This window comes from Synechococcus sp. PCC 7336, assembly GCF_000332275.1.
Classification (GTDB): Bacteria; Cyanobacteriota; Cyanobacteriia; order Thermostichales; family PCC-7336; genus PCC-7336.
The window spans coordinates 4,788,758-4,845,211 of sequence record NZ_CM001776.1 but is presented as its reverse complement, the minus strand read 5'-3'; the positions used below and the strand labels follow the sequence as shown (position 1 = coordinate 4,845,211).

Annotated in this window: 56 protein-coding genes and 4 pseudogenes (2 of these 60 only partly in view); 29 read left to right on the top strand and 31 right to left on the bottom strand. The window is 52.3% G+C overall.

Annotation, left to right across the window (positions count from 1 at the left end; all coding sequences use genetic code 11):
- The 5 genes from SYN7336_RS27415 to SYN7336_RS22940 form a co-directional block, all read left to right on the top strand.
- Positions 1-2,756: the 3' portion of a non-ribosomal peptide synthetase gene (locus SYN7336_RS27415; RefSeq protein WP_017328293.1), read on the top strand. The gene continues 3,193 nt to the left of window position 1, outside the view; only the last 2,756 of its 5,949 coding nucleotides appear in the window; its start codon lies beyond the left edge, outside the window; the stop codon is at positions 2,754-2,756.
- A 131-nt stretch (positions 2,757-2,887) separates the two neighbouring features.
- Positions 2,888-3,208, top strand: a complete 321-nt coding sequence (locus SYN7336_RS22955; protein ID WP_017328292.1) for a hypothetical protein — start codon at positions 2,888-2,890, stop codon at positions 3,206-3,208.
- A 77-nt stretch (positions 3,209-3,285) separates the two neighbouring features.
- Positions 3,286-3,507, top strand: a complete 222-nt coding sequence (locus SYN7336_RS22950) for an MbtH family protein (RefSeq protein WP_017328291.1) — start codon at positions 3,286-3,288, stop codon at positions 3,505-3,507.
- Positions 3,508-3,509: 2 nt separating this feature from the next.
- Positions 3,510-4,949, top strand: coding sequence for an efflux RND transporter periplasmic adaptor subunit (locus tag SYN7336_RS22945; RefSeq protein WP_017328290.1), 1,440 nt, complete (start codon positions 3,510-3,512; stop codon positions 4,947-4,949).
- Between the two features lie 25 nt (positions 4,950-4,974).
- Positions 4,975-6,198 (top strand): ABC transporter permease, encoded by a 1,224-nt coding sequence (locus SYN7336_RS22940; protein ID WP_017328289.1) that lies wholly within the window; start codon positions 4,975-4,977, stop codon positions 6,196-6,198.
- 81 nt (positions 6,199-6,279) lie between these two features.
- On the opposite strand, the gene SYN7336_RS22935 is transcribed toward SYN7336_RS22940, so the two are convergent.
- From SYN7336_RS22935 to SYN7336_RS22925, 3 genes are all read right to left on the bottom strand, one after another.
- Entirely contained in the window at positions 6,280-6,696 is a 417-nt protein-coding gene (locus tag SYN7336_RS22935; protein ID WP_017328288.1) for a rhodanese-like domain-containing protein, read from the bottom strand.
- 452 nt (positions 6,697-7,148) lie between these two features.
- Positions 7,149-8,192, bottom strand: coding sequence for an LPO_1073/Vpar_1526 family protein (locus SYN7336_RS22930; RefSeq protein ID WP_017328287.1), 1,044 nt, complete (start codon positions 8,190-8,192; stop codon positions 7,149-7,151).
- Between the two features lie 376 nt (positions 8,193-8,568).
- On the bottom strand, positions 8,569-8,895 hold the full coding sequence (locus tag SYN7336_RS22925) for a DUF4351 domain-containing protein (protein ID WP_017328286.1): 327 nt from the start codon (positions 8,893-8,895) through the stop codon (positions 8,569-8,571).
- Between the two features lie 28 nt (positions 8,896-8,923).
- Here SYN7336_RS22925 and SYN7336_RS22920 point away from each other — a divergent pair, with 28 nt between their 5' ends.
- From SYN7336_RS22920 to SYN7336_RS22900, 4 genes and pseudogenes are all read left to right on the top strand, one after another.
- Complete coding sequence (locus SYN7336_RS22920) at positions 8,924-9,841, top strand: tyrosine-type recombinase/integrase (RefSeq protein WP_017328285.1); 918 nt, start codon at positions 8,924-8,926, stop codon at positions 9,839-9,841.
- Positions 9,842-10,281: 440 nt separating this feature from the next.
- The gene (locus SYN7336_RS22910) at positions 10,282-12,834 is read left to right on the top strand and encodes a sacsin N-terminal ATP-binding-like domain-containing protein (RefSeq protein WP_026101253.1); all 2,553 of its coding nucleotides are present in this window, start codon (positions 10,282-10,284) and stop codon (positions 12,832-12,834) included.
- A 2-nt stretch (positions 12,835-12,836) separates the two neighbouring features.
- Entirely contained in the window at positions 12,837-13,898 is a 1,062-nt protein-coding gene (locus tag SYN7336_RS22905; RefSeq protein ID WP_026101252.1) for a helix-turn-helix domain-containing protein, read from the top strand.
- A gap of 127 nt (positions 13,899-14,025) precedes the next feature.
- A pseudogene (locus tag SYN7336_RS22900) lies at positions 14,026-14,718 on the top strand (transposase family protein); the annotation flags it as partial.
- 185 nt (positions 14,719-14,903) lie between these two features.
- On the opposite strand, the pseudogene SYN7336_RS22895 reads toward SYN7336_RS22900, so the two are convergent.
- A pseudogene (locus SYN7336_RS22895) lies at positions 14,904-15,455 on the bottom strand (transposase); the annotation flags it as partial.
- Positions 15,456-15,847: 392 nt separating this feature from the next.
- Between SYN7336_RS22895 and SYN7336_RS22890 the strand changes: the two are divergent.
- The 4 genes from SYN7336_RS22890 (at position 15,848) to SYN7336_RS22870 (ending at position 19,402) form a co-directional block, all read left to right on the top strand.
- On the top strand, positions 15,848-16,636 hold the full coding sequence (locus SYN7336_RS22890; RefSeq protein WP_026101251.1) for a Uma2 family endonuclease: 789 nt from the start codon (positions 15,848-15,850) through the stop codon (positions 16,634-16,636).
- Between the two features lie 483 nt (positions 16,637-17,119).
- Positions 17,120-18,523, top strand: coding sequence for a protoporphyrinogen oxidase (hemG, locus tag SYN7336_RS22880; RefSeq protein WP_017328280.1), 1,404 nt, complete (start codon positions 17,120-17,122; stop codon positions 18,521-18,523).
- A gap of 73 nt (positions 18,524-18,596) precedes the next feature.
- Positions 18,597-18,995 carry a heat shock protein transcriptional repressor HspR gene (locus SYN7336_RS22875; protein ID WP_017328279.1) on the top strand — a complete coding sequence of 133 codons (399 nt, stop codon included), beginning with the start codon at positions 18,597-18,599 and terminating at the stop codon, positions 18,993-18,995.
- Between the two features lie 5 nt (positions 18,996-19,000).
- Entirely contained in the window at positions 19,001-19,402 is a 402-nt protein-coding gene (locus SYN7336_RS22870; protein ID WP_017328278.1) for a hypothetical protein, read from the top strand.
- Positions 19,403-19,419: 17 nt separating this feature from the next.
- Here SYN7336_RS22870 and SYN7336_RS28445 read toward each other — a convergent pair whose 3' ends face one another.
- Both SYN7336_RS28445 and SYN7336_RS32860 read right to left on the bottom strand, forming a co-directional pair.
- A complete protein-coding gene (locus SYN7336_RS28445) occupies positions 19,420-20,061 on the bottom strand; it encodes a PleD family two-component system response regulator (RefSeq protein ID WP_017328277.1) in 642 nt (213 codons plus the stop codon).
- Between the two features lie 202 nt (positions 20,062-20,263).
- On the bottom strand, positions 20,264-20,962 hold the full coding sequence (locus SYN7336_RS32860) for a rubrerythrin family protein (protein ID WP_017328276.1): 699 nt from the start codon (positions 20,960-20,962) through the stop codon (positions 20,264-20,266).
- Between the two features lie 330 nt (positions 20,963-21,292).
- Between SYN7336_RS32860 and SYN7336_RS22855 the strand changes: the two genes are divergently transcribed.
- A complete protein-coding gene (locus SYN7336_RS22855; protein ID WP_017328275.1) occupies positions 21,293-22,069 on the top strand; it encodes a superoxide dismutase in 777 nt (258 codons plus the stop codon).
- A 222-nt stretch (positions 22,070-22,291) separates the two neighbouring features.
- Here the strand turns inward: SYN7336_RS22855 and SYN7336_RS27405 are convergent, their stop codons facing one another.
- The 4 genes from SYN7336_RS27405 to SYN7336_RS22835 form a co-directional block, all read right to left on the bottom strand.
- A complete protein-coding gene (locus SYN7336_RS27405; protein WP_017328274.1) occupies positions 22,292-23,203 on the bottom strand; it encodes a tetratricopeptide repeat protein in 912 nt (303 codons plus the stop codon).
- Positions 23,204-23,266: 63 nt separating this feature from the next.
- Entirely contained in the window at positions 23,267-23,605 is a 339-nt protein-coding gene (gene petJ / locus SYN7336_RS22845; protein ID WP_017328273.1) for a cytochrome c6 PetJ, read from the bottom strand.
- 390 nt (positions 23,606-23,995) lie between these two features.
- Positions 23,996-24,325: a CHRD domain-containing protein gene (locus SYN7336_RS22840; protein ID WP_017328272.1), complete on the bottom strand. Its 330-nt coding sequence runs from the start codon at positions 24,323-24,325 to the stop codon at positions 23,996-23,998.
- A gap of 178 nt (positions 24,326-24,503) precedes the next feature.
- Positions 24,504-26,189 carry a DUF2079 domain-containing protein gene (locus SYN7336_RS22835; RefSeq protein ID WP_017328271.1) on the bottom strand — a complete coding sequence of 562 codons (1,686 nt, stop codon included), beginning with the start codon at positions 26,187-26,189 and terminating at the stop codon, positions 24,504-24,506.
- A gap of 168 nt (positions 26,190-26,357) precedes the next feature.
- Here SYN7336_RS22835 and SYN7336_RS22830 point away from each other — a divergent pair, with 168 nt between their 5' ends.
- Together SYN7336_RS22830 and SYN7336_RS22825 are read left to right on the top strand one after the other, a co-directional pair.
- Entirely contained in the window at positions 26,358-26,618 is a 261-nt protein-coding gene (locus SYN7336_RS22830; RefSeq protein ID WP_017328270.1) for a hypothetical protein, read from the top strand.
- 11 nt (positions 26,619-26,629) lie between these two features.
- The gene (locus tag SYN7336_RS22825; RefSeq protein ID WP_017328269.1) at positions 26,630-26,911 is read left to right on the top strand and encodes a hypothetical protein; all 282 of its coding nucleotides are present in this window, start codon (positions 26,630-26,632) and stop codon (positions 26,909-26,911) included.
- A 15-nt stretch (positions 26,912-26,926) separates the two neighbouring features.
- Here SYN7336_RS22825 and SYN7336_RS22820 read toward each other — a convergent pair whose 3' ends face one another.
- The 4 genes from SYN7336_RS22820 to lgt all read right to left on the bottom strand — a co-directional run bounded on the left by SYN7336_RS22820 (position 26,927) and on the right by lgt (position 30,069).
- Positions 26,927-27,682 carry a hypothetical protein gene (locus SYN7336_RS22820; RefSeq protein ID WP_017328268.1) on the bottom strand — a complete coding sequence of 252 codons (756 nt, stop codon included), beginning with the start codon at positions 27,680-27,682 and terminating at the stop codon, positions 26,927-26,929.
- 1 nt (position 27,683) lies between these two features.
- Entirely contained in the window at positions 27,684-28,670 is a 987-nt protein-coding gene (locus tag SYN7336_RS22815; RefSeq protein ID WP_017328267.1) for a hypothetical protein, read from the bottom strand.
- Between the two features lie 261 nt (positions 28,671-28,931).
- A complete protein-coding gene (locus SYN7336_RS27400; RefSeq protein ID WP_156820290.1) occupies positions 28,932-29,108 on the bottom strand; it encodes a hypothetical protein in 177 nt (58 codons plus the stop codon).
- A 106-nt stretch (positions 29,109-29,214) separates the two neighbouring features.
- Entirely contained in the window at positions 29,215-30,069 is an 855-nt protein-coding gene (gene lgt, locus SYN7336_RS22805; protein ID WP_017328265.1) for a prolipoprotein diacylglyceryl transferase, read from the bottom strand.
- Positions 30,070-30,115: 46 nt separating this feature from the next.
- Here lgt and SYN7336_RS22800 point away from each other — a divergent pair, with 46 nt between their 5' ends.
- Together SYN7336_RS22800 and SYN7336_RS22795 are read left to right on the top strand one after the other, a co-directional pair.
- Entirely contained in the window at positions 30,116-30,820 is a 705-nt protein-coding gene (locus SYN7336_RS22800) for an AAA family ATPase (protein WP_017328264.1), read from the top strand.
- Positions 30,820-31,410 carry a hypothetical protein gene (locus SYN7336_RS22795; RefSeq protein WP_038026208.1) on the top strand — a complete coding sequence of 197 codons (591 nt, stop codon included), beginning with the start codon at positions 30,820-30,822 and terminating at the stop codon, positions 31,408-31,410. The genes SYN7336_RS22800 and SYN7336_RS22795 overlap by 1 nt, the downstream gene beginning before the upstream one ends.
- Positions 31,411-31,469: 59 nt before the next feature.
- Here the strand turns inward: SYN7336_RS22795 and SYN7336_RS22790 are convergent, their stop codons facing one another.
- The gene (locus SYN7336_RS22790) at positions 31,470-31,838 is read right to left on the bottom strand and encodes a hypothetical protein (protein WP_038026206.1); all 369 of its coding nucleotides are present in this window, start codon (positions 31,836-31,838) and stop codon (positions 31,470-31,472) included.
- Between the two features lie 104 nt (positions 31,839-31,942).
- Between SYN7336_RS22790 and SYN7336_RS31370 the strand changes: the two genes are divergently transcribed.
- The gene (locus SYN7336_RS31370; RefSeq protein ID WP_156820289.1) at positions 31,943-32,080 is read left to right on the top strand and encodes a hypothetical protein; all 138 of its coding nucleotides are present in this window, start codon (positions 31,943-31,945) and stop codon (positions 32,078-32,080) included.
- A 336-nt stretch (positions 32,081-32,416) separates the two neighbouring features.
- Here the strand turns inward: SYN7336_RS31370 and SYN7336_RS22780 are convergent, their stop codons facing one another.
- Positions 32,417-33,103 carry a Uma2 family endonuclease gene (locus tag SYN7336_RS22780; protein WP_017328260.1) on the bottom strand — a complete coding sequence of 229 codons (687 nt, stop codon included), beginning with the start codon at positions 33,101-33,103 and terminating at the stop codon, positions 32,417-32,419.
- Entirely contained in the window at positions 33,039-34,061 is a 1,023-nt protein-coding gene (locus SYN7336_RS28440) for an IS66 family transposase (RefSeq protein ID WP_255346733.1), read from the bottom strand. Before SYN7336_RS28440 ends, SYN7336_RS22780 begins: the two co-directional genes overlap by 65 nt.
- A 515-nt stretch (positions 34,062-34,576) precedes the next feature.
- Here SYN7336_RS28440 and SYN7336_RS22770 point away from each other — a divergent pair.
- Positions 34,577-35,029 (top strand): annotated as a pseudogene (locus SYN7336_RS22770) (S41 family peptidase); the annotation flags it as partial.
- Positions 35,030-35,170: 141 nt separating this feature from the next.
- Here SYN7336_RS22770 and SYN7336_RS22765 read toward each other — a convergent pair.
- Positions 35,171-36,001 carry an AraC family transcriptional regulator gene (locus SYN7336_RS22765; RefSeq protein ID WP_227498566.1) on the bottom strand — a complete coding sequence of 277 codons (831 nt, stop codon included), beginning with the start codon at positions 35,999-36,001 and terminating at the stop codon, positions 35,171-35,173.
- Between the two features lie 179 nt (positions 36,002-36,180).
- Here SYN7336_RS22765 and SYN7336_RS22760 point away from each other — a divergent pair, with 179 nt between their 5' ends.
- Positions 36,181-36,564, top strand: a complete 384-nt coding sequence (locus SYN7336_RS22760; RefSeq protein ID WP_026101248.1) for a nuclear transport factor 2 family protein — start codon at positions 36,181-36,183, stop codon at positions 36,562-36,564.
- A gap of 146 nt (positions 36,565-36,710) precedes the next feature.
- Here SYN7336_RS22760 and SYN7336_RS22755 read toward each other — a convergent pair whose 3' ends face one another.
- Together SYN7336_RS22755 and SYN7336_RS30245 are read right to left on the bottom strand one after the other, a co-directional pair.
- Positions 36,711-37,418, bottom strand: coding sequence for a LuxR C-terminal-related transcriptional regulator (locus SYN7336_RS22755; RefSeq protein ID WP_017328255.1), 708 nt, complete (start codon positions 37,416-37,418; stop codon positions 36,711-36,713).
- A gap of 20 nt (positions 37,419-37,438) precedes the next feature.
- Positions 37,439-38,850 (bottom strand): annotated as a pseudogene (locus SYN7336_RS30245) (IS66 family transposase).
- Between the two features lie 473 nt (positions 38,851-39,323).
- Here SYN7336_RS30245 and SYN7336_RS22745 point away from each other — a divergent pair.
- Both SYN7336_RS22745 and SYN7336_RS22740 read left to right on the top strand, forming a co-directional pair.
- Positions 39,324-40,106, top strand: a complete 783-nt coding sequence (locus tag SYN7336_RS22745) for an IS5 family transposase (protein WP_017328254.1) — start codon at positions 39,324-39,326, stop codon at positions 40,104-40,106.
- Complete coding sequence (locus SYN7336_RS22740; protein WP_017328253.1) at positions 40,103-40,558, top strand: hypothetical protein; 456 nt, start codon at positions 40,103-40,105, stop codon at positions 40,556-40,558. Before SYN7336_RS22745 ends, SYN7336_RS22740 begins: the two co-directional genes overlap by 4 nt.
- An 89-nt stretch (positions 40,559-40,647) precedes the next feature.
- On the opposite strand, the gene SYN7336_RS22735 is transcribed toward SYN7336_RS22740, so the two are convergent.
- From SYN7336_RS22735 to SYN7336_RS31365, 3 genes are read right to left on the bottom strand one after another with little or no spacing between them, the layout of a single operon-like run.
- The gene (locus SYN7336_RS22735; protein WP_017328252.1) at positions 40,648-42,423 is read right to left on the bottom strand and encodes a R3H domain-containing nucleic acid-binding protein; all 1,776 of its coding nucleotides are present in this window, start codon (positions 42,421-42,423) and stop codon (positions 40,648-40,650) included.
- On the bottom strand, positions 42,420-43,511 hold the full coding sequence (locus tag SYN7336_RS27385; protein WP_017328251.1) for an LdpA C-terminal domain-containing domain: 1,092 nt from the start codon (positions 43,509-43,511) through the stop codon (positions 42,420-42,422). Before SYN7336_RS27385 ends, SYN7336_RS22735 begins: the two co-directional genes overlap by 4 nt.
- A gap of 46 nt (positions 43,512-43,557) precedes the next feature.
- Entirely contained in the window at positions 43,558-43,668 is a 111-nt protein-coding gene (locus tag SYN7336_RS31365; protein ID WP_017328250.1) for an NAD(P)H-quinone oxidoreductase subunit N, read from the bottom strand.
- Positions 43,669-43,743: 75 nt separating this feature from the next.
- On the opposite strand from SYN7336_RS31365, the gene SYN7336_RS22720 reads away from it, so the two are divergent.
- Positions 43,744-44,607 (top strand): Rpn family recombination-promoting nuclease/putative transposase, encoded by an 864-nt coding sequence (locus SYN7336_RS22720; protein WP_017328249.1) that lies wholly within the window; start codon positions 43,744-43,746, stop codon positions 44,605-44,607.
- Between the two features lie 52 nt (positions 44,608-44,659).
- On the top strand, positions 44,660-45,523 hold the full coding sequence (locus tag SYN7336_RS22715) for an Rpn family recombination-promoting nuclease/putative transposase (protein WP_017328248.1): 864 nt from the start codon (positions 44,660-44,662) through the stop codon (positions 45,521-45,523).
- A 138-nt stretch (positions 45,524-45,661) separates the two neighbouring features.
- On the opposite strand, the gene ndhN is transcribed toward SYN7336_RS22715, so the two are convergent.
- From ndhN to ndhL, 4 genes are all read right to left on the bottom strand, one after another.
- Positions 45,662-46,120 carry an NAD(P)H-quinone oxidoreductase subunit N gene (gene ndhN / locus SYN7336_RS22710; protein ID WP_017328247.1) on the bottom strand — a complete coding sequence of 153 codons (459 nt, stop codon included), beginning with the start codon at positions 46,118-46,120 and terminating at the stop codon, positions 45,662-45,664.
- 195 nt (positions 46,121-46,315) lie between these two features.
- Entirely contained in the window at positions 46,316-46,528 is a 213-nt protein-coding gene (locus tag SYN7336_RS22705; RefSeq protein WP_017328246.1) for a Calvin cycle protein CP12, read from the bottom strand.
- A 176-nt stretch (positions 46,529-46,704) separates the two neighbouring features.
- Positions 46,705-47,034, bottom strand: a complete 330-nt coding sequence (locus SYN7336_RS22700; protein WP_017328245.1) for a DUF3007 family protein — start codon at positions 47,032-47,034, stop codon at positions 46,705-46,707.
- A gap of 72 nt (positions 47,035-47,106) precedes the next feature.
- Complete coding sequence (ndhL, locus tag SYN7336_RS22695; RefSeq protein WP_017328244.1) at positions 47,107-47,313, bottom strand: NAD(P)H-quinone oxidoreductase subunit L; 207 nt, start codon at positions 47,311-47,313, stop codon at positions 47,107-47,109.
- A gap of 143 nt (positions 47,314-47,456) precedes the next feature.
- On the opposite strand from ndhL, the gene SYN7336_RS22690 reads away from it, so the two are divergent.
- Positions 47,457-47,720 (top strand): DUF3143 domain-containing protein, encoded by a 264-nt coding sequence (locus SYN7336_RS22690; RefSeq protein WP_017328243.1) that lies wholly within the window; start codon positions 47,457-47,459, stop codon positions 47,718-47,720.
- Here SYN7336_RS22690 and uvrA read toward each other — a convergent pair.
- A complete protein-coding gene (uvrA, locus tag SYN7336_RS22685) occupies positions 47,717-50,638 on the bottom strand; it encodes an excinuclease ABC subunit UvrA (RefSeq protein ID WP_017328242.1) in 2,922 nt (973 codons plus the stop codon). The two genes, SYN7336_RS22690 and uvrA, sit on opposite strands and share 4 nt — an antisense overlap.
- 147 nt (positions 50,639-50,785) lie before the next feature.
- On the bottom strand, positions 50,786-50,968 hold the full coding sequence (locus SYN7336_RS22680; protein WP_017328241.1) for a hypothetical protein: 183 nt from the start codon (positions 50,966-50,968) through the stop codon (positions 50,786-50,788).
- A gap of 727 nt (positions 50,969-51,695) precedes the next feature.
- On the opposite strand from SYN7336_RS22680, the gene SYN7336_RS22675 reads away from it, so the two are divergent.
- Positions 51,696-53,351: a phosphatidic acid phosphatase gene (locus SYN7336_RS22675; RefSeq protein WP_026101246.1), complete on the top strand. Its 1,656-nt coding sequence runs from the start codon at positions 51,696-51,698 to the stop codon at positions 53,349-53,351.
- Positions 53,352-53,505: 154 nt separating this feature from the next.
- Here the strand turns inward: SYN7336_RS22675 and SYN7336_RS22670 are convergent, their stop codons facing one another.
- Both SYN7336_RS22670 and petG read right to left on the bottom strand, forming a co-directional pair.
- Positions 53,506-55,047, bottom strand: coding sequence for a bifunctional pantoate--beta-alanine ligase/(d)CMP kinase (locus SYN7336_RS22670; RefSeq protein WP_026101245.1), 1,542 nt, complete (start codon positions 55,045-55,047; stop codon positions 53,506-53,508).
- A gap of 91 nt (positions 55,048-55,138) precedes the next feature.
- Positions 55,139-55,252 (bottom strand): cytochrome b6-f complex subunit V, encoded by a 114-nt coding sequence (gene petG, locus SYN7336_RS29380; protein WP_071590921.1) that lies wholly within the window; start codon positions 55,250-55,252, stop codon positions 55,139-55,141.
- A gap of 99 nt (positions 55,253-55,351) precedes the next feature.
- Here petG and SYN7336_RS32805 point away from each other — a divergent pair, with 99 nt between their 5' ends.
- Together SYN7336_RS32805 and SYN7336_RS22665 are read left to right on the top strand one after the other, a co-directional pair.
- Complete coding sequence (locus SYN7336_RS32805) at positions 55,352-55,477, top strand: hypothetical protein (protein ID WP_255346688.1); 126 nt, start codon at positions 55,352-55,354, stop codon at positions 55,475-55,477.
- A gap of 34 nt (positions 55,478-55,511) precedes the next feature.
- Positions 55,512-56,454 carry the 5' portion of a 4-hydroxy-3-methylbut-2-enyl diphosphate reductase gene (locus SYN7336_RS22665; protein ID WP_026101244.1) on the top strand. The gene runs 305 nt beyond the window's last position, so the window shows 943 of its 1,248 coding nt (coding positions 1-943); the start codon lies at positions 55,512-55,514; its stop codon lies beyond the right edge, outside the window.

The window sequence follows — 56,454 nt, the reverse complement described above, 5'->3', positions numbered from 1 at the left end:
CCGGCCAGGAACTCCTGCCCTTAGTGCCTGTCGAGCACGCCGAGGAACGACCTCTTTCTCCAACCCAAAAACGCCTCTGGTTCTTCACTCAGCAGGTGTCCCCCGACCATTACTTCTACAACACCGCCACTGGCCGACACATCACCGGTCCCCTCGATATCCCGGTGCTGAAGCAATGCCTCGCCACCATCCAGCAGCGCCACGACAGTATTCGCACGCGGTTTCGAACTGAGGGCGATCGCGTCATCAAAACTGTCCCCCCGGATTTACCCGTTAACCTATTGGTCGTCGATATCAGTGACCTGCCAAAATCCCTTCGCGCTGCCGAAACCGAGCGCCTCGCCACCCTGGAATTCCGCCAGCCCTTCGACCTCGCCAGCGGTCCTCTCCTGCGCACCAGCATCATTTGGGAGCATCCCGAGCAATCGATCGCCCTATTCACCTGCCACCAACTAGCTTTCGACGCCTGGTCTCGCAATGTCTTTATGCGGGAACTGGAACTGCTCTACCCGGCGATCGCCAGTGGTCGACCCTCCCCCCTACCGCCCTTGACCATCCAGTACGACGACTTTGTCGAATGGCAGCAAAAACGCTCGGACAGCGGTGCCCTCCAAGCCAGCCAAGCCTATTGGCAGGGGCAGCTCGCGCCTCCCTTGCCGATTCTGGATTTGCCCACAGACTACCCTCGTCCTGCCATCAAAAGCTTCCGAGGTGACATCCAACTCCTGCGCATCCCCTCCGGCTTAGCGGAGCGCTGCCGCCACCTCAGCCAGCAGGAGGGGGTCACCCTCTACATGACCCTGCTGGCCTCCTACTCGATCTGGCTCTACGCCTATAGCCAGCAAGAAGACGCGATCGTGGGGACCTCCGTCGCCGATCGCCGCCACACCGAAGTGGAATCTTCCATCGGCAGCTTCAACAACTATTTAGCCCTACGCTTGGATCTATCCGGCAATCCCACCTTCAAAGAATACTTGGGTCGCATCCGCCAGCTCGCCCTCTCCGCCTACGCCCACCAAGATATGCCCTTCGACCTATTGGTGGAATCCCTCCACATCGAACCGGATCTCAGCCGCACTCCCATCTACCAAGCGGCTTTTGCCTACAAGCGCTACCCCGACAACCCCAAAACCCGCAGCAGCAACCTCGAATTTCGTTCCTACCCCGTCAACTGGGGTACCGCCCGCTGCGATCTCACCCTCTCGCTGTTGGACAGTGGTGACGAAATTGTCGGCTTCTTGGAATACAGCGCCGACCTATTTACCTCAGACACGATTGTCGAAATGCTGCGCCACGCCCTGGTAATCCTAGAGGCGATCGCCACCGACCCCGATCGCCGCCTGTCGGAACTTCCCCTCGATCCGGGCACCGAACTGCTCGACTACCCCACCCCCAAACAGGAGCACTATCTCAAAGCCTTTACCCGGCGGCACACCCAACGCACCGAACAATCTAAGCAACTCGCCACCACCGCCCGCCCGCTAGTGGCCGATCGACGCTACCGCAATGGCTTCCACCCCCGCCTCAAGGAGATGGTCTATCCCATCGCCGTCGATCGCGCTGAGGGAGCCTGCCTCTGGGATGTGGACGGCAACGAATATCTCGATTTGACCATGAGCTACGGGGTGACCTTGTTGGGTCACAATCCCCCCTGTGTCAAAGCAGCTCTATTGGAGCAAATCGAGCGAGGCTTCCCTCTCGGCCCCCCAACTCCGCTAGCTGCCGAAGTGGCCCAAACCATCCAAACCCTGACGGGCTCGGAACGAGTCAGCTTTGCAGGCACCCGTACCGAAGCCTTCATTGCCGCCATCCGCCTCGCCCGCGCCCGCACCCAACGAGCCAAAATCGCTCTGTTCGCAGGCTCCTACCACGGCACCGCCGACACGACCCTTGCCCGCCCCCACAGCCTCAACCTCAACCCCCAAGGTTTACCGGGAACTGCTGGAATTCCGGCCAGCAGCGTGGCAGATGTGTTGGTGTTGGATTATGGCAATCCTCGCTCCCTCGAAATTGTCGAGGCCCGTGCAGCAGAGCTGGCGGCAGTATTGGTGGAACCCGTCCAAAGCCAAATTGCCGATCGCCTCGATCTCCAACCCAAGGGCTTTTTGCAGCAGTTACGCCACCTGACTCGCGAGCGGAATATCGCTCTGATCTTGGATGAAGTGGTGTTCGGCTTCCGCATTCATCCCGGTGGTTGCCAAGCTTGGTTTGAGGTGGATGCCGATCTGGCAGTGTATGGCAAACCGGCTGGTGGCGGGCTGCCCCTCGGCATCGTCGCGGGTAAAGCGGAGTATTTAGATGCGATCGACGGCGGTAGTTGGCAGTATGGCGACGATTCCGCACCCCAAGTTCCGCCCGCAGAATTTGGCAGTACCTACAGCACCCACCCGCTGGCCATGGCCTCTACACGAGCAGTTTTGCAAGCAATACAGCGACGGGGTCCGCAACTCCAATCTCAGCTCAACCAGCGCACTGACCAATTCGTCGATCGCCTCAATGCCGAGTTCTCAACCGAGCGAGTTCCCTTACAACTGAAACATTTTGGCTCCCGCTTCGGCTTGGTATCGATCGGGGGGGCTTTAGCCGGAGGAAGTGCCAATGTCTTTCGATATCACCTCTTAGAGCGGGGGGTATACCTCCAAGCAGACTGCGGCTCCTTCTCCAGCGCCCACACCGATGCCGATATCGAGGCGATCGCCGCTGCGTTTCGCGACAGTGCCAGGGCAATGCGTTCGGGCGGCCTGCTTCCCGATTGACGAATTTGATTCCCACATGGAGTGTTGACATGCATCAATCTGCCTTTCATACATCGAGGGCACCTCCCCTCCAAGGCAAGCCACCCCGACCTCAATCAATAATCGCTACGTAACACTATGGAGAACGTGCCATGACTCAAATGGGTGCTTACTGCAAGGCTTACCCCCTCAAACAATTGCAGCAATTCGAACATTGGCCGCGCCCCCTCAACTTTATGCGCAAGGAAACTCAAACTATTGATGGCCGGGAACGTGAAACTCAGCGGAAGCTGAGTGACGAAGACGTGCTCTATCTCCAAGAAAACTATGTCGTCACCGATGGAATTTTCTCGAACCAGAACGTCGTTTTCGAGGCTGTAACAGATGAATGGAAGGATTTCTGCGATCGCATTCTGGGGTTTGAAATCCCCGCATATACCAGGGGAGCAATGATGGCCGAAGACCGAATGTAATTTGCAGAGACTAGACCTTCACCTACTGCGGCAAAACAAACCCACTTTGACTCAATCTATTACGGAGGAATTCAATCGTGAGTTGGGAAGAACGAGACAATACCTGCTACAAAGTTGTCATCAATCATGAAGATCAATATTCCATTTGGCCAGAAGAACGGGAAAACCCATTGGGCTGGAAAGATGTAGGCAAGAGCGGCACCAAGCAAGCATGTTTGGACTACATCAGTGAAGTCTGGACAGATATGCGCCCACTCAGTTTACGCAAACAAATGGAAGCTGCAGGGCAGCAAACCTGATAATGTCCTTACTCTATTCGAGACTTTATCTCTACTGCGCCGCCCTCGCGGCGGGCTCTGACGAGGCAACTCTCCTGCTGTGGCTATCTAGCACAACAGAGAAAGCCTCTACGCTCTATTCACTATCCATTTTTCGATATTTCGAGCAACGCTGGTTGGCTGCCCTACTGCTTGCGATCCTCTCGACAGTCGGGGCAGCGAGCTATTGGCGCGTCACTCGCACTAGGGTAACTCCCCAAGACCTGTTAGCACTCACTCGAATAGTTCGAGCCCAACCCTTCACCATTCGCCTGAGGGCTAGTGCCATCATTCAGCCCGTGCAAAAAGTCAATTTGAGCCCCAAGTCCTCAGGCATTTTAGAAGAACTGCTGGTGGAACAGGGCGATAGAGTTGAAGCCGGTCAAATCGTTGCCCGGATGGAAGCCCGAGAACTGGAAGCAGAGGTGGTAGAAACGCGCGCTCGGGTATCCCGAGCACTCGCCGAACTGGAAGAATCTCTAGCCGGAAACCGCCCTGAGGAAATCTCTCAAGCCGAAGCAAGTGTCGCCCAAGCCGAGGCTCGCGTTCGGGAAGTAGAAGCTCAGCGATTACTAGCTGAAATGAGACTGCGCCGCAATCGAGATCTTGCCAGAGCGGGGGCGATCGCGGCGGACGATTTCGATCGGGTGGAAAATGAAGTCACAGTGGCTCGGGCCACTGTCGATTTCGAACGAGCTAACTGGGCAGAAGCCCAATCAAATTTATCCTTAATGCGTCGAGGGAATCGAGCTGAAGATATTGCCGCCGCCGCCGCTACTTTGGAGGAGTTGCAAGCCAGTCTGCAATCTGCAGAGATATTACTGGAGGATACCGTAATTAAAGCACCCTTCAGCGGCATCGTGACTCAGAAATTCGCGACGGCAGGCGCTTTTGTGACACCCACCACATCCGCTTCTACCGCGTCTTCAGCCACCTCAACCGCGATCGTCTCCATCGCTAGTGGACTAGAGGTATTGGCCGAAGTTCCCGAAGTTGATATCGGCAAAATTTATCTCGGACAGCACGTTGAGATTATCGCTGACGCCTATCCCAATCGCATCTTTGACGGGCGAGTGACGCTAGTGGCTCCAGAAGCTGTAGTCGAACAAAATGTTACCTCTTTTCAAGTGCGTATCGAGTTGGTGAGTGGAGAAAACGTACTGCAAGCGGGGATGAATGCTGATGTTTCGTTTATTGGAGATGAGATTCCCGCAGCCATCTCAGTGCCCACGTCCACAATTCTCACCATCGACGGAAAAACAGGTATCCTTATCCTCGACCGGGATGCCGAAATTCAATTCCAACCGATCGAGCTTGGTCTGGCATCCAATCGTCAAGCCCAAGTGCTAAGCGGATTGGCAGAAGGCGATCGCATTTTTTTTGAGTTGCCTCCCAATCGAAAGATCGAAGACTTTGCCCCCTAGGATCTCAAACAATCGCTCTATAACCATGAATTTTAAAGATGTAATCAGTATGGCAGCGGCAACTTTTTCTGCATATAAGCTGCGTAGTGGATTGACGATTTTAGGTATCGTCATTGGAAATGCTTCAGTCATCGTCATGGTGGGCATTGGACAAGGAGCTCAGACATTTGTTTCTAGAGAAATCGAGGGTCTAGGCCCCAATATTTTGTCAGTCACCCCTGGCAGTGTCGAGGCCCAGCGGGCTTCATTTAATGTGCCTAATACGTTAGTACTGAGCGATGCCGAAGCGATCGCCGAGCAAATTCCGTCTATTCGCGGATCGGCCCCCGAGTACAATCAGCGAGGCGTCATCTCTGCGGGCAATCTCAGTTCAAATCTGACGATCGTCGGAACGAGTTCTGAGTTCCCTCTTGTGAGAAGATTTGACTTGGGGCGAGGACGTTTCTTTTCTGAGCTCGATATGCAGCGTGCCAACCAAGTTGTCGTACTGGGGGCAAGGTTGGCAAATCGCCTATTAGAAGGCAAACAACCAGTCGGACAACAGGTTCGCCTCGATGGCGTCAGTTTTGAAGTCATTGGTGTTTTAGCTGAAAAAGGCTCGAATATTGTGGGCCTGGACTACGATGAAGCGGCTCTCATTCCTCTACAAACAATGGCAAGTAGATTGGCTGGTAATATTTCTCCATTAGGCATCGAGCTGAGTTACGTCGTTTTTTCCATAAAAGACGAGCAAAGTATGAGGGCTGCTCAGTTCCAAATCACTAACTTGCTCCGCCTGCGACATCGTATTGTCAGCGAAGATGACTTTACAGTTCGCAGTCAGAAAGACTTACTCGAGTTAACCGGGACAGTAACAGGAGCATTAACGGCTTTGCTAGCTTCCATCGCTGGCATTTCACTTCTGGTCGGCGGTCTAGGTGTTATGAATATTATGCTCGTATCAGTTAGTGAAAGGACTCAAGAAATTGGTCTGAGGAAAGCGATTGGAGCCAGTCGTAGAGATATACTTTTTCAATTTACACTGGAAGCAATTTTAATGTCGGCTTCAGGTGGGATAATTGGAGCTTTGTTAGGAATGAGCGGAGCGATTGTGATTGGTTGGGCAACCCCTTTTCAGCCAGAAATATCATCAGGAATAGTTGTCTTATCAATTGCTGTTTCTGGAAGCATTGGCCTCGTGTTTGGGACAGTCCCCGCTCGACGTGCAGCTAATCTCGAACCAATCGACGCATTACGCATTGGGGTATGACAGCGATCCAGCCCTGAAGCTACTATTGAGCCCTGCCGAATTAAGTTATATCTACGCCAGCGTCGCTGAAATGCTCCAGCCCTAAAACAGGCGGTTGGCTGTCAGCACTTCTGCATCCCGTTCGGCGGAGACTTCCTGTCGCCACGCTCGAATGCCCCCAGCCAGACTGCTGGTTTCTATACTGACTTCAGCCAAGTACTGCTGCGCCCGAGCCGAGCGCACACCTCGCTCGCAATACAGCACTACCTCGGGTTGCTGTCCGGTTTCCCGTTGCACTTGTGCCATGAGTGCGCGCAATTGTTCCACTCCAGCCTCCGATCGCAATTCCGACAGTGGAAGCAAGGCACTATCGCCAATGCGATCGCGCTCGTATTCCCAGCCAAAGCGCACATCTACCAGCAATGTCGGCTGCGGTGCGGAGGCCGCAATCAGCGAGCTCGCCTCGACCTCGAGTACGCGGTTCGCATCAAACCGAGCCCGCACATTGTAGGCGGCCACCCCCGCAGAGAGTGCGGTAATGAGGTTTCAATCCCTGAGAGGGTTTCAGCGTAAACGCCTCCCGATACGTAGGTTGATGACGCTTCGTCATCAACCGTTCACTCTCGTTAACCCTTCCAAACTTCCCTTTGCCCGCTCCCGGTTTGGGCTACCAGGTTAAGTACTTTCGTAGTCTGCTCTCCATTGGGGTCATTACTTACCGCCAATGTGACCGGAGTCTAAGACCCTTTTACGTAGGGACAGTGGGACAGATTCCACTGGGAGATGGTTCTCCACTCAATCGGTGGGATTTACTGATTCCCTCCTTCACCCGACTTCTGCGGCGCGCAACTACTCAAACCCCAAAATCCGCAAGAACCAGGGCCATCTAGATCTAATGAGCTACGAAATGTGCAATCATTTGCCAATGTCATTTGGAATCCATCAGCGTAATAATCTATTCCTCCTGTAGTCTACAAGCTGAGCCAATCACTTAGCCTATATGACAAACCAAAAGTCTTTTTCAAGTGGGTTTGCGCAATAGCAAATCCTACGCTTGTCAGCCTGTAGTTATTAGCTCTCTTCCAGCGGTCAAATAGTATTTCAACATTGGGACAGTTTTGGATAAGAAAGTTCCTTACCTCTCCAGAATCTGCGACAAATTCAGTAAATAGTTTTCTTTTATTCCTAATTTCGTCGTCAGACTGAATACCCACCTTGCCAAGGATCTCATCAAATTCATTCAGATCTTTAACTCTGAATTTATAACCACCTTGGCAAGTCCGCAGAAACTCGTCAATCATCGGTATCTCAGTCGATAGTTGCAAGTAATTTTCAGAGCTAATAATATTAGAAAATATATGCATGTAGTTCATTCTTAATATGTCAATGAAACTAGTGCCGGAAAAACCACTACGAACACAACCTGTATACTCTAGGTATAAATAAGCAGATGATATGTTTGGCATTTCAATCGACATCGGAATCAGGTAGCTGTTCATCAACTTCAAGAATTCATCAATATTGTCAGGTCTCTCGTGAAGCAAATTATCTACCAGAAAAATCACAGACAAGGCATACATTTGTGGACTTGTTATTTTGCCAATAGTTTCCAGTGCCTCGTTCAAGACAACCTGTACAAAAGATCTCTTCCTAAGAGGAGCTCTCTTTACCAAAAGTTCAATCAGAAGTTCAGCTAGAAAATCATCACCTGTTCGTGCATACATCTTTTGAGCTTCATACAAGATGTATTGCATATCTGGATCTTTTGCTGAAACTAATGCTTCTGGCTGTCTTGCTTCAAGTTCATCAAGATAATTGTCGATAAACTGCCTTACTCTCGTTTCAGCGATATTTGCGGCTTCATCGGCTAATTTTACAAAGTTGGAGGAGAAGACATCTAAGGCAATTTGGCGCGCTTCACTATAAGAAACTCCTTGATTAAAAGAGATACTTGCCGCTTGAAGATTGAGCGAGTTGTTTCCTGATTCTTGCCTTTGGTTTGCTTTACTTGACATATCCAATGGTTCTATGGCTTACTATTTCTTGGGATGCAAAATATTAATATTACTGGCATCTAAATTTCCTGATGCTTGAAGATTGATAGAGTTGTTTCCAGATTTTTGTGATTGTGTTGGCCTACGAGATTTCGAAAAAATAAGACTCAATGAGCCTCCTACCAAGGCCATCCCACAGCCACTGAATATCCATTCTTTATTCCTTTCTAAGAAAACTAGTATTTTTTCCATGTCTGAACGCCTCTTCATAAATTTGTAATCGGCTTGAGAGCATGCCAGGAGGATGGAGTCGCAAAAAGACATGGCACGCATTTCAAGACTTTTCTACATCACTAAACTTCCTTAGTGTCATTGGTCTATTATGAGAAACGATCGCCTACCGATGCCCCTGAAGCCAAGCCGCCAAATCAGCTTCGCTAGAAACATCCAGCAGTGCCTCACCCAACTCTTCTAATGATTGGAGGGAAAGATTCTCAATCTGTTGCTGTAGTTCGGGAGATAGTTCCGTAAACCGATGTTTGAGCAATCTGGAAACAAAGGATAGACCTTCCTCACGTTTGCCTAGATCTCGACCCCGCTCTTCCGCCGTCGAGACAATCTCTTGGTAAATCACCGATTCCTTCATCACATCCTCCCGCAGTACGCTCCGAATCAAACCCTTCCCCAATACTAACCCCGCCAGAATCGCTGCCGACGCCGCCACATCTCCCCGTTGTCCGCGATCGCCGCCTGTGGACTTTCGCTGGAAGCGGGTGGAGGAATTCTTTGCCAGTCGGGAGCTGTCGGCCAATACCCAGCGCAATTATCGACGCGAATTGAGGCGGTTTTTGGATTGGACGCCGCTGACTTGGCAGGGGGCGAGTTTTCGAACGATCGATCGCTATCGCGACTATCTGAAGAAATTGCCAGTGGGGGAGAGGGGGCGATCGGCGGCGTCGCTGAATTTGGCGCGGGCGGCGCTCAAAAGCTTTTTTGCCTGGATGGTGGAGCGGGATTACTGCGTCAAAGATCCGACTGCTCAGTGGGAGAAGGTCAAAGATAAACCTTGGGTGGCAAAGGATTTACCGAGCGAACAGGTGCAGGAGCTGTTCGAGGCGCTGGCGAATCGGGGGGAGAATCGGGTGCGCGATACGGCGCTGCTGCACGTTCTCTCTCACGGGTTGCGAGCTTCGGAAATTGTCGGACTGAATATTGAGGATTTCGACGGGACGCGCTTGCGGGTGTTTCAGTCAAAGACTCAGCGTTGGAAGTCAGTGCCGCTGGGGAGTGAGGGACGGGAGGCGATCGCGAGGTATTTGGACTGGAGAGCGGGGGCTGGGTTTGAGGGGAGTGGGGGCGATCCCCTGTTTGTGTCTCACAGCCCCGATCCGCTCTATCGGGGGAGGCGGCTGTCCTACAACGGTCTGTATTCGATTTTTAAGGGGCTGGCAGTGGCAGCGGGGATCGACAGCAGCCATCCCCACCAGATGCGGCATACGTTTGCGACGCTTCTTGCCGTGATGGGGATGGAGGGGCAGTTGGCTCGACTACTGACGGGGCATCGCTCGGAGGCGAGTTACGAGCGCTACAATCTGCGGGCGTTGGAGCTGAGGGCGGAGGAGGAGTTTTATCGCTTAGTGGAGGGGCAGTTGCCAGGGGAGGATTCCTAATCCAATAACACTTCCACGGCCAATTGCTGCCGGGTAGCTGGAGGCAGACTGGCTGCGACTGAGGGGGCTTGGAACATTCTTTGCGATCATAAGGGGACACACCGATCTCCGAGTATCCAGGCTCATGCTCAGCTGATCGCAGATCCCACGGAAAGATTGCTGATTTGCTCCAGAAACGCCCCTCGGACTGTAACCCCCCGTTGAACCAAGCCCAGATTCGTTTCAAATAGTTCGTCATTTGGCAGCGGTCCGGCTAAAATGTTCGTTAGATCTCAATATACCTACTATTTGAGAACCTTAGGCATTAGTAGTTCAAATAGGACTGGCAAGTAATGAAATAGCTACATTAAGACTTCTCAAATATGCAAAAGAAAGAATATAGCAGGGCGATACCAGGATTCAGGAATTACCAGTAGAAATATTTTCGTATATAGGTACTTATGATTCAATCTATTGAAAAAGGGAGAAAGGATGCTGGAGATAGATCAATCGCTGAAAAAATAGTGAAGCGCTTGCATGATCTAGAAAAAACTGTTGAAAACAATTTAGGGCGCTGGGCGTGGGAGCTTTTGCAGAATGCAAAAGATAGTATTGCAGATGAAGATGAAAGAACTCTACATATTCAGATAGAGCTAAATCAAAATAGTATTGAATTTAAACATGATGGAACTCACTTTACAGAGCAGGATGTTATAGGTCTTATAAGCCAAATTTCATCCAAAGAAGTTGAGGAGGAGGCTCAGACAAAAAAGACAGGTCGATTTGGAACAGGTTTCCTGACAACACATCTTCTTTCCAGAGTAATTAAGGTCAGAGGTGTTCTAAGAGCAGAAGACAAGAGTTTGTATCGTTTTAACTTTTTGTTAGACAGGCGAGGTAATACTACATCTCAACTATTGCCACGAATTGAGAAGTCTTGGAATGATTTCCGCGATTCTGTGGAAAAAGTCACACATGATTTTGAAGAAAATCAACTTAATACTTCTTTTTGCTACTACTTGGAAACAGATCGGCAAAAAGAAATAGCGAAGATGGGAATAAAACAGTTCTCAGATTTAATCCCATTTGTATTAGCGTTTATCCCTAAAATAGCTAAAGTAAAGATTATAGATAGAGTTAGCAAATGTGAAACTTTTTTTACGAATGACAATGACAAAAAAGATTATCCTGTTTTGCATATATTGAAGACAGAGAATGATAAGACAACAGATCTTTTTATCTTGCATGCTTCTAATGGAGGGGTTTCGATTGCCACAGAGATTGAGAAAATTGAGAAAGGGTTTTTAATTAAAGAGATAGCTAACGTCCCAAAGTTGTTTTGCGACTTTCCTCTCATTGGTACTGAGAATTTCCATTTCCCTATGATTGTGAATAGTTTCTTCTTTAACCCTCTGACAGAAAGAGATGGAATATGGTTGAAAGGTAATGATGATATAGAGGTTAAAGAGAATCAGAAAATTTTACATGATGCTGTTGAGTTATACAAACAACAAGTTGCTCTAGTTGCAGGAGGTAACTTTTTTAATCTATATAATCTTGTAGAAACTAAAATGCCTTCTACTGATAGAAGATATTTTGATGATAAGTGGTATGAAAACTACATTCAGAAGCCACTCAGGAAATTCATCCTTGATGCTGAAATTGTTGAACTTGAAGCATTTGAGAATGCTAAGGGATCAATCAGTGAGCTGGATTTCCCAAATAAATCTTTTTCAGAGATTGTAAGAGAAAAGATTTGGCAATTTATCTTTGATCTTTCACCTAATACTGTATGTAAAAAAAATCATTTGCAATCATGGTGTAGCTTGTCCTGGGATGGATGGAGTTTAGTTAATTATAAAGACATAATCAATGCGATTACAGGGCGCAAAAATATTGATAAGCTATGCAAAGATCTAGGTAAGTCAGAAGTTGAAGCCTTTAAATGGTTAAATACTCTTGGTGAATTCATCCTTGAAGATTCAAATAACTATTATTTGTTTGAGAGAAGTTTGATTGTTCCCAATAAAAATAGAATTTTCAGGACACAAAAAAGCTTGTTCATTGATGAGATAAATGACGATGATATTATTCAAGTATTAAGATTATTGGGTGAAGATTGGAATGATATACTTAGGCATGACTTAGTAGAATTTGGGGATTATGCTGCTAAAGGCAAGAAGGATATTGCGGCAGCGATTACTGAAAAGCTAAAAAATCCTGATAGTACAGATAATACCGTGGAAGCAATTAATCTTCTATCTGGATGGTTTGAGAACAATTCAAATTTGGGAGCAAAGCTATTTACGGAATTGTACAGCAAGCGAGCTGAGCTTTTTATGAATACTATCGAAGATAAGGAAAGTCTTTATAGAGTCATGAGATCTTGTAAGGATCTGAGCCAGCTTGCAGAAGTTGTAGAGTCCATAGAAGATAAGTCTGATATATCTGAAAACATCCAAAAAGTTGAAGAACTAGAAAAATTACTGCAAGAATTCAACATAAGTAATGTATCCGAACTGAAGGACATATTGGTATCAGCACAAGAATCTAGTGACAACAGAAAGATAAAAATCACAGAAGAAGTCCTACTAAGTTTAGGAGTAACCTCTATTGAGGAGTTAGAAGAAGCTCTAAAAGATAGAAATATTGCAGAGCAATTTACTCATATATCAACGCCATCAGCCTTAATGTTTATGCATGTTCAGAATTTAATAGGTAGGGCTAAGAATAATGTTCTTGAGTATCTACAAAATCTTAGTGAATATGATTGCAGTGATTGGGAAGAATTGGCAACTACTGTAATTGGTGGTATCAAGAAGGATGGTTTGCCCGTATATATTGTTGTAAGGCCATCTGATAGTGGTGAAGTAATTATTTACTATAGCTCTGAAAAAGATACTTTAGACGAACCTAGTGCTGAGTTATGGATTGATGATGGTGTACAAGATCCCAAATGCTTGACATTAGGTAAGATCTTAAAAAACACAGGAATTACTAGAATCCCAGTTTGAATATGGATATTACAAATGAAGTAGGTAAGATCATTGGTAGCCCTGAAGGACCTCAACTCGAATATAAAGCTGTTTTACCACCTTCTAGAACGATTGCTAGACTCATAAGCTCATTCGCAAATACTGATGGTGGCTACATTATTCTAGGTATATCTGATGATCTTGAAATAAATGGACTAAGTGATGACTTTCATGCGAATTCAATTACTCATAAAGCACTAGACCTTCTATCATCTCAGCCACAAGTACATTATCAATATGTTATTTATGAAGGGAAAAAGCTCTATGTGATTAAAATTGAAAAATCAGAAAAGCTAATTTCTTTTGAAGACAGAATATATGATAGAGACGATGAAGGAACGAAATTAGTCAATCCAACTAAAATACATTTTAAATCCCACGGCTACTCAAGAATAAAGAATATCAGTCAACAACTTGAAGATTATAAGAAGAAGGCAACTAGTGCTAAAGTTAAACTAATTGAGCATTACCAGAGTATCTTAAAAATAGTAGACGACCTTGGACTAATCCTTTACCCTTTGGATCCAGGTAAACCCACAAGTAATCAAGAAGGTAAAGTTCTTTCAAGGATTTTATTTTCTTCTTTTATCGACAACTTTGAAACATATTTATCTGATCTGCTATTCGAGATATTCCTCGCAATACCAGCGACATTGAAATCTAAGCAGCAAGTAACTATTGAAGAGGTTCTTAGTTGTTCCGATTTACAAGATTTTGTTGAGTATTGGGCTAAGCAAAAGATTAGTAAACTACAAAAAGGAAGTGTAAAAAACTTTATTAAAGAAAATAAGCAAATAAGCGATTTACATGTTATTGACCAAGCAAAAGAGGAAGAAATCGAAAAAATCCTACAAATACGGCATTTGTACTCACACAGAAATGGGATTGTTGATGAGAAGTTTCTCCAGTATTATTCGGGGCAGTTCACTGTAAATTCTGAACATCAAATGTCGATAAGTGAAATCTGTGATAGACTCTGCTACTTAGCTGAGGTCACTAATCAGATAGATGTGGCTGCGATCACTAAATATAAGTTAGCTTAGTCTAGAATAGAGCTCTTGCAAAAAAGTTTTGTGGTAGTCTAGTTGATTTTCCCCACCTGCGAAGCACTTGCGGAAGGAGCGCTAGCCATGGCATTCCACAGGGTGAGGATCGCCGATGTTTCTGCCCATGAACTATGAATCAGCCCAACGACTCATCCCCAAATCGTTTAAACGCCGATTTGGAGTGTGTCGTCCCACATTTAAACGCATGGTCAAAGCCTTGAAGGAGCAATTGCCTAAACTCTCGGGACGAGGCCGCAAACCCAGTCTCTGCCTGGAAGAGCGCGTGTTGGTGGCTCTGGAGTATTGGCGAGAATATCGCACATACTTTCATATCAGTACCGACTGGGGAGTCTCAGAATTGAGCGTCTGCCGCATTGTTCATTGGGTCGAGGATACTCTGATGCGTTCCGGCTTATTTCGTTTACCCGGTAAAAAGCGCTTAGTCCAAGGCTTTGGCAGACCGGAGGTGGTGGTGATGGATGTGATAGAAACCCTGATTGAACGCCCCAAGCGCAAGCAAAGACGCTTCTATTGCTGCAAGCAGAAGCAACATACGCTCAAATGCCAAATTATCCTCGACCAGCAAACCAGGCAAATCATCTGCACCTTCTTTGGCCAGGGGAGTCGTCATGATTTCAGCCTATTCAAAGCCTCTGGCGTTTATTTCCACCCCGAGACGCAGAGCTTGCAAGACAGCGGCTATCAAGGGATGGCTGATTACCATGCCAATAGCTTCATCCCAAGGAAAAAGCCCAAGGGGGGAGAGCTCTCCCCCTTGGAGAAGTCCTACAACCGAGAGTTGGGGCGCGAACCAATACTGTTCGGATAGGCTCTACGCAGTGTTGGGGATGGTAAAAGTCAATCCGTCCAACTTGCTTCCACTCCCTCTGTGCTTTGGCTTCCTGGAGGGGAACTTGGAGCGTGGCTTCTTGACGACTCTAGGATTACTTCTGCCCTGTCGTGGTGGGAGTTTCTGGTCCAAAATCTCTTGGGTTAGCCAACTCAAAAAAGGGGGAGTTCTTGCGGCTGTGTGGCTTGAAACTGGGGAAGCGCTCGGCGAACCACTCTGAGGGTGCCAATAAAGCCCAGACGCAAAGGGGAAATCCCAGCCTGCTCAGCGGCTTGGAAGATCAAGCAGCGCACAGCCCAATGAGCTAACAACCACCCATAAATTTCTTGCACCACTTCACGGGGATTTTTAGAGCGGATGGGGGTTTTGCGGCCATTGAGATGAGTTTTGAGTTCATCGAGTGTATTTTCCACTTCCCAACGTTGGTGATATTCCTGGGCCAGTAATAAAGCTGGAAACCGCTCTATATCGAGCAAATCGGTAATCAAGCGGTAGGTTTGTGGCTGAGCGTCTTGCTCAATGGTGTACTCAATCACTCGCACGAGAATGCGTCCACCTCCTTTTTTCTTCGATTTGCGATCGGGTGCGACCCAACTCAAATAAGACCCGTCTGCGAGTTGTTTGACCACCTCAAATTTCACGTTGGCAGGCACACGCCCCAGAAAGTGACAGTTCCGATTCAGGGCGTGGTTCATCGGAGGGTAACACTTTCGACGCGACCTGCTGGAGCGATCGGTGTAATGTGAATGCTTGTCGTCACCGCTCCGAATTGATCGCACCGAATGAAATCAGCCCCTTCAGTCGCAGCCAGCTTAAGCCCAGAAGTTCGCAAGGCGATCTACATTCATGCACTTGCTAAATTGGCCCCTCCCATGCCCTCAAATGCCTCTTCAATAGTACGGATAATTCTCCATTTCTTTGACTATCAAGCCGAAACGGCTTCTCAAGCTGAAGTTGATTAATATAGTCAATCTCTATGCCCTGCCTAGATTTCAGCTCCTATAGACCCCTCTAATTCTGCCTGGAGTCTGGCTCTCACAGGGGTAGCATTGGCCCACTTCGCTACGATAGAGTGAGCTCAATTGGAGCAGAGCTGATGGTCCAGTTCAAACCCCGCCAACACCTCCCCACTCAAGACGAACTCCCCGAAACTGACTTTGCCCCTGTGGATAGCGAATTGCAAACGCTCGTCGCCAGCCTCTTGGGCGACATCCTCGCTTGGCACTGGCGCGATCGCACGGATTGGTTCTGGGGCATTAACTTAGCCGTCTATTACAAGCTCAATACACCTGCTATTGTCCCAGATGGCTTCTTGAGCCTGGGGGTGGAACAGTTCGATCGCTCGGATGGCAGACAGAGCTATGTGGTCTGGCATGAGGGGGCGCTCCCGATTCTGGTGGTGGAATACGTCTCTCGCAGCTACGGGCAAGAGTACGGCTCCAAGATGAAAGACTACGCCAGTATCGGAGTGTTGTACTACGCGATCTACAATCCCGTTTACTGTTCCCGCAAACGGCGTCAGCCCCTAGAGATTTACCGACTCGAAGGCGATCGCTACGTCTTGCTGGAGGGTGACCCTGTTTGGTTGCCGGAGATTGGCTTGGGCTTGGGCAGAGAGTCTGGCACTTACCGAAATTGCCAGAGAGAGTGGCTGTATTGGTACGACCGAGAGGGGAATCGACTGACGGCACCTGCAGAGGTGGCCGAGCAGGAAGCTTTGCGGGCTGAGCAGGCGGACCTGCGGGCTCAACAGGAACGACAGTTGCGCGAGCAGGAAAGCCTGCGAGCTGAACAGGCGGACCTGCGGGCCGAACAGGAAAGACAGTTGCGCGAACAACTGCTGGACAAACTCCGACAAAAGGGAATCGATCCAAATACGCTCTAGCTCGTGAAGCGGAATGAGCAGTGCGATCGCCCCTCTAAATTTCCAGTCGCTTTACTCCACCCGCGTCAAAGCAATGCTCCGCTTGGCTTGGTTCAAAACCTGGTAATTTTGGGTAACACTTTCGGTTAATTATCAAAGCCTCAAACCCATGCTAAATCGCCTTTTGTGAGATCTGACCTAGCCTCAAAGTGTTACCCTACCGCTGAGGAATCTGAACCATCCCCGAGATTGCTTCCTTATCTGTCATGACTCAAACTCTTATCTCTCTTTATCAACAGCCTACTTCATGGACTTGTTGCAGTAAATTTAACAATCGCCTTTTCGCTCGCCTGTCCCTCCAAGTGAGTATCGTGACAGTTTTGCTCCCGAAAGCGATCGCCTTCACTGTGCCCATCCCAACCGCCCAATCCCCATCGCGCCATTGACACCACCCCCCAGAACTTGTTAGACGGAGAGATACTCTACTCAATCCCCCGACAAACAATGGGCTCCCACACCCCCGATATTTTGATTCTCGGCGCAGGCATCAGTGGCCTATCCGCTGCCTTCCGACTCCACCAACAGCAACAAGATCTATTGGTGGCCGAGCGCGCCGAGCGCGTTGGCGGCGTCATCACCACCCGCGCTCAAGACGGCTTTCGCTGGGAAGAAGGCCCCAACAGCTTCACCCCCTCCCCCGCCCTCCTCAACCTCATCGCCGACGCAGGCATTGCCGATCGCCTCCTGTGGGCAGATGGCAAGTTACCCCGCTTCGTCTACCTCGAAGGCAAACTCACCCTCGTTCCCATGACTCCCCCAGACTTAATCAAGTCCAACCTGCTCAGCTTTGGGGCTAAGCTGCGCGCCTTATTGGGCATTCTCGGCTTTACAGCCAAAGCCCCCGACAAAGAAGAGACCGTCGAAGAATTCTTTGCCCGCCAACTGGGGCCTCAGGTGGTCGAGCGCTTGGTCGGCCCCTTCACCTCCGGCGTCTATGCAGGCGACACGCAGCAACTGAGCGCCACAGCCGCGTTCTCCAAAGTGGCGGATCTAGAACGTAAATACGGCAGCATTATTGCCGGCATCATCCGCTCCCCCAAATCCCCCAAACCCCCCATCTCCGCAAAAATCGACCCCCTGCCCAAACGCGGCCAGCTCGGTAATTTTGTGGAGGGATTGCAGGAATTGCCCGACGCGATCGCCCAGCAGCTCGGCGATGCCGTCAAGCTGCAGTGGGAAGCGGCTGAGATTGTCAAAGAAGGCGATCGCTACCGCACCACTTTCCAAACCCCCAGTGGCCCCCAAACCGTCTCCTCCAAAGCCATCCTGCTCGCCGTCCCTGCCTACCGTGCCGCCCCCCTACTCAAATCCCTCGACACTGCCCTTGCCGACGAACTCGCTGCCATTCCCTATCCCCACGTTGGGGCCGTTACCCTGGCCTACCCCGCCGATGCCCTGCCTCAACCTTTCGCCGGATTCGGCCAACTCTTCCCGCGCGGCCAAGGCATCCGCACCCTCGGCACCATCTGGACCTCCAGCCTCTTCCCCGGCCGCGCCCCGGCAGGCTATCAATGCACCCTCAGCTACATCGGCGGTGCCACCGACCCTGACATTGCTCAAATGACGGACGAAGCCTTAGCTCGAACGGTCCACCAAGACCTGAGCAAAACTCTGTTGGTGAAAGAAGCTGAACCGCGCGTCATGGGCGTACGCCGCTGGCCCCGCGCCATTCCTCAATACACCCTCGGTCACCGACAGCGCCTTGCCCGCATTGACGAATTGCTCGCAGACTATTCCGGCTTGGTGTTGTGTACCAATTACTTGGATGGCGTGGCATTGGGCGATTGTGTCAGGCGAGGAGAGGCTCGGGCAGCGGATTTGGTGGAATGGCTGGCACAAGCTGAGTAGTGCCCCCTCAAGTGCGGATCCCCCATCGTGTTGAGGCTGGTAAAATCAAGTCATCTGAGTCTAGTCGAAGCATATGAGTTCGCCCGCAGAGCCCCCCAATCCTAGAGATAAGCCCGTCTACGCCATCTCTGTTGCGGCAGATTTGGTCAATATGCACCCCCAAACCCTGCGCCAATACGAGCGTCGCGGCTTGGTTAAGCCCAGCCGCGACGGTAAGAATCGTCTTTACTCTCAAAACGACATCGATCGGATTGTCTACATCCAAGAACTGACCCAAGATTTAGGGGTTAATTTAGCGGGGGTGGAAGAAATCACCCGCCTGCAACAGGAGTTGGAACGGCAAAAACAGAAAATGCAGCAGGAAATCCTGCGACTGCACGGCCAAATCGCCACCCTCGAAGATCGGATCGACGAAGACAACCCAGCCCCAGAAGGCGATCGCCCCAATCCTCCCTTAACCCCCAATCCCTAAACCCCATGAGTCAACTAGAGCGCCTTCTCCTGATGGCAGGTGACGAACTCGCCGAATACAGTACCGAAGCGCGCAAAATCGAAAAATTGCGGCGCAAAATTAGCCTGTCGGTGTCGCGAGCCGAGCAACAGCAGGTGCGCGAAGTGCTTCGGGCAGAGATGCCGAAACGCGGGATTGTCAAAGCCATTGAAGAGCAACGTCAGACCTTTGCTCTACCCCTATGGGGCATCGCCGGATTGGGTCTGTTAGAAGGCTTTTTGGGGGTGCCTGTGGGCTGGGTGGCGGCGATCGGGGGCACAGTTGCCGCTGTTAGCGTGCAGCGCTGGGGCTGGCAGTTACAAGCCAAACGCCTGCTGCTCAAAACCTTTGCCGATATCGACGCCCACACGCCGGGACAGCAATCGTAGTCGTTATGCCAGGGCGATTATGTCAGGGGCACTGGCACCGTCAGGGCACAAAAGGGGAGCATACCCAGTTGGCGATAGAGAAAAACACCATCGGGAAAGCTGCGCGCGGCTGATTGATAGGCGAGCTCGCGGGTCTTGCCCAAGAAAAACCGCTGCGAGTCCGGCTCCACCGCCACCCACCAGCCAGCATATTCTTCTTCGATTTTGGCTGGGACGAGATCGCGACGCCAATGGGCGGACAGTCCACTGAGATCGGGACTGAGTTCGGCGTCGCGATCGCTAGTTGAGTCCTCTAGGTCGGCAAACAGCGCTGCGATCGTAGCTAAAAACCCTTCTGGCTCGATCGGTTTTGGCAGATAGTGATCGGCCCCGAGGTGAATGCCCTCTAACAGATCTCGTTTGGCTGTTTTAGAGGTCAGAAAGATAAAGGGAATGTGGACAGTTTGAGGATCTCGGCGTACTGTCTCCAGGATCTGGTGGCCATTCATCCCCGGCATCACCACATCGCACACGATCAAGTCGGGAATGAGGCTGCGGACCAGTTCCAGCCCCGATTCTCCATCCGAGCGACCAATCGCCTGAAAGCCTTTCGATTTCAGCAATTTAACAATAAGGGCCACGACGATTGCGTCGTCGTCAATCACTAAAATGCTTTTCATAGCGATCGAACAATCGGATATCTGTATGGGCCTAATATACACGCGGCCGTCACAATTCCCGTCATGCTTATACTTACGTAGACCGCGAACCAGAGTTTGAGACTCGACTCTAAAGCCTCCCTCAAGCCAGCTCGATCGCCCCCCACAACAAAGCCAGGAGAAAGCTAAGCTCCCTCCTGACTCGCGCTGAACGAACACTCAATTAGGCGGCGATCGCCTCTTCGTAGGGCACAAACAGGGATTTAGTCGCGCCGCAAATGGGGCAAGACCAGTCGTCGGGAATCGCTTCAAAAGCCGTGCCTGCATCAATTCCGGAGTCGGGATCGCCAACAGCCGGATCGTAAATCATGGAGCACTGGCGGCAAATCCACTTTTGCGCGGCGGCTTTGGGGGCAGGGGCAATGCCATCTAGACCCTTGAGGGCTTCTGTGTATTGATTGGCGTGGTGGTTTTCGATCGAGGTGAGAAAGCCGAAATTACTGGCGGCTTTGCGGAAGATGGCAGCATGTTCTCGGGACTCTTGCTGCTGGGATTCAAACTCGGCTACAGCATCGCTGTCGCGATCGGTGCGGGCAGCAGCGGCAAATTCTGGATACATGGTGGTGTATTCGTAGGTTTCGCCTTCGATCGCCAGCTCTAAACAGCGGGAAGCGATCGCCTTCTTTTGCTCGTCCGATAAAGCGTCAGGATCCTCCACCACCAATTCGGGATGCAGCAGGCGAAAGTGGGCGAAGGCATGTTCGGTTTCTTGGCTGGCGGTTTCTTTGAATAGCTTGGCCAAGTCGGACAGGCCCAACTTGCGAGCCACTTCAGCAAAGAAGAGATATTTGCGATTGGCCATCGACTCGCCACCAAAGGCATCGGAGAGGTTTTGGTAGGTCTTGGCGTTAGACAGGTCCATTGCAGAGATTCCTTAGATTGAATGAAGCACTCGCACGCCATTTGCAATTGCTCGGGCGATCGCCAGCAATGCTGGGGAGCGAGGACGCTGACAGCCTACCTGCTGAGCCGAACCAATAACATTAAGCTCCGATGAGAGATTGTCCAGCCGATTCACACCGGAGATGAACCCCACAACCAGTTGTTTTTATAGCAACATTCAGATCCTATTTTACATCAGGTTAAGCTTCATTCCATTAGACCTAAGGAAGCTGGAATTGATAGATATAGTGATTTATAATAACGCAGTCTATGTGAGTAATCCTACAAGGATAATGAAATCATGCGATCGATGCGTTTTTCTTGGCTAGCTCTCCCATTTGCTCTAGCTATATTTATAGTTTTGAGTTGTTTTCAAGTTACTAGTAGCTTGGCAGCCACACACTCTAATGAAGTAGCCCAGGATACAGAACTTTTAATCCCTAACAGCTATCTTATTGCCCAGTCTCAGACTGAGGAATTTATCTTACCCTCTTTGCCTTATGACTATGACGCTCTTGATACTTATATTGATACGCAGACAATGATGCTGCATCACGATAAGCACCATGCTGGCTACGTTAGAAACTTGAATGCAGCAATCGACAAACACCCCGAACTTAAAGGAAAATCGGTAGAAGAGCTCTTACGCGATCTAGATAGTATCCCAGATGACATCCGTACTACTGTACGTAATAACGGTGGAGGTCATGCAAACCATACGATGTTCTGGGAAATTATGACGCCGAATGGTCAAGGGCAACCCACTGGTGCTATTGCACGAGCAATTGATGATACTTTTGGAGACTTTGGAAGCTTTAAGCAAGAGTTCAATGCTGCAGGTAAAGGACGCTTTGGTAGCGGCTGGGCCTGGCTGGTTCTGACCAAAGATGGAGAGTTAAAAATCACAAATACACTTAATCAGGATAGCCCTTTCCTTGAAGGTAGTTATCCGGTAATGGGTAATGATGTTTGGGAGCATGCTTACTATCTGAAGTATCAGAATCGTAGGGGAGATTATCTCGATGCTTGGTGGAATGTCGTGAATTGGGAGAAGGTTAATGAGAGATTTGAACAGGCACAAAGCTAATTTAATTACATAAGAAATTCATCGGTATAGTTGCCGCATTGAAATCTAAGCCTCATCTACTTCCTAGTAGTAAAATATGAAATGTAGATGAGGCTAATAATTTACTGAATTCAAGAATATAGACTTTGCTCAGTCGAAGATCTTCGCAACAGTTCGCAGGTCATTCCAGGTCATTCTTTAAACATAAACCATAGGGCAGTTACCTGTATTTTGCTCAGCTATTTAACCAATTGCCGAAGCTAAGCCATTATCCCAATGCAGTAAGACTTGCGCTTGCCGATAGGCTTGCTCGTCTCCTCGTTCTAGGAATAGAGCTGCTGCAGCTTCCCAATTCTGTCGGGCTTTCCCCGGCCGTCCAAGTGCAGCATGAGTCATGCCGAGATTCATGTAAGCATCGGCAGAATTAGGTTCTAGTTGCACAACCTGTGTAAAATCTTTCAGAGCGCAAGCATAGTCTGCATTGCGATGGCAAACACAACCTCGATTGAAATATGGCGAAATATGGTTGGGATTCAGACGAATGGAGCGATTGAACTTCGTAAGAGCAGCTTCCCAGTTCCCCTGATGAAAAAATACTAGTCCCCAATCATTAAAGATAGAAGCTCGAATTGCAGAGTCTGCCTGCCGAGAGAATCGTTCGGCTAATTCGAAATCTCCCAGTGCAGAGGTAAATCTTCCTAGCTCTGTTTCCGTCAACCCCCGATTGTGGTGAGCTCTGAAATCCTGTGGCCAAGTGGAGAGCAACTGGTTGTAATCGTCCATTGCAGCCGTATATTGTCCTAGGCGGTGGTAGGCCAATCCTCGATTGAGGTAACCTTCAGAATTATTGGGAAATAGCTCGAGTGCGTGCGAACAGTCCTCAATCGCGTCCTGATAATTGTCTAGCTTCAGATACGAGAGGCATCGGTTACTGTAAGCGGCTGCAGAAGTCTTATCTGCCTCGATCGCTTGGGTAAACGACTCTACGGCAGCAGTAAAGTCTCCATCTTCGAAATGATGCAAGCCCTGCGCGAACGGACTGGCAGCAACTGTGCTAGATAGTGTCAGCGAGAAAAATATTGCCAGTGCGAAACTGGCAATATTGGTTCTTATATCGCTAAGCCTTTGGGTGAGAGATTGGTAAATATTGAACATACCCTTATTGCAACTCTCATTTGATGAAATAGGCTGTTAGATCTGGTTGAACTAACCAGAGTGTTATTGCCAGTTAGCATCTGCCTGAGCGAGAACATAAGCTGCAACGGACTCAATTTGCCTATCGTCGAGGCGACCGGAGAATGCAGGCATAGCATTTTTGCCATTCTTAACCTGATATTGAATGGCGTCCATCGAAGCCATATTATATTTTTCCAAGGTTGCTTTCTGCAGATTTTTAGCAGCCATAACGAGATTAGCTCCACCCTTATGACAAGCAACACAGTTGGCGTTAAAGACCGATCTCCCCACTGCCAGATCGGGTTCTGCTCGTGCAGGAGAGCCAAACGCAATCACTAAAACAGCTATCACAACGAAGGTTATACTAATTAATTTTTTCACTCAAATTACTCCAATGTTAATTAAGTGTGACACATACACAGCTGACTTACAGGCAAAGCAGCTCGGAGGGTACTGTAAAGTGCCCACTGACATCAGTCAAAAGACGAGTTGTCAAACATTAAGTTTTGTCAATCTCCAAGTAAAATTAGGCGATGTAGAAGTACCTTAATCAGCCTCAGCTAGGGTGAAGCTTGAAAGCCATAGTCTGTTAATATCGCAGACATCAACGAAAAAGCATCGGCACCAACGCTTTAAATCCGCAGATTTAAATTCGATCGCAATCGATCAGTTGTACGCGCAGCTCTCCTGGAGAGACAGGAGGCGTATCTGATGCGAGCGTTTGAACTTGCAGATAGATATCCCCTGCTAGTAGTTCATCTATAAAGTTACTCAAGAGTTTAGTAGTTCCTGAAGCATTCCGTTCTCGCCTACTGGCCCTGTATGAAGGTGGATCCTAGTGACGTCATTTAATTCGGTACGATCGGCAATCTCGGGCTCTAATGTCAGCCCATTGAGTTGAATGAAATAACTCAGTTCTGTTTGTGTATCGTTGAGTTCAAACCTGGCAAAACCACCTGCATCTGTATCGAAGGTAGGTACTACTTGGCTTCCACTTAATGTTGCCTCAAAGAAAGTTGCAGCACTTGCAGAGCCAATAGTTGCCCCTATAGTTGCCCCTATAGCTGCGCTAACGAATAAGCCAATAGCACTAATTTTCATAGCTCACTCCCCGAATTTGCAATCTCCGAAGGAATATTTGAGAGCTGCGATGATAGCCTCAACTGAGATTCCCTTTTAATCCTGAGTACAGACCCTGGCTTTGTCAAAAGACGTAGTGTCAAACATTTAGATCTGTAAATTTCTTTTGGTCAAAAAATACAGTGTGCCGAGTGGAAATTTAGCCTTTTAAGCAATGAGAGGATGGAGAAGAAGCCGTCTCGAAAATAGCTTGGAGATGCGATCGATAAGCGAGCCAATTTTCTAAGGCTGCTGGATTGGAAGGGGTGTGACGCTGAAGTAAAACCACTCCTGCACGGACGGCGATCGCCCCATATTCCTCACTGTCCAAGAGGCGATCGAATAGAGGGACAATTTGCCGAAACGCCGTCCGTTCCCCCCCAAAGGCCACTCGATACTGCTCTAACTGCCACAAATCTGCCAGCAAATACTCCATCCGCTCCACCTGCCCCGCGTCGTTTTGCAACTCTAGAGCGGGCAACCGCAGAATCTCGCGGCGGCTGGACAGATGGGGCACCAAATGGGAGGTGGCACTCACGCTGACATGGGGGGGAATCAGGGACAGGATCTGCCGAATCTCTGAGGCCTGTTGCCATTGCGGGGCGAGGCCAGCGTAAACTCGCGGCTCGAATGAATCTGGCAGAAGGAAGGAGAAGCTGCGGTGGGGGTTGGGGGTGAGGGTGAAAAGCAAAGAAAGGGCGAGGCAAAAGCTCCAGAATTTGCGCAAGCGGGGGCGAAAGGCTTTGGGGTGGCGAGACCACCACAGCAGGCTGCCGTAAAACAAACCGGGCACAACCGCAAGGGCGTAGCGGGTGGTGATGGAGAGAACCGTTTGGCCTTTGGCCAGTAGCAGCAGTAGGAGGGGAGCTCCAGAGGCAATCCAAGCGGCGGGGGAGATGGCGGAAATAAACGCTAGGGGCAGCCACTGGCCCAATAGATAGCTGAGGGTGCGACTGAAGGGGGTCACCAATTCGATCGCCAAAAGCCAAGGGCGCCGGAGCATTGCCAATAGGAGTTCCAGCGTGGAGGCAGAGTCTGACTCGACATATTGACCGAAGCGCTCGATCGCAAACCGCTGCGATACATCAGCAGAAAACCAGGGCATGACAACATTGGTAATGGTGAGAACGTAAATAACGCTGTAGGCGCACAAGCCGAGGCCGAGGCGAGGGGCTTTGCGGCTGAGGGCGAGATAGGCTCCGAGGCTAAACAGCAATACGCCTGAATCTTCGCGGGCCATCGGGATGAGGATGGCAAGGGGCACGTACAGCCACCACCAGCGCTTTTCGAGGGCGTATAGCATGCCGAAGGCAAATAGGGGCAGTTGGCTGAAGTCGTGGAAGTTTTGCAGGGTGGGACCGATAACGGCGGTGGCGCAGTAGAAGCTAACGGTCAGGGTGGCAGCGATCGCCGGTTCGAGCTCGTGCTCCCGAGCGAGGGCGAAGAGCACCAGTCCTGCGGTGGTGACGAGGGCTACTTGTAGGGTGGTGAGGGCGATCGCGTTGGGGGAGAGGGCGTAGATGGGCAGCCACAGCAGTAAGGCGGGGGTGAAGTGTTGACCCAGCCGGTGGTAGTTGACGCGGGGGAGATCGCCGTTGTGAACCACTTCGGCAGAGAGGCTGGAGGATAGAGACCCTTGGAAAAAATTGCCATGCAGGCCGTTCCAAAACACCTGATTGAAGATGCCTCGATCGAAGCTGGCTTCAGAGGCATAGAAGTTGAGGTAAGTATGGAGGGAAAGGCCCAGCACGAGGGTGAAAAAGGCGATCGCGGCGATCGCGACGGCTCGCAGGCCCGGTCGCTGCTGCCAAAACCGTCGAATGTCCTCAAACCCCTGAATGTTCATACGATGCTGCAACGACAATCACACACCATCGTAAGGGCTGAAATTCCCCAATCCCTAGCATTTCCTACAAGCGGCTGTGGGAGCTTTCAACCGTTGGAATAACCATTCAGTTGAAGTCCTCTCTTGTAAAAGCTATTGTCAGGGGAGTGTTGCTTGCGGCAAACAACCATGACCCCCGAACAAATGGAAAAGGCGATCGTGCAGTTGACTGCCAAGCAAGACCGTGCCGCCGACCTAATCGTTCAACTGGCTAACGCCCAGAGAGAAAGTTTTGAGTTTTGCAAGCAAGCCTTTCAAGCCATCGAACAAGACTTTAGAGTCGTGCATGAGGATTTGAAAGTGGTGCAAGAGGAGTTAAAGGAAACTCGTCAACTTGTCGATAGTAATGCTCGATCCATACAGGCGCTATCTCAGCAGCAGCCGGAGTAAGATAAACAACTATGACCCCCGAACAAATGGAAAAGGCGATCGTGCAGTTGACTGCCAAGCAAGACCGTACTGCCGATCTGATCGCTCAACTGGCTAACGCCCAAAGAGAAAGTTTTGAGTTTTCTAAGCAAGCTTTTCAAGCCATTGAGCAAGACTTTAGGGCCGTGCATGAGGATTTGAGAGCCGTGCATGAGGATTTGAAAGTGGTGCATGAGGAGCTGAAGGAAACCCGTCAGCTCGTCGATAGCAACGCTCGGGCCATACAGGCGCTATCTCAGCAGCAGCCAGAATAGCGGGCTCGGAGCTTTCTATGCACCATCGTCAGGGCTGACCTCCCCTTCTCTGGGCTTTCCTGCGAGCGGCTGTGCCTCCGTCAAGGCAGGCGATCGCCACCGCTCCACTTCTCCCCAAACACAGGCGATCGCAAAACAAGCCAAGCCAATCCCGCGGGACAGCGGAGGGTGCCCGAAGCCAAACAGCAACCCCGACCCAATTAAACAGAGGGAAACCAGCCACGATCGCCCTGCTTGGCGCAAGGCAATTGCAGCGGCAACGGCGGTTAATAACCAGACAATCGCAGCCACTGTGTTTGGATGGGCGATCGTGCCAAAGGCGTCGAGGGGCAGCAGGCTAGCCACATCCATGAGGGCTTCAGGATCGGCTGGCAATCCTTGCAAGTTTCTCCCGAGCGTGGCAGCCAGTACTGGAACCGTCGGATCTAATGCCAGAACCATCCCCCAAAAGACCAGGCATCCGATCCGACTCAATTGAGCGGCGGTGCCGCTCAGTCCCCGCACCAGTTGCATGGCAGCGATCGCCACAAAGCCAAGCCCCCACAGTTGCAGCAGGTGAAAGGCGATCGATTCGTTGGCTAGCGGCAATGTGGAGAGAAACATGTTGGGGCCGAGCAGGAAAGGATGCCATTGGGCTAAGGCAAACAGAATCACTGGTCCGCTCAGCATTGAGAGTGCGTGCAGCAACCATCGTGTAGCGGAGAAGGAGGTTGCCCCGCGCGGGCGATCGCCTGTTTCCATTGATGTCAAACCCTCGGTGGCTGACTCCATTTCAAATCTCCTGTAACAGCAATTGCGGATCGACTAGAGTTTCTAAGTGACTGCGCCGGTCTTCTAACTGCTCCAGGTCCCCCAGGCGCTGCAGGATGTGCTGCGTCCCGTCCTGCGGCAGTTGCTCTGCCAGTCGGGAGGTTTCGTATTCGATTGCCAACATTTTGGCTAACTGCTTGTATCCGTTGCGCAAACTTTGGGTTAAACCAGTGCTCTCCTGCAGAGTGTCGATACCCCGGCCCAGCACTTTGATGCGGCGGGCGTAGAGTGCGGGATCGGCCTCCTGCATGCGAAATTGCAATGCTTTCAATCGACGCAACAGTCGTTGTTGCTGTTGCAAGTGGCGATCGTAATAGGACTGTTTCCGCTCCACTTCAGACTGTTGTTGCAACAGATGCTGTTCTGCATCCAGCCGCGCGATCCGAGCGCGATCGTGCAACCGCAAGCGATCGTTCCGCACCCCCAACAGGCCGACTGTCACCGAAACGGCTGCTGTTGCCAGCCAATAGAGCGGCTCGCCCCCGCTTCCCAATGGCAGGCACAGCATCGCGCCCGCGACTCCAGACAGCAATCCTGCTCGACTGCCCCGCCGGAGCGATCGCCAGTGCATGGGGGCGAGTTCGAGAGTGCGATCGTTGCTAGCAGATTTCACGCATACCAACGTGTCCGGCTCGTCGCGGCAAACAGAGTACATTAGCAAGAGGGTATCTTTGGGGCCGCTCAACAGGGGTGGCTCGGAGATCGGGCGACTGAAATTGAGCTGGATCGTTTCGCCGGAGAGGTTGGTGGCGGCGATCGCGTAGTGGCGCTGACTCTCTCCTAACGGATTGTGGGCGAGTTTAGCTGAAAATCCAATCACGTCTACTTGCCGCATGACAAATACCATCTGGCAAAGACATAAAGCCTCCTGAAAGTCCTCATCGGACTCGGTGGCATCGGCAAAATACAGTGGCTCGCCGCAGTGCGGGCAGGAGAGTTGGTGAACCATATCGCCAGTCTAGCGAAGGGATTCGCAGGATTGGGAAGATTGCAATAGAGCTCAACGGGAGTGCTGTGGAACCTGAGTTCGATAGCTCTGCATTGCCCTCACCCCCAACCCCTCTCCCTGGGGAGAGGGGAGCAACAGCCTGAAATCCTCAATCTACGGTTCTGTTCCCCTTCCTCCAGAATTACGGCTGACACAACGCTTCGCGAGGGGGGAAGGGGTTAGGGAATGGGGGCCAGACGCTTGTCGAACTGACGTTGTGGATTAATCTTCAAGAACGAGATAAGGGGCAAGAGGCTTGAGTTTGGCTTTACCGACACCGCATTTTTGTTTGGTAAGGAAAGTCAGGCTCTCGATATCGTTGTCTTTGCGGTAAGTGGCGATCGCTTTTGCTACTTTCTTGGCGTCGAGGCGCTTAAATTTGGGATCGCGAGTTTTCACAAATTCGAGGACTTGTTCGAGCGTTGTTTCAGAGGTCAAATAACGGTCAGAGGCGAGAGATCGAGCTATATTTAACGATTCTATGCTGCAGCAGGTAGTCCATGTTTCAAGCTTGTCCTGCCGCCCGATCGGGAGGAGTCACATCCGGCAACTGGCGCTTTGCCCCATACAGCCACGCCAAACCCAATAGCCCCAGGCCAATCAAGACAACACTCACCACCTGGGCAATTCGCAACGGCCCCAGATAGAGGCTGTCGATCCGCAATCCCTCAATCCAGACGCGCCCCAAACTGTAGGCGATCGCATAGACGCAAATCAGCGTTCCCGGCTTCGCCTTCGGCCACTTAAAAAACAGACCGAGCAGCAACACGAGCACCCCCACATTCCACAATGACTCGTATAAAAACGTCGGGTGGAAAAACTCGTAAGACTCCAACCCTGGCGGACGGTTCAATGGCGGAATATAGAGCTTCCAGGGTAGATCGGTGGGAACGCCAAACGCCTCGGAATTAAAGAAATTTCCCCAGCGACCGATCGCCTGCCCCATAATCAAACAAGGGGCCAAAATATCTGCCAATTGCCAAAATTGGAGCTGCTTGAGCTTGGCAAAAATGAGTGTCGCGATCGTACCCCCCAAGATCGCACCGTGAATCGCAATTCCCCCGTGCCAAATGGCGATCGCCTCCCCCAGATTTTGGCGGTAAAAATCCCATCGAAAGATTACATAATAAATTCGCGCCATCGGGATCGCTCCCACGATTAGCCACACCACTAAATCCCCCATCAAATCGGGGTCGATGCCGCGTCTTTTGGCCAACTGACCGGCCAGCCACAACCCCAGCACCACTGCTAATGCAATCAACAGGCCATACCAGCGAATCGCCAGCGGCCCTAGCTGCACCAACACGGGACCGGGAGAGGAAAAGGCAAAAACTGAGCTGACTAGCTCCAAAGCGCTCATAGGGGCTCCTGTAACGAATTGCAAGCCATGTCGCCAATTGTAGGAGATGGAACCGCTGCAAAACGGTATAGTCGTCCCCATAGGAAACCCCCGAGAGGAGTTAACGTTGCCAAACTCTCTGCGCGTTGTGGCGATCGTAAATGGCAAAGGCGGCGTTGCCAAAACCACCACGGCCATCAATCTGGCAGCAGCCTTTGCCGCAAAAGACCGGCGCGTGCTCGTGCTCGATGCCGATCCGCAGGGCTCGGCCACCTGGTGGGCTAAAAGAAGCGAAACGGGTCTGGGATTTGACGTACAACCGATCGCCAGCCCAGCAAAGTTGGATCGCGTGCCGCAAATCGGCGATTATGAAGTAGTAGTGGTAGACACCCCACCCGCACTGGCATCCAAAGCACTGGCAGCGGCGATCGCCTCAGCAGACTATTTGGTCCTGCCCACTCCACCGGCCCCGATGGATTTAGCAGTGCTGATTGAAACCGTGCGAGCGGCGGTCAAACCGGCTGGAGTCAGCCACCGAGTGTTGCTCACCCGCGTCGATCCCCGCAGTTTGCGGGAGACGATGGAAGCGCAGAACACGCTGCTCGACTTGGGCATTCCCGCTTTTCATGCCTTTGTCAGAGCTTACAAAGCTCACGAGCGGGCGGCGTTAGAGGGCATGACTATCTTGCAGTGGAAGGGCAAACAGGCTCGCGAAGCCCAAGCAGATTACCGCCGCGTGGCCGAAGAGCTTCAGCGGGATTGGAGGAATTAATGGCAAAACGGCGACTATCCGACTTACTCAAAGAAGAATCCGAGCACCTCAACGGGCCTACACCGCAAGACTCTATATCCACAAGCGAGGCTGAAGCTAAAACAATGTCTGAATCAAGCAATACTCAAACGGCTACCCAAACGCAAACCCCGCGGCGATCGCCCACCAAAGCCGACCTGCTCGGCATGATAAAAGATCTGAAAGCGGCACTGGCGGACTCGCAAGCCGAAGTGGAAAATTTGCAGGCCCAACTCAACGATAAAGAAGGCTATGTCGAAGAACTGCGCAGCTATCTCGACAAGGCCAATGGATTGAAAGCCGAACTCGATGAATCGCAGCAGAAAATCGCCACACTAGAAGCAGAAAACGCGGCCCTCAAGCAGCAGCCAACTTTGGGTCGGAGGCCGATACCGACTCGCCCCGGCATTCCAGACAGAACTGCTCAACCGGCTGTGCCTGCCAAATCCGCTAAGCTGGCCAAACCCGTCCTCCCCGCCGAGCAAGGCCCCTACGGTCGCCGACCAGTCGGTCCCCCCCTCAATCCCTCGCAGGATGGCGAGGACTTTTCCAAACAAACCTGGCTGCTGTAGCGATCGCCCTTCAACGAATCCACTCGCGATCGACCTCGAGTGACGCGATCGCAAACCGGCTAACCGAGGTGCTCTGAAGCACTTCTCGGTCTGTGCAGCAGCATTCTTTGAGTGTGTGCTTCTGCCAGACAGGCCGTCCAGTATTTCCGCTCGGCATCGTCTAGATCTTCGCGCAACTTTTCGTAAGCAAAATGCACAATATTTCTCCAAAACTGGTCGGAAGTTTTAGATATTTCTCCCTCACTGATTGGAGCCAAGTCTTCGCATTGCTCCTGTACGTCTTTTAGCTTGTCTTCCCAGTATTTGCGTTCTTGTTTTTCTGGCTTGGAAGCCAGCACGGTAGAGGATTCAGCTTCTGCATTTCGCCAAAATTCAGCCAAGCATGGGGCTTGGGCGAGATCGGTCGCTACACCTTCGTCATACAACATATCGAACACCCTCCAACACCCCCCTTACTTTCATTTTATCGCTGGAGAAATGCTCTCTTTTTCAACGTCAGTTTGACATTCGAGACCTATTTGAACAAGATTTGTTGGCTCATAGCATTCCCCCCTCCTCCGAGGTGGGTTTGTATGACCGGCAAGGCGATCGCTACCTAGTGTTTGACGTGGACGGCACAGTCAGACCACGCGGCAACGCTTTCGCAGGCCCTGGCAATGTGGTGATGTAGTGGAGGAACTCAAGCAATCCTGTCGAGTCATCCAAGCTTACTTGCTGCATCATCAGTTACCCGAGGCAACGGCTTTAGTGCGATTGGATGGCTTGTATGGCAGTCCCAGTCTACTCAGCATTGTTCAATCGGCTGAATTGGGCTATCTGCTGCGGGGTCGTGACTATCATCTGCTCAAATACCCAGCCGTTCAGGCGCGGTTGGTGGAAGGCCCTCAGCAGCAGTGGTCCCATCCAGAAACCCATCAACAGTCCCCCACTGGTGGGGGATTTAGGGGGCTGAGTGCAATGTCTGAAAACTCCAGGTCTCAACATGGACGAGGTTTATGTTCGAGACCTAGAGCGTATCTGGATCGATTCCCTTTTGCCGGAGTTTGTCCAGCAGTTGTTCGCGTAACTGTCGTTCCCGTTCGGCCCGCTGGCTCTCCTGTTCGCGCAACAATCGTTCCCGTTCGGCCCGTTGGCTTTCCTGCTCGCGCAACAGTCGTTCCTGCTCGGCCACCTCTGCAGGTGCCGTCAGTCGATTCCCCTCTCGGTCGTACCAATACAGCCACTCTCTCTGGCAATTTCGGTAAGTGCCAAACTCCCTGCCCAAGCCCAAGCCAATCTCGGGCAACCAAACAGGGTCCCCCTCCAGCAAGACATAGCGATCGCCTTCGAGTCGGTAAATCTCTAGGGGCTGACGCCGTTTGCGGGAACAGTAAACGGGATTGTAGATCGCGTAGTACAACACTCCGATACTGGCGTAGTCTTTCATCTTGGAGCCGTACTCTTGCCCGTAGCTGCGAGAGACGTATTCCACCACCAGAATCGGGAGCGCCCCCTCATGCCAGACCACATAGCTCTGTCTGCCATCCGAGCGATCGAACTGTTCCACCCCCAGACTCAAGAAGCCATCCGGGACAATAGCAGGTGTATTGAGTTTGTAATAGACGGCTAAGTTAATGCCCCAGAACCAATCAGTGCGATCGCGCCAGTGCCAAGCGAGGAGATCGCCGAGGTCGCAAGGCCCGCTCCGCTGCATTATTGGTCGGTTCTATGCCCGCAGTGTAGACAAACGTCCATAAGGCAGGCTCGAGTGTCAACAACTTGCAGCAAGTGCGCACCGTTTTGGCCAGCGGCGTTGTTTCACCATTGGCAATGGGTAAGGCTGCCGCTGCTTCTAGCTCAGCTTTGAAGCCAGCCCGTAAGTGCTCGACGCAGGCCATCAAGCTTGAGCGAGACAAAGTCCCTGCTCTGCATTGATGCCACCAGCCAAACAGCCGTCGCTCGCGACGCAGTAGAGCTTCACCAATCTCTTGAGACACACCGCTGCGCTCAGCGATGGCGGTGAGGTCTCGTTTGAGATGCGCCCAGCACAGTTGCCGTTGATTCAAAGCAATCCAATTGTAGGCACTATAGCGGTGGGAATTGACGATGCCCGCAAACGCTTCGCCGATGAGAGCTTTAGACGTGGCCTGAGAGCGGCTCAAAACCACCTCGAAAAAGCTCACCATTGGGGTGAACAAGACCCACAGCCAGCCTTGGCGTTCTTCTGGGTTGAGACCGTCTCGATTGGTTTGTTCAAAGCCCGTTTCATCACTATGCAAGACCGCTTGCGAGTGCACATACGTTTTGGCCTGTGCCACGGTCTCACTCACGGCTGCGCTCATCTGTTGCCGTAGACGGCTCACGCCGCCACGGGATACCGTCAAGTTGAACAGGTCTCTCATCAGCCCTTGGACCTGACGATGACTCTGACGGTATGACCCACTTAATAACGCCACGACAGCTGTTAGGCGTTCCCCATATCCCAGTGATGACACTCCCACAGGCAAGCTTGCTCGGGTGGCACAACCACAACGATCGCAGGTTAATTGATGCAATTGATACTCGCTCACTCTCGGCACGATTGGCGGTAACTCAATCTGCTGATGCCGGTGAGGATGGCTATCACGCCCTCTCAGTCTTGCTCCACAGTCACTACAGACCTCTGGAAACACTTCCTGCACTTGCTGACATGACTCGACTGGATAGAGCTTACGGGCTTGGCGAGGCGCTAGCGCACATTATCAGAAAGTGCTTTTTTTGCCAGCCTCAATTGTGTTCTGTTCAGCAGTTAGCACGATCGTGACTTTAAGAAAATTATGCGATCGCGGGCATGAGGCTCTATTGCCAGAGAGAACCTTGGAGGAGTTTAAACAGCGCATTGAAAATCTAGAGGCGATCGCTGCTAGTGATTCCAGGCATTGGAATCATTCTCGAGTCATTCTCTAGAGCAGCGTGAACAAACAACACTTGATCGAGCGTAATTGAATTAATTTATGCATAGAAAAAGGACAGAATTGCTTGAAGGTCGCCTGTCGAAAGCTGATTTATCGTAATGAAGGCCAGTATTGAGGTCATCGAGCGAGACAGTAAGCAAATTGGCTACGTTCACGCGTGGTCCTATGCGGGAGAGCAACTTCATGACGCGCTCAGAGTAGAACTGTCCTACGGTTAGCTCAAAGATGTTGACAGCTTCATCCTCGATTTGAGGGACGGCTGGGGGGCATCGGCTACTGACCTTAACCTGTACGCCCCTTACAATCTCAGAATTACCAGAGCGACTCGCGATCGCCCACCTGTCACATCCAACTCAGCCTGGAGTAAGCCTGTGGTGATGCTGGTCAATGAAGGCAGCCGCAGCGGCAAGGAAATCCTTGCCTACGGATTTCGTAAGTATGGAATTGGCCCTGTTGTGGGGACAAAAACGGCGGGTGCCGTAGTCGGTGGCAATTTACGGGTAATGGGGGATGGCAGCATCCTGTACTTAGCCTATGCAGATGTTCAATTGGATGGCATCCGCCTCGAAGGGGTGGTTGTTGAACCGGATATTGAGGTTCCATTTTCTCTGGAATATGCTCAGGGGGCAGATCCGCAAAAGAAACGGGCGATCGAAGTTGCTTTAGAAGCTGCAAGTCAGCCGTAGCCGCCGTATAACAATCCGCTTGCACACCGACTGTATAAAATAGTTGGCTGAGTTCGAGAAAGTCACTGACGGCGGGTGAAGCGAAACGTTAGGCTTACATCTTGCCGTGCGTAGATCTGTAACCCCAAAATCCACTTTGGATCATTGCTTTTGATAAGCTTTGGGTGTCATGCCTGTCATCTGACGGAAGACTTTTGTTAGATGAGTTTGATTGGCAAAGCCGCAATCTAGGGCAATGGTGCTAATTGCCATCGATCGCTGTTCCAGTAATTGCTTGGCTCGTTCCACGCGCTGCTGCGTCAAATACCGATAGGGTGAAACTCCCACTGACTGCTTGAAGGAGCGGCTGAAGTGGGACTCACTCATGCCAGTCAGAGTTGCCAAATCCAAAATCGACACATCTTGAGCCAAATTTGCCTTCATGTAGTCAACAACTCGCTCCAATTGTGACTGGGGTAAACCGTTGGCTTTGAACTCAGGCTTGCTGACGGCATAGTTCTGCACTAAACGAGCAGCCAGTGCGGTTCCCAATGACTCGCCATACAACCTGCCAGACAGACAACCCGTTTGGATTTCCAGCTTGAGCGCGAGGGCTAACTGTTGGATGACCGGATCGGCGATCGCAAACTGTGGCATCAGTTCTACTTCACGCTGCATCAATTCTTGAGTGGCATGATGCAGCAATGTTGGACAAATCGCAATCACCGAAAATTCAACGTCCCGATCCCAGTTTGTCCGATGACTGAGCAATGCTGGAATGATATCTACGCGACCGTTGCCGTGGGCATAGGGTTTCAATTTGCCATTCAAACGACGCTCTACCTGAAAGCAGCTTTTGGGGTCTGCGATCGCCAGTGAATGTTGTAGAAGGTGATGCTCCACCGTTTCATGGGGAGGGTGGCAGTAGTGGCTGAAGGTTAACCCCTTCCATCCGGTGTGATAGCTAGCGACTAGAGGTGCTTGTGGAAGCACTCGCGCTACTTCCTCGTGGTTTGTAAAATCCAGCGTGGAGGTTGCTCGATTCACCATAGGTCTTACCCAGTCAAGGTTTCACATCCTAAGCAGGATTGGGATAACTTTAGCAGAATTGGATGAGACGGCAGGTTGAGGCTACGCCTACTGTAGGGGTGTCCACAAAAGGAGATAAGTTTATGCTAGATCGACCGACACCAGAAATCGAGCTGCTACGCACGGCGTACACGGCCTTCAACGCGCGTGACTTTGATGCCGTCCTCGCCATCATGACTCCCGACGTGCATTGGCCAAGAGCATTCAAGGGTGGTTTTGTCCGTGGGCCGGAAGAAGTCCGCGCTTACTGGACGGAGCAGTCGAACGAGATCGATGCCCACACCGAGCCGGTTGCCTTTCACCTAGAGGAGGGTGGGCAGGTCTTGGTCGAGGTGCATCAGGTCGTGCGCGATCCGGCTGGAGCCGTGCTTGCCGATGAGCAGGTCGGCCACCGTTTCACCTTTGAGCATGGCTTGATTAAAGGCATGGAAGTCTGCCCACTTTCATCGTCTGGCCCCGGTGCTTAATAACGCCCATGTATAGCAGCCGTTGAGAGTTAATCGGTATGCTACAAAGCTGATCTGCGGCGGGTGATGGGCGACGTTATGCGGCTAATTAGAGTGACCAAGGCATAGGCGAAAGGTTACTGGTGAGAGTTTGACACCAAGCCCGATTAAGACGTCTCGTTACTTGCAATAGAGGGTTGTGTGGTGTGGAGCTGTACGACCACTTCTGTACGAGACGAAACGCTTAGCTTACGGAACATTCGCTTCAAAGCCTGCTTGACAGAATTTTCGGTAATCCAAAGTTCATTCCCGATTTCTGCATTGGTTCGTCCTAAAGCAACCAAATGTGCGATCTGTAATTCACGAGGTGTTAACCGATTAGTGCTCAATGGTTCTTGCCGAGGTCTCGTTGTGCTTCGCGCGAGTCGCGCGGTTGCAGTCCAGGTAGATAAATGCAAACAAACTGCGCCTAGATCGGCTAAATCCTGAGTGTCAAAGGCTGGCATCGATTTTTCACGAGTGCAACCTACCGTACCGATTAACTGACCGCCATTAACAATCGGCCCTGCCATGACATGCCAGTGATCCGGACGAGGACAGATCGACTTCCAAGCTTTGGGTGTTGTCACCAGTCCTTCGTGGACGGGGGTATGACATTCTGCAAGGTAGCGGGCTAGGGGATTATGTTCAAGGGATAGGACTATATTGAGAACACTTTGAAACTTGCGTTCGGCTAGAAGCTGGTCAAAGAAAAAGATTCCCGACCGCTTGGCCGCAAAGTACTCACCAACCTTGGCCGCAAGGTGCGATCGCAAATCATCCTCGTGCTTAAGCTGGTGAATCTCTTCAAATAAAAGCTTCAAGGAAATTGTCATGGTAGCTAAAAGGTAAGGATTCAGATCTGAATTTCAGGAATGAAAGAAGGAATCGGCCGTGTATGATGAGCAGCGGTCAGGGCCTGTCGGAAAAATTGCATAGCTGAGCGGCCCTGTCGGCGACAGGTTTGAATGACACTGAGTAAGTCAGCAGTCTGCTCAAAACGGCGCATAGAACGCGACCCCCCACTGACCTTGCGTTTGGTCACCGCTAAGCGGAGCGAGCGCTCGGCCAAGTTGTTGTCGGGGGGGGATCTCAGGATGGTCGAGAAAGTACCACCACTGAGCTGCTTTTTTCTCCAAAGAGCGCAGCAGATTACCCGCGTCATGCCCAGCATGAGGCCACCACTGGGCAATCGCTTGCGCCAACCGTTCTTGAAACTCTGAGGCCCAATGGTTCCATTGCTCGCGCTCGGCAATCTGTTGCCAGTGCCGATACGCCTCAAAGGCTTCGTCAATTAAATCCACAAACACTTGTGCGAGTTCGACCTGTTGGCCTCGCACCAGTCGCACCAGCCGTTGGAAATGGTGGCGCAGATGCGCTAAACATTTCTGTTGTGCCGCTGCCCCATAGCCGTTGTAAACGCTGTAATCATCGCTGCTGAGCACCCCGTCAAACGGATTCCCCCAGACGCTGCTCTAACTCCGCACGCGAGCGGGTGTCGGCGGCATGGAAGAGGCAAAATAGATTGCCTGCCACGACCCACAACCACTCTTTCACTCCTTTGACCGGCCAAGGAGTTTCGTCCACATGCACATGGGGTTGCTCTACGGCCCAATCCCATAACTGGTTTACGGGCTGCTCCACTGCATCTGCCATGCGACTATTGGTGGCCTGTAATGTTCCCAGACCGATTGAGATACCGCCCAGCTCTTGCACAAATTCCTGTTGCTTTTCATAGGGGAGGTGCCCCAGGTTGCCTAGCCACACCAGCATGGCTTGTAAACTCACTCCCAGGTCTTGAGCGGGCACGATGCTGCTGGGCCAATCAGCGGTTTGCTCCTGGCCGCAGTGGGCACACTGGCACCGCTGACGCTGGTACTCCACCACTTCGATCGGATTGGCCACCAACTGCGCCACTTGCTGGGTTTGCACCCTGACGGGCTCCTCCGCAAAGCTGAGGCTGCCACACACCTGGCACTGTTGCGGACGCAGGATTTCACAACGATCCACCCGACCGAACCCTTTACGAGTTTTTCCTCTATGGCCTGGTTGGCCTCCGGGCTTTCGTTTGTTGCCCTCTGCCTCTGTGGATGCTTCCGGTCTCGTTTCCGGTTTCTTGAGCAGGTTGCTTGAGGGGGGCTTGGATGAGGTTTCGCTATCTAGCTTTAATTGGGCTCGCAACTTCTCCAACTGCGCTTGCAATTGCTCTATGACTTGCTGCTGCTCCAGCACTAGCTTGGCCAACTGCTCGGGGCACAGTTGCTTCAGGGCTTCGAGCTCTAGCGGCTGGCTGCAGTATTTTGCTGCAAGCTTCTGTAGATATAGTGCATTATTTTGTTGTAAATACGTGTATCTTCTGACGAAAGATAAACTATAGATAACAGGGATGCAAGTTATGAGGCATTAAAATGTTTGCCTGAATAAGTAAAAACACTCCGACCACAGAAAACGTTAGAACCAGTAGCTCGTCTCCCCATAATTTGCCGCAGCGGATGCTTGGCAAAACTATTGCTCTTCGTTGAGAGGCTATCTAGCACCGCTAACCTCAAGGCCGTGATACTGCTTCACTTACAGGTGTTGGCAGTAGTTTAAAAGTTAGTGGTGGGTGCTTGAGTTTTGAACGCCATTCAGAATCAAGTCAATCGCGGCTTGCGTATACTGTTCAATCATCTCTGCACTTAGAGCGTGTCTGAAAAGGTCAGCAGATAAAGTTGAGAGGCTGAGTTAGAGCCTCCCAACCAATGACATGCCAATCCTACGACACCGATCTAACCCCTGCCCAGTGCGAGCTTCTAGCTCCGCTATTACCGCCAGCTAAGCCAGGCGGTCGTCCCCGCAGCGTCAACGTTTTCGAAGTGGTCAATGCCATCTTCTATCTGTTGAGAGCCGGATGTGCCTGGCGTCTGCTGCCCCACGACTTCCCCGCTTGGCAAACGGTCTACCATTACTTCCGTCAGTGGGAAGCCGATGGCACCTGGGAAGCTCTCAACCATGCTCTGCGCCAGCAACTGAGAGAAACGGTGGGGCGCAATCCTTCTCCCTCGGCAGCCTGCCTGGATTCCCAATCGGTCAAAACAGCTGGTGCCGCTCAAGAAACAGGCTTTGATGGAGGCAAAAAAGTTAAAGGTCGCAAGCGCACTATCCTGGTTGATACGATGGGTCTACTGCTGGGTGCCAAGGTCCACAGTGCCCGACGCTCCGACCATGACGGCCTCACCTTGCTGGGGATTTGGTTTGCCAGTATGTGGAGTTGCTTGCAATTGATTTGGACCGATAAAACCTTTGGTGGCAAATCTTTTGTGGCTTGGGTTGAGCAAGCGTTTGGCTGGACTATTGAAGTCGTACAACGGCCTGCTGAGCAAAAAGGGTTCCAGCTTTTACCTCGGCGATGGGTGGTTGAGCGCACCTTTGCCTGGTTTGGTCGATACCGTCGCTTGAGCAAGGACTACGAATATTTGCCCACTACGAGTGAGACGATGCTTTACGCTGCTATGGTCAATCTCATGCTTCGTAGGCTGGCTTGAGACTTTTCAGACACGTTCTAAGAGATGCCAAGCGCTTTAGCCTGGTTGAATTTTATCAATTAGCTAAACATCAAAACCAACAAACGAAATATATCGCAGGATTTCCTGTAAATCGTATCTTGGGTTTATACGGAGGTTCGATTGGGGAACGCAATCTGCTGAAGATCGCTAAGCATAACCTCACCCACAATTTTGACAGCTTTGGAATTTTGGAATTTTTGTCTGAGTATCAGTCGTGGTTCTGCGATCGACACGGCTTTCAAAACACTGCTGTTCGAGACGTAAAGACTAAAACAAAAGTAAGACCTAAAATTGCTGAGTTGAGTGATTTTGAGATCTCTGAAATCCGTCGATGTAATGCACTAGATTTTCAACTATATGACTTTGCACGACAGCTCTTTGTGGCACGATATATGGCGAATCGAAATCAAAAGACGGAAGACAGTGCTTGAGCTGAGGGGGTTTGACGTTCGAGTCCCACGAATCCTGGGTCCTTGAGCTGCATCTGACCATTCTGTCCGCGAGAGCGGAGTTTTGCTAACTAGGCAGGATAGATACGAATGCGCCGATTGGGCTCTTCGCCAAAACTCTTCGAGCTGAGGTGATAGTGCTCCACTAACTCGTGTTGCATCCGCCGAATTGAGGCCGATCGCGGCAATAACTCCACCGGCTGCGCCTTCGGAATCACAATCTGCTCGACCGCCAAGCGCGCCTCCTCCAACGCCTCCATCTCGTCTTCCGAATCCCCAAACATAAACGCATCCAAATCCGTCTCGGGGGAAGAGGGCGGCTCGTCAATCTGCAAGATGCGACGCAGTGCTCGCGTAATCTGAGGCAAGGTATTGGCCTTTAAAGTGTGAATGGGAATGCTGCGAGCTTTAGCCAACTGCTGAATTTTAGAACGATTGCGCACGTGCGATCGCAAGGCCAGCACCAGATCGGCAGTGTCGATATCCTTAGTAATCCGCACCGGTAAATGCAGCGTTTGAATCGCCTGTTCGAGGTGAAACCGGCTCACCCCATAGGGATACACGGTCGTACCGCTCAACCCGCCATCCTCCTCAGCCACCGGCACGACGTTCATCCAACTGTCAGGACTGGGAGCACCAGGATGGGGTATTACCTCCAATGGCAGTGGAGCCATTCGCCCCGATCGCTGCCAACCGCCTCGACCGCTGCCATACATTGGGCTGTCGTACATTGGCAAGTTGCGATCGCGTCGGCCCCTCGGAACCTCCCGCTTGGGGGCAGGAGTCGTTGTGGATTCGCGCACAATCTGGCCATTGTCGTCGAGAGTGCGCACCTCAGCGGTGACATCCCGCCTGCGCAGCAGATTATCCACCGTTTCAGCCACCTCCGCATGTACTATCCAGCGGGTGCGCTCCAGCATTTCCACCGCAATTTCAAAGGTGGGAGGAGCCTTGCGTTCCAGCACACTTTTTTGGCTGCCCCGCCGCCGTGCCTCGTCATCCCCCAGCGTGACCGACTGAATCCCCCCAATCAAATCGGAGAGGGTGGGATTTTTAATCAGATTGGCAATCTGGTTGCCGTGGGCGGTACCCACCAATTGAACCCCTCGCTCGGCGATCGTGCGAGCCGCCAATGCCTCTAATTCGGTGCCGATTTCGTCAATAATCACCACCTCGGGCATGTGGTTCTCCACCGCCTCGATCATGACCCTGTGCTGTTCCGAAGGTCGGGCCACCTGCATGCGCCGCGCCCGCCCGATCGCCGGATGGGGCACATCTCCATCCCCCGCAATTTCATTGGAGGTGTCAATAATTACCACCCGCTTCTCAAAATCATCCGCCAATACGCGGGCAATCTCCCGCAGCGCAGTGGTTTTGCCTACCCCCGGACGCCCGAGTAGGAGGATAGAACGCCCCTGCTCTACCAAATCTTGAATCAGATCGATGGTGCCCATCACCGATCGCCCCACCCGACAGGTGAGGCCAATGATGGTGCCCTGGCGATTGCGAATGGCACTAATGCGGTGCAGTGTGGACTCGATGCCCGCACGGTTGTCTTCGCTAAATTCCCCCACCCGCTGGATGCAGTAATCGAGCTCTGCTCGCTGAATGGGGGTTTGGGTTAAATATTCTGCCGACCCCGGGAAGCGGGCTTCTGGCAGTCGTCCTAAGTCTAAGACCACCTCCACCAACTCTGCTTTGTTCGGGCGATCGATCAGGGCTTCTCGCAACGGTTGCGGCAAAATATCGAGCAAGGCATCGAGATCGTCAGTTACGTCCTGTTGGTTGGGCCAAGCGGCGAGTGGGGCAGGGGAGGAGGTGTCGGGAGGGTGGTTCTGGAGAGTCATGAATAAAACCCCGAGGGGCCGAACGGTATGAGGGCAGTCTGTGGGTCATTGGCGATCGCAGCAGGGGGGAGCTCCTCGGGCTCCGGCCAGCCTTTGACTTGGGAGACGAAATGGCGGGCTTTGGCGATCGCCTCTGCGAGCGCGGGGGACTGAGATGCGAGCGGAGGGCGATCGTTCTCGCTGGGGTCGGTGGCTTCTGCCACCAGTTGGCGAGCATAACTGCCAAAGGCTGCTCCTGCCACCCTCAATCCTAACTGGCGGGCTTTGGGCATGGTGGTTGGATTGGTGCCGCCCGCCAACTGAATGAACCCCGGCAAGCCCAGCCCGAGGACTTTAGCGGCCAACCGCAACGTCGCTCGCGTGGTCCCCGCTCCAATATCGCCACTCATGGGGCGACCGTCCACCTGCCAGATCAGGTGGCGAGGCAGGGGTTGCATCTCGGCCACGATGGCCTGCAAGTAGTCTGCCAGTCCTCGGCCGTCGTTAAAGCTCACCGACACCAGCTCTAAAGAGCCAATCCAGGGCGAGAGTTGCTGCCACAAACTGGCAAATTCCCGCTCTCGACCGATGCGAGTGTGAATTTCGATCGCCTGCACCCCCATCGCCACCAGTTGCGGCATTGTGCTAGCCGCTGCAACGCGGTAGTTTTCAGTGCGAATCAGATCGTGGGGGCAGAGGGGTTCGCAGCGACCGCAGCCGTAGCAGAGCTGGGCATGGATTGAAATCCCTGTCTCGGTGGCGGCGATCGCCAGGGGAGGGCAACTGGAGATGCAGGGTTGGGGGCAATCGCTGGGGCAGGTGTGGGCGATCGCAGTGGCTTTGCGAAAATGCGGATCTTCTCCGTCATTAAAACTGGCCATGAGCCAAGGGGTCGTGATGTCGGGGTATTGCTCCAATGCAGCAGCCACACCCATTCTCGCCGCTCGCATCACTGCTGGATCGGCGGCGACATCAATGCAGTCCGCTCCTGCAGCCGTAAAGACGAACGCTAAATTGCGCACGGACGGCAAGTGGTGCAGGCTAGCACCGCCAATCAGCTTGAACCACCTGCCCTGTTGTAGTGACTCGGAAGGACTGCGCGCCAGCACGGCTAGTGAGGGAGAGGACTTTGATGAAGACTGTAGCGCGATCGGGCTAGGCGATCGCTTTCAATAGATTTTCTAAAGGCTGATAGCGAAAGACGCGATCGCTTTCAATCTCCACCACAAACTTAACCTGAGGCTCCTGCCGGGACAATTGCCGCAAACAACCTATCCTCTAGTACACCACAATCGCCACTGGCATCAAATATGATGGCTGGGTGGTCTGCGTAGGAATGCAATGTCCTTCGACAGCGTTTGCAAATTCATCGCAGAAACTTTTACGGCTGACCTTGCCACTTGGCTGCTGGGGGAACCGGTTGAATTGGCTCGTTTGGAGCTTGCAGAGTTGTTGAGCAGCCCCATCTATGCCGATTCGTTAGTGCTGTTGGAGTCGAGGGATCTCGTGCTCCAAATCGAGTTTCAAGTGGAGCCCAAAGCAGAAATCCCGTTCCGAATGACGGACTATGCGGTACGGGGATTCCGCCGCTTTCCCAACAAGAGAGTGCATCAGGTGGTCATTTACCTAAGGCGATCGCAATCCCCACTGGTTTACCAGACCAGCTTCGATCGCGACGGAATACATCACGAGTTTGAAGTCATCCGTATTTGGGAAGTACCCGCCTCGCAATTTCAAGAGTTGCCGGGTTTGCTGCCGTTTGCGGTGTTGGCTCAGACAGGCGATCGCGAGCAGACCTTGCAGCAGGTATCGGAACAGATTGAGGCGATTGGCGATCGGGAGCAACGGGCCGATGTGGCGGCCTCTACAGCGATTCTGGCGGGGTTAGTATTGGAGAAGGAGCTGATTCGGAGCGTACTGAGGGAGGATGTGATGAAGGAGTCGGCGATTTATCAAGAGATTGTCTCGACGGCGGAAGAGCGGGGTCGGAGCAAGGGCCTTCGCGAAGGCAAGCGCGAAGGCAAGCGCGAAGGAGAATTATCTGTGGTTTTGCGTCAGCTAAAGCATCGCTTTGGAGATCTGTCCCCCAAGCTACAGCAAAAGATCGATAGTCTTTCACTCGCGTCTTTGGAAGCGCTAGGGGAAGCACTGTTGGATTTTCCGAGTGAGGTCGATTTGGCGGCTTGGCTTCAGGAGCATCGGTAGACGATCGCGATTGTGACCCCAACCCAATCACCTCGCGAGGGATAGGAATGCAATGCCCTTCGACAGCGTTTGCAAATTCATCGCAGAAACTTTTACGGCTGACCTTGCCACTTGGCTGCTGGGGGAACCGGTTGAATTGGCTCGTTTGGAGCTTGCAGAGTTGTTGAGCAGCCCCATCTATGCCGATTCGTTAGTGCTGTTGGAGTCGAGGGATCTCGTGCTCCAAATCGAGTTTCAAGTGGAGCCCAAAGCAGAAATCCCGTTCCGAATGACGGACTATGCGGTACGGGGATTCCGCCGCTTTCCCAACAAGAGAGTGCATCAGGTGGTCATTTACCTAAGGCGATCGCAATCCCCACTGGTTTACCAGACCAGCTTCGATCGCGACGGAATACATCACGAGTTTGAAGTCATCCGTATTTGGGAAGTACCCGCCTCGCAATTTCAAGAGTTGCCGGGTTTGCTGCCGTTTGCGGTGTTGGCTCAGACAGGCGATCGCGAGCAGACCTTGCAGCAGGTATCGGAACGGATTGAGGCGATTGGCGATCGGGAGCAACGGGCCGATGTGGCGGCCTCTACAGCGATTCTGGCAGGGTTAGTATTGGAGAAGGAGCTGATTCGGAGCGTACTGAGGGAGGATGTGATGAAGGAGTCGGCGATTTATCAAGAGATTGTCTCGACGGCGGAAGAGCGGGGTCGGAGCAAGGGCCTTCGCGAAGGCAAGCGCGAAGGCAAGCGCGAAGGAGAATTATCTGTGGTTTTGCGTCAGCTAAAGCATCGCTTTGGAGATCTGTCCCCCAAGCTACAGCAAAAGATCGATAGTCTTTCACTCGCGTCTTTGGAAGCGCTGGGGGAAGCACTGTTGGATTTTCCGAGTGAGGTCGATTTGGCGGCTTGGCTTCAGGAGCATCGGTAGACGATCGCGATTGTGACCCCAACCCAATCACCTTCAAAGGCAAATCTCTCACCGCCCTGTTGTAGTGACTCGGAAGGACTGCGCGCCAGCACGGATCGTGAGGGAGAGGACTTTGATGAAGACTGTAGCGCGATCGGGTTAGGCGATCGCTTTCAAGAGATTCTCTAAAGGCTGATAGCGAAAGACGCGATCGCTTTCGACTTCTATCACAAACTTAACCTGGGGCTCCTGCCGGGACAACTGCTGCAGGCAACTCAGCTCTTGCCGGGAGAGAAACTGCCCCTCGATCAGCCAAAACACCAGCCCCTTCTTTTGGGGGGGCATGGCCTGACGGTATTGCTCGATTAGCGGCGGGAAGTAGTAGGTACGCAGGTTCGATTTGCCGAGATGGGCGGGACAAACGCCGTGTATCTGCTGGAAAAAGCTGGTGATATCCCCCAGACCCCGAGCACTCATATGCACCACCTGGTATCCAGCACCAGCAACGCGACGGCGGTAATGACCTTCAGAGCCCCCTTCGGGAGGTACCGATGCAGCCAACACCCCGGCCCGTTCGAGGGCCTTGACAAACTTATTGCCGGAACCAATCAGCAGCATGTCGTTCTCCAATGTCGAGGCCGCTTCTGCGGGAGCCCTACCGTACCTTATCCTATCGCCACTTTGTCCCATCACTCTTGCGGGACTGCGTGCCGAGGAAAAAGCCGCCCGCAGGCGGCTCGGAGAGACGATATCAAATTTGGGCCAAATGTTTTGTCCTAGAGCAAGTCGGCTAAAACCGACTGTTGTGAGGGGTCAGTCGTCGTAGATTAAGCACTCTGCAGATTCGGGGTTGTCAGAACAGAACTGCTCCAAACTATTGGGCTGGACGGGCTGGTGGCTGCGGGCGGCCAATACTTCTTCTACGGCATCCCAAGCCGCGCGGCAGTGGGGATCGCCTTCACCGTACTCCGAGCAGGTGTTGCGGGCTTCTTCTAATTCTTTAGAAATGACTTGAGAAAGGCTCATGTTTCTCAGACTCCTTGCGGTTTCACACGTTCATTACCCTAACCCGACTTTCCAGTTATTTTAGTGTACTTAACAACAGATACAGATATAGATATGTCCGCTGCCTGCTTCCCGCCGAGTGCGATCGCTAGCCCCCTGCAGGCAGCCAGACACCTGCAAGAGCGTCGGAAACTCTTTTACTGCCCCTTGTCTTCAATCGTTTCCGCTATGGAGTCTATTCCCAGCTCAGCTTGAAACTCGGCCAGCTCTTCTGGGGTCATGGCCTCGAGCTGTTGCTTGAACTGCTCGGTCTTATACATCTCTCCCTGCTGGTGAATCGACATCTTGCCAGTCAAAAAGCGATTCAGATAGGTGGCAGTCCACCCCAAGAGCAGCAGGATCGAGAGTCCTCCAATCCAGGTGCCCGGTTGCTGGGTTTCGATGCCGAGCAGTTGGAGAATCCCATAAATTCCCCCACCTGCCAGCAATAATATGAGCCCGATGGTGAGTACGTCGAACTTGCGCACGATTGGCTCCCGGTATCCCTGCCTTACTGGTATTCCTGGCTCAGCAATGTCCTTACAGAGACACGTTCAATATCACAGCGGGCGTTGCTGGGGGCGAAAATTGAGAAAGGGACCGAGCAAGATCGTGCCGGGGAAGCAGAAAAAGACGAGAAAAAACATCAGTCCCTTTTCCCAGCCACTAGAGACATTCCAACGCAACTGGAGATAGTACATGGCAAACAACGGGATGACAACTAGATAAATCCCGGCAAGGGCAGCATATAGAGCGGCTAGCAGCATTTGGGCCTCGATCGCAATTCCTTATCTTATCTTCTTGGATCTTACTTCCTTCTGGTTTGGACGCTCGCGGCCGCTCAGTCGTAAACTAAACTCTATCGCCTCGAGGCGATCGTCCTGTTCCTCCCGATCGTTTGCCCCCCTGCATGAAGTTACCCCCCGATTCTGCCCCCCTCTACAACCATCCCTTACCTGCGATCGAACACTGGCTGGAGTCGCAGCAATGCAGCCGCGATCGCGAAGACCCCACCCGCTGGTATTGCGAACGGCAGGACTGGCGAGCGGAAATTGAGATGGAACAAACGGCGCTCAAGGTGAGCTATGCCTTCAGCGATGGTTCCTCCAAAGTACTGACCTTTCCCTACGCCCTCAGCCGTGCCGATGTTGAAGCTGCGGCTTTCGATATTTAGCCTGCCAAAGGTGCAGCAGCAGGCGGATGCCGCTCCAACACTTGCCTGAGGTATTGACCTGTATAAGAAGTCGGGATATCGGCCACCTCTTCAGGCGTTCCGACCGCCACAATTTCGCCGCCGCGATTGCCCCCTTCCGGCCCCAAATCGACAATCCAATCAGCACAGCGAATGATGTCGAGATTGTGCTCGATCACCAGCACGGTATTGCCCGTGTCTACCAGCCGCTGCATCACGTCGAGCAGCTTGTGAACGTCGTAGAATGAGAGGCCGTTGGAGGGTTCGTCGAGTAAATAGAGGGTCTTGCCTGTGGACCGTTTCGACAATTCCGATGCCAGCTTGACCCGTTGTGCCTCGCCCCCCGAGAGCGTAGGAGCCGACTGACCCAAACGAATATAGTTGAGCCCCACATCTTCTAGCGTCTGCAGAATTTTTTTCGCAGGGGCGATCGCCGCGAAAAACTCCAGCGCTTCGCTGACCGTCATATTCAAAACATCCGCGATCGTCTTGCCCTTGTAGCGCACCTGCAACGTCTCTCGACTGTAGCGGCTGCCGTTGCAGACATCGCACATCACATAAACATCGGGCAGGAAATTCATTTCGATCTTGTTCACCCCTTGGCCCTTGCAAGCTTCGCAGCGTCCGCCTTTAACGTTGAAGGAAAAGTGACCGGGTTGGTAGCCCCGCGCCTTGGCCTCGATGGTTTTAGCAAAAGTTTGGCGAATGCAATCGAAGACGCCCGTGTAGGTGGCGGGGTTGGAGCGGGGGGTACGACCGATGGGAGATTGGTCGATGACAATGACTTTATCGAGGTTTTTGGCCCCCGCTAGCTTGTCCAGTTCGGCGGGCATGGGTACTTTGTGGCCCATTTGATGGCGAATAGCGGGGTAGAGCAGTTCGTTAATCAGGGTGGATTTACCCGAACCGGAAACCCCCGTGATGCAGACCAAGCGCCCCAGCGGGATGTCCACATTGACGTGCTTGAGGTTATTGCGGCTGGCTTTCTGCAGCGTCAGCTTTTGCTTTTTACCCGATCGCCGCTGACTGGGGGTAGGAATTTGGCTGCGACCGGAGAGATAGCGACCGGTGATGGATAATTCGCAGTTGGCAATCGCCTCAATCGTGCCCTGAGCCACAATCTCGCCCCCGTGGCCCCCCGCGCCAGGACCGATATCCACAATGTGGTCGGCCTCGTACATCGTTTCTTCGTCGTGTTCCACCACGATCAACGTGTTGCCCAGATCTCGCAAGCGCTTGAGGGTGTCGAGCAAGCGTCGGTTATCCCGCTGGTGCAGGCCAATCGAAGGTTCGTCTAAGACGTAGAGCACTCCCGTCAGACCGGCCCCAATTTGGGTGGCCAATCGAATCCGCTGGGCCTCGCCACCGGAGAGTGTGGCGGCGGGGCGACCCAGTGTCAGGTAATCCAACCCCACATCCAAGAGGAATTTCAGCCTCGCCTGGATTTCCCGCAGCACCAGATCGCCAATTTGGGCTTGACGGGGGGTGAGTTTCAAAGCCTCCAATTGCTGCAGGCATTCGTCGATGGGAATTTCGGTGAAGTCGGTGATGGTATGGCCGCCGATGGTAACGGCTAAGACCTCCGGCTTGAGACGCGCGCCGTGACAGGTGGAACAGGGGCGATCGATCAGGTACTTTTCTAGTTTCTGGCGATAGACATCCGACTTTGCTTCTCGATAGTGGCGTTGCAGTTGGGGAATTACCCCTTCGTAGCTGCGGTAATAACCTTTAGTCGGGCGGTATTTCGATTCGGAGTCGATGAAGATTTCTTCGTCGCTGCCGTAGAGCAGAATATCCTGCTGTTCGACAGAGAGGCTGGTCCAGCGATCGCGAATGTCGAAGCCGAAAGCATCGGCAGCACCGGAGAGCAGAGAGAGGTAGTAGGGATTGTCTTTTTCCGCCCAAGGGGCGATCGCCGCGTAGATGGGTAGGGAGGGGTCGGGGACAATCAGGTCGGGATCGAAGGTGGGGACATAGCCCAAACCGTGGCAGGCGGGGCAGGCTCCGAGGGGGGAGTTGAAGGAGAACAGGCGGGGGGACAGTTCGTCCATCACCGAGCCGTGGGCGGGACAGGCAAATTTCTCCGAGAAGATCAGTTCGCCGGATTTGCCTTCCACCTTGTATTGGCCCACCGATTCGGCAGCTTTTAAAATTTGTGCCGCCTCTTCCGGCTCTCGCGGCACCAGCTCCACTAGGGCCACTCCATCGGCCTCCCGCAGGCAGGTGGTGAGGGAATCAACCAGGCGCTCTTGAATGCCATCCCGTTTGACGAGGCGATCGACCACCACTTCAATATCGTGGGCGACATTCTTTTTAAGCTTGATGGTGTCGGTCAACTCCTGCACGACGCCATCTACCCGAGCCCGGACAAAACCCTGCGAGGTCAAGCTGGACAGCAGGTTTGCATGGGTGCCCTTTTTCCCTCGCACCACCGGAGCTAGCAGTTGAAAGCGCGTGTCGTCCGGCAACTGCATGACGCGATCGGCAATTTGGTCTACCGTTTGGGGAGTAATGGGGCGGCTGCAGTGGGGGCAGTGGGGTTCCCCTGCGCGACCGAACAGGAGACGCAGGTAGTCGTAGATTTCGGTGACGGTGCCGACGGTCGATCGCGGGTTGTGGCTGGTGGATTTTTGATCGATGGAGATGGCGGGACTGAGCCCCTCAATCCGTTCCACATCGGGTTTATCCACTTGTCCCAAAAACTGGCGGGCGTAGGCGCTCAACGATTCCACATAGCGCCGCTGTCCTTCTGCAAAGATGGTGTCGAAGGCCAGAGAGGATTTGCCCGATCCAGAGACCCCAGTGAAGACCACGAGGCGATCGCGGGGAATGGTGACGCTGACGTTTTTGAGATTGTGCTGCCGCGCGCCAATGACGCGAATCTCGCTGCGGTCGGGCATAGGGGCAAGGGGTTAAGTGTTCCTACTCATGGTAGCGGAGATGTTCGGAACCGATAAAACGCTTCCGTCGCTAGGGGCAGCCCTGGTTGAGGCGCGGAGCCGAACAGCAGGGGCCGACGCAGCACAGTCCAGCAGGAATCGTGTCATCTAATATGCGAAGCGTTCTAGCAATGCCCCACCCAATTTCCACAATTCGAACCCGATAAAGGCAAGCAAAACCCCCGAGGTGGCAAGACTGACGATCGCAATATCGCGATCGAGGAGTGAAGTGACCAGTTTGACAGCCAAAATGGCGATCGCAACCAACGCAAATATTTGTAAGGGTGCCATGGAATACCTCAGGCGATCGGGAGCTAACAACTCAGTAGTCTAAGCTAAATCCATAGGAGAGTCACTAGTTATCTTCAAGTGTTGAGTGTTTTCTGTACGGAAAGAATAAATTCATATTCGTAGAAATTCATCCAAGGTGGCTTACAATGGCGTCGATTTTCCTGAAAATGCGCAAATCAAACTACGCCTACACAGGGATCTAGAGGGGGCTCGAAAGGATCCAATAGATCGTAGCCCTCTGCCTGCAAGGGATATGGCGGTTTTTGCAAAACTAAGTTTTTCTGACTAGGCATGTTTTGGTATTTGAGTGTGCTGATTATCACAGCCGAATATTCTTATGAGAGATTAATCTATTGAAAGGAAGGTAAGCTAGATTCAAATACTCTAATTTTTCATCTCAATCTATTGGTTTTCTGGATCGGCAGATTTGCCTGGGGTATCATCTGTGAAATTAAGATTCCAGAATCGCACGATATTTGCATTTGTTGCGCTAGAGACCGATTGAGTAGCTATGCAAGAATGGCAGATTAGTTTTTACGCATAGCTCTTAGAAGCCTAGGATCTATGTGTTTTTTGAGCCCTTGCCAGATCTAGGGTTAGAACTTGGATGTATTGCCTATCTAGGCTGCTGCTCAATCCAAACTTCTCACTTACTCTATTCGACCATTTTTCAGACAGAGTATTGTTACTTCTCAAACAATCGAACAACCATAATGGAGATTTTATGATGGCTAATTCCCAACAAGGTAATTCAGGTAAACAGAATTTTAACGTTCGCCGGAAAGATGCTAGAGCCATTCGCAATGATGTGGAACGAGAGGCATTTGACGCATTCGAAACCACGCCTCCCGAGACCAACGGAGATGAAGCACGGTTTGATTCACTCGACCTCCCAGGCTTCGCTTCTTTCACAAAAGCCCTGAGCCACAATTCAGAAGACGGTTTGGTGGACCCAGCCTCGTTTACTTCGCTGCTGGATGCGATCGAAGCAGAAACTCAGGCAGCATTTGAGGATGTCCAGCTCGGTGGCGGCGTTCGCTTGCTCGCCAATCCCCTCAATACCTATTCATTCCAGCTCATTGGCAACGACTCGAATGGGGCGCGCATGGCAGCGGCCCCTGCCTTTGACAGCCGCAATACCGCTGTCGATATGGTCGAGCGCTACTGGATGGCCCTGAGCCGGGACGTCCCCTTCGACCAATATACGACTAGCCCGCTCATCGCCGAAGCCTGTGCGGATCTCAATAACCTTGGGTTCGAGCAAGAGTTTGGCTTCGTTTGCACGCCAGACAACATCTTCAGAGGGCCTTACGAGGGCTGCGATGTCGGCCCCCACGTCTCCCAGTTTCTCTTGCAGGATTTCGATTTCGGCAATCAACCCATTCGTCAGTTGCAACGCTATCCGCAGGAGGGTCTCGATTTCATGACGGATTTCGAGACCTGGCTTGCAGTCAATAACGGAGATGTCGATCCGACCGGCGACGATGTCCTTGTCGGGACGCGCTACATCATAACGCTGCGGGATGCCGGTCAGTGGGTCCATATTGATTTTCCCCATCAATCCAGCCTCTGGGCCACCATTATTTTGCTGGGGAAAGCCGCGGCGATCTCTGCCGCCAGCCCCTACGCCAGTGGAGCCATCACCACTTCTGATGCCTTTGGCAGCCTCGGCGGCCCGGACATTACGATCCAGAGTGGATTTGCCGCTGTCTACGGACTCAAGCATGCCTGGTTCCAAAAGTGGGGTGTCCATCGACGCCTTCGCCCGGAAGTTTACGGGCAGCGCCTCGAACTGTTCCGGCGCGGCATTTTGGGTCAGCCCTTCGACGCTCGCTTCAACGAGCTGTTTGGTGCGGGTGCAGACGTTTGGCAGACCACCACAGTGCTCGAACGCATCCTCGAACACAATAAGGCCCAGAACGTTACCTTCAATCGCGGAGATACGGATGGCACCTGGTTGCTGCCGATGGGATTCCCAGAAGGCTCCCCCACCCACCCCTCCTATCCAGGCGGACACTCCGCCTTCATCGCTGCTGGCGCGACGATTGCGAAAGCGTTTTTCGCCGACGGCGTAATTTCCGATCCGGTGGTGCCGACAGCAGACGGTCAGGGATTGGTGCCCTTCAACGGTCCGCCGCTGACGGTGCATGGCGAGCTCAACAAGCTGATTGCAAACGTCACTCTGTTCCGCGATGGAGCCGGGATGCACTGGCGCACGGACGGCACCACCGCTGGCAATCCCGGTACGGCGATTGCGACGGGCGGCAACCTGCTCGGAGAGAATATGGCAGTCAGTATGCTGCGCGATGTCAAAGTCACTTACCGAGAAGAAGTGGGGCCATTTCAGTTCGATAGCATCACTGGCGCTCCCATCCAGGTCTGAAGCGTGACTGAGCGTTAGTTGCAAGGGGGACTGCCTCGAGCGGTCCTCTTTTTTGGCGATCGCCCCTCTGCAAGTCCCCAATAATACTCTCTATGGCATTACCTCAATGAGTCTAACCAGAGAGTCGCCAAGAGAGACATAATGAACGGTATTTTTATTGACTCGTGTGAGGCAATTGCCTGTAAAGCTCTGCGATCTGTTCCACCACTTCGTCCTGCGTCAGACCGTCGGTATTGACTGCTATCGCATCTGCCGCCTGCTTGAGGGGAGCCATCGCCCGCTCGCTGTCTTTGCGATCGCGCTCCCGAATCTGCTGCTCCAATTCCTCTAATTGAATTGAACTGCCTGCCCCCTGCAAATCTCGCAGTCGCCGCCGCGCCCGCTCCTGCGGCGAAGCGGTCAAAAAGATTTTCAGTTCGGCATCGGGAAACACCTGCGTGCCGATATCGCGCCCTTCCATCACCACACCGCCAGCACGCCCCATCTGCTGCTGCACATCCAGTAAAACCTGTCGGACTTGCGGTAGCGCAGACACTGCCGAGACCTGTGCAGTTATCTCTGGCGATCGCACCTCAGCAGTCACTTCCCGCCCGTTCACCCAGACTCTCGTCAGCAAAGCCACATCTTCGGGTGCTTCTAAGCGAATCTCGGCTGATGCAGCCAAGCGGGCGATCGCCGCTCCATCCGTCACTGGCGTGCCCGTGTCTGAGACCAGCCAGGTTACAGCCCGATATAGAGCTCCCGTATCCAAATAGCGCAGGTTGAGGGCCGCCGCAAGGCGTCGGGCCACCGTCGATTTCCCCGCCCCAGCAGGGCCGTCGATCGCCAAAATCGGCTGGCGCGGCACTTCGAGCATGACGTTATCGATCGGGCGGGTTTGACCCACCCATGCTGCTGTTGCCAACAGTCCGCGCTCCTTTATCGTGTCGACAATGGGTTGCAAGGTTTCGGGATTGACCAATTCCAGGTACTGCACTTGCAAGCCCAACTGTGCATCGTATACGGCTCGGGCGGTTTTCAGCAAAGTGTCGACTCGGCGATCGCCTGCTGCGAACTGCTGCTGGGCGGCAAACAGACCGCGCGATAGGGCCAGTGCCGCCCAGCGTTCCTGCGGGCTCAGGTACTGATTGCGAGAGCTGAGGGCCAGTCCCTCCGGCTCCCGTACAGTCGGGCAGCCAACAATGGCGATCGGCCAATCTAAATCTCGGACCATACGGCGAATCAGAGCTAACTGCTGGGCATCTTTCTGACCGAAATAGGCCCGCTGGGGCTGCACGATATGCAACAACTTCGCCACAATCGTCAGCACCCCTTCAAAGTGGCCGGGACGCCAGGGACCGCACAAATGCTCCAGCATCGCCGCCGGGGGAATCACTTGTGTCACTGCCGCCGGATCGGCATTGGCAAGCATGACACTCGCCTCGGGGGCAAAAACAATATCCGCACCAGCATTGCGACAGATCTCTAAGTCACTGTCGAGTTGGCGCGGATAGCGATCGAAATCCTCGTGGGGGCTGAATTGCAGCGGATTGACAAAAATGCTGACAACTGTAATATCGCAGTCTCCCACTGCGCGATCGAGCAGGCTGAGGTGCCCCCGGTGCAGCGCCCCCATCGTTGGAACGAGCCCCACTCGGGCAGATCGCTCTGCCACTAATTGACAGCGTAGGTCGGCAACAGATCGAGCCAGATGCATGTGCAATACAAATGCCGGACTGCATCAGAGTCACAGGAGGGAAACCATTTGTCAAATGGAGCACATTCAGCCCGAATCGAGTGGGAGGTCGTTACAGACCGAAGGTGTTGCTGCGGCGGTATTGGGTATAGGCAGCGACGAAAAGACCAATTAGGGTGACCGCAACCATGCCCAGAACGATGCCTAGCAAAAGAGGTTCAACCACGAAAATTCTCCTGTTTAATTCGACTTCAATGTGATGTTCGAGCGGCAAGCGCGATGATGTTACTGCGGCAAGCACGATGATGTTACTGCGGCAAGCGCGATGTCACTGCGGCCCGATCTTCTCTGTAGACTAACCCATTGTTACAGACTGCGATCGCCAGTGGCGATCGATGGGCCGCGCGATTCAGGCTACCAAACCAACAACACGACCCGCATCTTGGCGTAAGCTGAAACTAGTTTTGGCTGGCTGCACCTCCGCAATGACTGAATCCACCGCTTCCGCCACTAGCAATCCTAAAGCCCTGCGACAGACCCTGCGTCGGTCCGACACCTACTATGCCAAGGGGTTTCCCGAACTGCAAGAGACCATTCGCGACGAACTCCAGACACAGTACAAAAGCACATTGGTCGAAACCATCCGCGCCAACGGCTACACCTACACCCGAGGAGATGTCACCATTAAGCTGGCTCAATCCTTCGGCTTTTGCTGGGGGGTAGAGCGGGCGATTGAATACGCCTACGAAGCCCGCCGTCGCTTCCCCGATCGCCAGTTGTGGATCACCAACGAAATTATTCACAATCCCCAAGTGAACCAGCAGTTGAGCAACATGGGCGTTCGGTTTGTGGTGCAACAGGACGGCGTTAAAGACTTCTCCAAAATTTCTCCAGGCGATGTCATCCTCTGGCCCGCATTTGGAGCCAGCCTGCAAGAGATGGAATTTTTCCAGCAAAACGGCAACGAAATTGTCGATACCACCTGCCCCTGGGTCTCTCGCGTTTGGAACCAGGTGGATAAGCACCGCACCCGCGAATTTACCTCCATCATCCACGGCAAATACGCCCACGAAGAAACCATCGCCACCAGCTCTTTTGCCGACAAGTACTTAATCGTGCTGGATATGGAGCAAGCCCGCTACGTCGCCCACTACATCCTTCACGCTGCAGACGACCCAGCCGCACAGCCCGAACTGCGGACAGAGTTTATGCAGAAATTTGAGAAGGCGATGTCGGCAGGCTTCGACCCCAATACCGATTTGGAGCGGGTGGGCATTGCCAACCAAACCACGATGCTGGAAGGGGAAACGAAGGCGATCGCCAAATTGTTCGAAACCACCATGCTGCGCAAATACGGTCCGCAGGAATTGGACGATCATTTCATTAGCTTCAACACCATTTGCAATGCCACCCAAGAGCGTCAGGATG

What these genes read in the sequence shown, in the direction of transcription:
- SYN7336_RS22955 (WP_017328292.1), top strand. Translation starts at nt 2,888, where the DNA reads ATGACTCAAATGGGTGCTTACTGCAAGGCTTACCCCCTCAAACAATTG.
- SYN7336_RS22945 (WP_017328290.1), top strand. Translation starts at nt 3,510, where the DNA reads ATGTCCTTACTCTATTCGAGACTTTATCTCTACTGCGCCGCCCTCGCG.
- SYN7336_RS22940 (WP_017328289.1), top strand. Translation starts at nt 4,975, where the DNA reads ATGAATTTTAAAGATGTAATCAGTATGGCAGCGGCAACTTTTTCTGCA.
- SYN7336_RS22930 (WP_017328287.1), bottom strand. Translation starts at nt 8,192, where the DNA reads ATGTCAAGTAAAGCAAACCAAAGGCAAGAATCAGGAAACAACTCGCTC.
- SYN7336_RS22910 (WP_026101253.1), top strand. Translation starts at nt 10,282, where the DNA reads ATGATTCAATCTATTGAAAAAGGGAGAAAGGATGCTGGAGATAGATCA.
- SYN7336_RS22905 (WP_026101252.1), top strand. Translation starts at nt 12,837, where the DNA reads ATGGATATTACAAATGAAGTAGGTAAGATCATTGGTAGCCCTGAAGGA.
- SYN7336_RS22890 (WP_026101251.1), top strand. Translation starts at nt 15,848, where the DNA reads ATGGTCCAGTTCAAACCCCGCCAACACCTCCCCACTCAAGACGAACTC.
- hemG (WP_017328280.1), top strand. Translation starts at nt 17,120, where the DNA reads ATGGGCTCCCACACCCCCGATATTTTGATTCTCGGCGCAGGCATCAGT.
- SYN7336_RS22875 (WP_017328279.1), top strand. Translation starts at nt 18,597, where the DNA reads ATGAGTTCGCCCGCAGAGCCCCCCAATCCTAGAGATAAGCCCGTCTAC.
- SYN7336_RS22870 (WP_017328278.1), top strand. Translation starts at nt 19,001, where the DNA reads ATGAGTCAACTAGAGCGCCTTCTCCTGATGGCAGGTGACGAACTCGCC.
- SYN7336_RS28445 (WP_017328277.1), bottom strand. Translation starts at nt 20,061, where the DNA reads ATGAAAAGCATTTTAGTGATTGACGACGACGCAATCGTCGTGGCCCTT.
- SYN7336_RS32860 (WP_017328276.1), bottom strand. Translation starts at nt 20,962, where the DNA reads ATGGACCTGTCTAACGCCAAGACCTACCAAAACCTCTCCGATGCCTTT.
- SYN7336_RS22855 (WP_017328275.1), top strand. Translation starts at nt 21,293, where the DNA reads ATGCGTTTTTCTTGGCTAGCTCTCCCATTTGCTCTAGCTATATTTATA.
- SYN7336_RS27405 (WP_017328274.1), bottom strand. Translation starts at nt 23,203, where the DNA reads ATGTTCAATATTTACCAATCTCTCACCCAAAGGCTTAGCGATATAAGA.
- SYN7336_RS22840 (WP_017328272.1), bottom strand. Translation starts at nt 24,325, where the DNA reads ATGAAAATTAGTGCTATTGGCTTATTCGTTAGCGCAGCTATAGGGGCA.
- SYN7336_RS22835 (WP_017328271.1), bottom strand. Translation starts at nt 26,189, where the DNA reads ATGAACATTCAGGGGTTTGAGGACATTCGACGGTTTTGGCAGCAGCGA.
- SYN7336_RS22830 (WP_017328270.1), top strand. Translation starts at nt 26,358, where the DNA reads ATGACCCCCGAACAAATGGAAAAGGCGATCGTGCAGTTGACTGCCAAG.
- SYN7336_RS22825 (WP_017328269.1), top strand. Translation starts at nt 26,630, where the DNA reads ATGACCCCCGAACAAATGGAAAAGGCGATCGTGCAGTTGACTGCCAAG.
- SYN7336_RS22820 (WP_017328268.1), bottom strand. Translation starts at nt 27,682, where the DNA reads ATGGAGTCAGCCACCGAGGGTTTGACATCAATGGAAACAGGCGATCGC.
- SYN7336_RS22815 (WP_017328267.1), bottom strand. Translation starts at nt 28,670, where the DNA reads ATGGTTCACCAACTCTCCTGCCCGCACTGCGGCGAGCCACTGTATTTT.
- lgt (WP_017328265.1), bottom strand. Translation starts at nt 30,069, where the DNA reads ATGAGCGCTTTGGAGCTAGTCAGCTCAGTTTTTGCCTTTTCCTCTCCC.
- SYN7336_RS22800 (WP_017328264.1), top strand. Translation starts at nt 30,116, where the DNA reads ATGGAACCGCTGCAAAACGGTATAGTCGTCCCCATAGGAAACCCCCGA.
- SYN7336_RS22795 (WP_038026208.1), top strand. Translation starts at nt 30,820, where the DNA reads ATGGCAAAACGGCGACTATCCGACTTACTCAAAGAAGAATCCGAGCAC.
- SYN7336_RS22790 (WP_038026206.1), bottom strand. Translation starts at nt 31,838, where the DNA reads ATGTTGTATGACGAAGGTGTAGCGACCGATCTCGCCCAAGCCCCATGC.
- SYN7336_RS22780 (WP_017328260.1), bottom strand. Translation starts at nt 33,103, where the DNA reads ATGCAGCGGAGCGGGCCTTGCGACCTCGGCGATCTCCTCGCTTGGCAC.
- SYN7336_RS22760 (WP_026101248.1), top strand. Translation starts at nt 36,181, where the DNA reads ATGCTAGATCGACCGACACCAGAAATCGAGCTGCTACGCACGGCGTAC.
- SYN7336_RS22755 (WP_017328255.1), bottom strand. Translation starts at nt 37,418, where the DNA reads ATGACAATTTCCTTGAAGCTTTTATTTGAAGAGATTCACCAGCTTAAG.
- SYN7336_RS22745 (WP_017328254.1), top strand. Translation starts at nt 39,324, where the DNA reads ATGACATGCCAATCCTACGACACCGATCTAACCCCTGCCCAGTGCGAG.
- SYN7336_RS22735 (WP_017328252.1), bottom strand. Translation starts at nt 42,423, where the DNA reads ATGACTCTCCAGAACCACCCTCCCGACACCTCCTCCCCTGCCCCACTC.
- SYN7336_RS22720 (WP_017328249.1), top strand. Translation starts at nt 43,744, where the DNA reads ATGTCCTTCGACAGCGTTTGCAAATTCATCGCAGAAACTTTTACGGCT.
- SYN7336_RS22715 (WP_017328248.1), top strand. Translation starts at nt 44,660, where the DNA reads ATGCCCTTCGACAGCGTTTGCAAATTCATCGCAGAAACTTTTACGGCT.
- ndhN (WP_017328247.1), bottom strand. Translation starts at nt 46,120, where the DNA reads ATGCTGCTGATTGGTTCCGGCAATAAGTTTGTCAAGGCCCTCGAACGG.
- SYN7336_RS22705 (WP_017328246.1), bottom strand. Translation starts at nt 46,528, where the DNA reads ATGAGCCTTTCTCAAGTCATTTCTAAAGAATTAGAAGAAGCCCGCAAC.
- ndhL (WP_017328244.1), bottom strand. Translation starts at nt 47,313, where the DNA reads ATGCTGCTAGCCGCTCTATATGCTGCCCTTGCCGGGATTTATCTAGTT.
- SYN7336_RS22690 (WP_017328243.1), top strand. Translation starts at nt 47,457, where the DNA reads ATGAAGTTACCCCCCGATTCTGCCCCCCTCTACAACCATCCCTTACCT.
- uvrA (WP_017328242.1), bottom strand. Translation starts at nt 50,638, where the DNA reads ATGCCCGACCGCAGCGAGATTCGCGTCATTGGCGCGCGGCAGCACAAT.
- SYN7336_RS22680 (WP_017328241.1), bottom strand. Translation starts at nt 50,968, where the DNA reads ATGGCACCCTTACAAATATTTGCGTTGGTTGCGATCGCCATTTTGGCT.
- SYN7336_RS22675 (WP_026101246.1), top strand. Translation starts at nt 51,696, where the DNA reads ATGGCTAATTCCCAACAAGGTAATTCAGGTAAACAGAATTTTAACGTT.
- SYN7336_RS22670 (WP_026101245.1), bottom strand. Translation starts at nt 55,047, where the DNA reads ATGCATCTGGCTCGATCTGTTGCCGACCTACGCTGTCAATTAGTGGCA.
- SYN7336_RS32805 (WP_255346688.1), top strand. Translation starts at nt 55,352, where the DNA reads ATGTCACTGCGGCCCGATCTTCTCTGTAGACTAACCCATTGTTACAGA.